The organism is Heyndrickxia shackletonii (assembly GCF_001420715.1).
Taxonomy (GTDB): Bacteria; Bacillota; Bacilli; order Bacillales; family Bacillaceae_C; genus Margalitia; species Margalitia shackletonii.
Genome location: NZ_LJJC01000006.1, coordinates 136,548 through 194,218, shown reverse-complemented (window position 1 = coordinate 194,218; position 57,671 = coordinate 136,548). Strand labels below are relative to the sequence as shown.

50 protein-coding genes (1 of these 50 only partly in view) are annotated in these 57,671 nt (G+C 38.0%); 45 read left to right on the top strand and 5 right to left on the bottom strand.

Features of this window, described 5'->3' with window-relative positions; translation table 11 throughout:
* The 3 genes from lipL to AN964_RS19305 form a co-directional block, all read left to right on the top strand.
* Window positions 1-11, top strand: the 3' end of a protein-coding gene (gene lipL / locus AN964_RS19315) for an octanoyl-[GcvH]:protein N-octanoyltransferase (protein WP_055741456.1). The gene continues 832 nt to the left of window position 1, outside the view; only the last 11 of its 843 coding nucleotides appear in the window; its start codon lies beyond the left edge, outside the window; its stop codon occupies window positions 9-11.
* Between the two features lie 662 nt (window positions 12-673).
* Window positions 674-2,422 carry an ABC transporter ATP-binding protein gene (locus tag AN964_RS19310; RefSeq protein WP_055741455.1) on the top strand — a complete coding sequence of 583 codons (1,749 nt, stop codon included), beginning with the start codon at window positions 674-676 and terminating at the stop codon, window positions 2,420-2,422.
* Window positions 2,419-4,428: an ABC transporter ATP-binding protein gene (locus AN964_RS19305; protein ID WP_055741454.1), complete on the top strand. Its 2,010-nt coding sequence runs from the start codon at window positions 2,419-2,421 to the stop codon at window positions 4,426-4,428. Before AN964_RS19310 ends, AN964_RS19305 begins: the two co-directional genes overlap by 4 nt.
* Before the next feature lie 119 nt (window positions 4,429-4,547).
* Here the strand turns inward: AN964_RS19305 and AN964_RS19300 are convergent, their stop codons facing one another.
* The gene (locus tag AN964_RS19300) at window positions 4,548-5,276 is read right to left on the bottom strand and encodes an RsfA family transcriptional regulator (protein WP_055741453.1); all 729 of its coding nucleotides are present in this window, start codon (window positions 5,274-5,276) and stop codon (window positions 4,548-4,550) included.
* Between the two features lie 191 nt (window positions 5,277-5,467).
* On the opposite strand from AN964_RS19300, the gene AN964_RS19295 reads away from it, so the two are divergent.
* Together AN964_RS19295 and AN964_RS19290 are read left to right on the top strand one after the other, a co-directional pair.
* Window positions 5,468-6,772 carry an HD domain-containing protein gene (locus AN964_RS19295; protein WP_055741452.1) on the top strand — a complete coding sequence of 435 codons (1,305 nt, stop codon included), beginning with the start codon at window positions 5,468-5,470 and terminating at the stop codon, window positions 6,770-6,772.
* 26 nt (window positions 6,773-6,798) lie between these two features.
* Window positions 6,799-7,308 (top strand): YwgA family protein, encoded by a 510-nt coding sequence (locus AN964_RS19290; RefSeq protein WP_055741451.1) that lies wholly within the window; start codon window positions 6,799-6,801, stop codon window positions 7,306-7,308.
* Between the two features lie 99 nt (window positions 7,309-7,407).
* Here AN964_RS19290 and thmT read toward each other — a convergent pair whose 3' ends face one another.
* Window positions 7,408-7,593: a 2-hydroxymuconate tautomerase gene (gene thmT, locus AN964_RS19285; protein ID WP_055741450.1), complete on the bottom strand. Its 186-nt coding sequence runs from the start codon at window positions 7,591-7,593 to the stop codon at window positions 7,408-7,410.
* A 153-nt stretch (window positions 7,594-7,746) separates the two neighbouring features.
* Here thmT and AN964_RS19280 point away from each other — a divergent pair, with 153 nt between their 5' ends.
* Both AN964_RS19280 and AN964_RS19275 read left to right on the top strand, forming a co-directional pair.
* Entirely contained in the window at window positions 7,747-8,400 is a 654-nt protein-coding gene (locus AN964_RS19280; RefSeq protein WP_055741449.1) for a site-2 protease family protein, read from the top strand.
* 176 nt (window positions 8,401-8,576) lie between these two features.
* On the top strand, window positions 8,577-9,089 hold the full coding sequence (locus AN964_RS19275; protein WP_055741448.1) for a YwhD family protein: 513 nt from the start codon (window positions 8,577-8,579) through the stop codon (window positions 9,087-9,089).
* A gap of 359 nt (window positions 9,090-9,448) precedes the next feature.
* On the opposite strand, the gene AN964_RS19270 is transcribed toward AN964_RS19275, so the two are convergent.
* On the bottom strand, window positions 9,449-11,512 hold the full coding sequence (locus AN964_RS19270; RefSeq protein ID WP_055741447.1) for a transglycosylase domain-containing protein: 2,064 nt from the start codon (window positions 11,510-11,512) through the stop codon (window positions 9,449-9,451).
* A gap of 212 nt (window positions 11,513-11,724) precedes the next feature.
* Between AN964_RS19270 and speE the strand changes: the two genes are divergently transcribed.
* The 6 genes from speE to AN964_RS19240 all read left to right on the top strand — a co-directional run bounded on the left by speE (window position 11,725) and on the right by AN964_RS19240 (window position 19,009).
* Window positions 11,725-12,555, top strand: a complete 831-nt coding sequence (gene speE / locus AN964_RS19265; protein WP_055741446.1) for a spermidine synthase — start codon at window positions 11,725-11,727, stop codon at window positions 12,553-12,555.
* A 13-nt stretch (window positions 12,556-12,568) separates the two neighbouring features.
* A complete protein-coding gene (speB, locus tag AN964_RS19260; RefSeq protein WP_055741445.1) occupies window positions 12,569-13,441 on the top strand; it encodes an agmatinase in 873 nt (290 codons plus the stop codon).
* Window positions 13,442-13,602: 161 nt separating this feature from the next.
* Window positions 13,603-14,349, top strand: coding sequence for a sulfite exporter TauE/SafE family protein (locus AN964_RS19255; RefSeq protein WP_055741444.1), 747 nt, complete (start codon window positions 13,603-13,605; stop codon window positions 14,347-14,349).
* A gap of 315 nt (window positions 14,350-14,664) precedes the next feature.
* On the top strand, window positions 14,665-15,111 hold the full coding sequence (locus AN964_RS19250) for a YwiB family protein (RefSeq protein ID WP_187356632.1): 447 nt from the start codon (window positions 14,665-14,667) through the stop codon (window positions 15,109-15,111).
* Window positions 15,108-16,778 (top strand): arginine--tRNA ligase, encoded by a 1,671-nt coding sequence (argS, locus tag AN964_RS19245; RefSeq protein WP_055741442.1) that lies wholly within the window; start codon window positions 15,108-15,110, stop codon window positions 16,776-16,778. Before AN964_RS19250 ends, argS begins: the two co-directional genes overlap by 4 nt.
* 428 nt (window positions 16,779-17,206) lie before the next feature.
* Window positions 17,207-19,009: a WD40/YVTN/BNR-like repeat-containing protein gene (locus AN964_RS19240; RefSeq protein WP_161809294.1), complete on the top strand. Its 1,803-nt coding sequence runs from the start codon at window positions 17,207-17,209 to the stop codon at window positions 19,007-19,009.
* A 336-nt stretch (window positions 19,010-19,345) separates the two neighbouring features.
* Here the strand turns inward: AN964_RS19240 and cls are convergent, their stop codons facing one another.
* Window positions 19,346-20,548, bottom strand: a complete 1,203-nt coding sequence (gene cls, locus AN964_RS19235; protein ID WP_055741440.1) for a cardiolipin synthase — start codon at window positions 20,546-20,548, stop codon at window positions 19,346-19,348.
* Window positions 20,549-20,796: 248 nt separating this feature from the next.
* On the opposite strand from cls, the gene AN964_RS19230 reads away from it, so the two are divergent.
* The 9 genes from AN964_RS19230 (at window position 20,797) to pyrG (ending at window position 34,701) form a co-directional block, all read left to right on the top strand.
* Window positions 20,797-22,914: a 4Fe-4S dicluster domain-containing protein gene (locus AN964_RS19230; RefSeq protein WP_055741439.1), complete on the top strand. Its 2,118-nt coding sequence runs from the start codon at window positions 20,797-20,799 to the stop codon at window positions 22,912-22,914.
* A 286-nt stretch (window positions 22,915-23,200) separates the two neighbouring features.
* Window positions 23,201-24,382, top strand: coding sequence for an acetyl-CoA C-acetyltransferase (locus tag AN964_RS19225; protein ID WP_055741438.1), 1,182 nt, complete (start codon window positions 23,201-23,203; stop codon window positions 24,380-24,382).
* A gap of 14 nt (window positions 24,383-24,396) precedes the next feature.
* A complete protein-coding gene (locus AN964_RS19220) occupies window positions 24,397-25,248 on the top strand; it encodes a 3-hydroxybutyryl-CoA dehydrogenase (RefSeq protein WP_055741437.1) in 852 nt (283 codons plus the stop codon).
* A gap of 44 nt (window positions 25,249-25,292) precedes the next feature.
* Window positions 25,293-26,414, top strand: coding sequence for an acyl-CoA dehydrogenase (locus AN964_RS19215; protein ID WP_055741436.1), 1,122 nt, complete (start codon window positions 25,293-25,295; stop codon window positions 26,412-26,414).
* A gap of 12 nt (window positions 26,415-26,426) precedes the next feature.
* Window positions 26,427-27,566, top strand: coding sequence for an acyl-CoA dehydrogenase (locus AN964_RS19210; protein ID WP_055741435.1), 1,140 nt, complete (start codon window positions 26,427-26,429; stop codon window positions 27,564-27,566).
* 328 nt (window positions 27,567-27,894) lie between these two features.
* On the top strand, window positions 27,895-28,536 hold the full coding sequence (locus AN964_RS19205; protein WP_055741434.1) for a TetR/AcrR family transcriptional regulator: 642 nt from the start codon (window positions 27,895-27,897) through the stop codon (window positions 28,534-28,536).
* Between the two features lie 14 nt (window positions 28,537-28,550).
* Complete coding sequence (icmF, locus tag AN964_RS19200) at window positions 28,551-31,817, top strand: fused isobutyryl-CoA mutase/GTPase IcmF (protein ID WP_055741433.1); 3,267 nt, start codon at window positions 28,551-28,553, stop codon at window positions 31,815-31,817.
* Between the two features lie 451 nt (window positions 31,818-32,268).
* Window positions 32,269-32,859 carry a DNA-directed RNA polymerase subunit delta gene (gene rpoE, locus AN964_RS19195; protein ID WP_055741432.1) on the top strand — a complete coding sequence of 197 codons (591 nt, stop codon included), beginning with the start codon at window positions 32,269-32,271 and terminating at the stop codon, window positions 32,857-32,859.
* Window positions 32,860-33,102: 243 nt separating this feature from the next.
* Complete coding sequence (gene pyrG, locus AN964_RS19190; protein ID WP_055741431.1) at window positions 33,103-34,701, top strand: CTP synthase; 1,599 nt, start codon at window positions 33,103-33,105, stop codon at window positions 34,699-34,701.
* A 42-nt stretch (window positions 34,702-34,743) separates the two neighbouring features.
* Here pyrG and AN964_RS19185 read toward each other — a convergent pair whose 3' ends face one another.
* Window positions 34,744-35,268, bottom strand: a complete 525-nt coding sequence (locus tag AN964_RS19185) for a DUF2529 domain-containing protein (protein ID WP_321198435.1) — start codon at window positions 35,266-35,268, stop codon at window positions 34,744-34,746.
* Window positions 35,269-35,803: 535 nt separating this feature from the next.
* Between AN964_RS19185 and AN964_RS19180 the strand changes: the two genes are divergently transcribed.
* From AN964_RS19180 to AN964_RS19070, 23 genes are all read left to right on the top strand, one after another.
* Complete coding sequence (locus tag AN964_RS19180; protein WP_055741429.1) at window positions 35,804-36,181, top strand: response regulator; 378 nt, start codon at window positions 35,804-35,806, stop codon at window positions 36,179-36,181.
* Between the two features lie 218 nt (window positions 36,182-36,399).
* Window positions 36,400-37,254, top strand: a complete 855-nt coding sequence (locus AN964_RS19175) for a class II fructose-bisphosphate aldolase (RefSeq protein ID WP_055741428.1) — start codon at window positions 36,400-36,402, stop codon at window positions 37,252-37,254.
* A 295-nt stretch (window positions 37,255-37,549) separates the two neighbouring features.
* Entirely contained in the window at window positions 37,550-38,191 is a 642-nt protein-coding gene (gene fsa / locus AN964_RS19170; RefSeq protein WP_055741427.1) for a fructose-6-phosphate aldolase, read from the top strand.
* 174 nt (window positions 38,192-38,365) lie between these two features.
* Window positions 38,366-39,649, top strand: coding sequence for a UDP-N-acetylglucosamine 1-carboxyvinyltransferase (gene murA, locus AN964_RS19165; RefSeq protein WP_055741426.1), 1,284 nt, complete (start codon window positions 38,366-38,368; stop codon window positions 39,647-39,649).
* Window positions 39,650-39,801: 152 nt separating this feature from the next.
* Window positions 39,802-40,767, top strand: a complete 966-nt coding sequence (glpX, locus tag AN964_RS19160; protein ID WP_055741425.1) for a class II fructose-bisphosphatase — start codon at window positions 39,802-39,804, stop codon at window positions 40,765-40,767.
* A 709-nt stretch (window positions 40,768-41,476) separates the two neighbouring features.
* Window positions 41,477-42,766 (top strand): transcription termination factor Rho, encoded by a 1,290-nt coding sequence (rho, locus tag AN964_RS19155; protein WP_055741424.1) that lies wholly within the window; start codon window positions 41,477-41,479, stop codon window positions 42,764-42,766.
* Between the two features lie 245 nt (window positions 42,767-43,011).
* The gene (gene rpmE / locus AN964_RS19150) at window positions 43,012-43,212 is read left to right on the top strand and encodes a 50S ribosomal protein L31 (RefSeq protein WP_055741423.1); all 201 of its coding nucleotides are present in this window, start codon (window positions 43,012-43,014) and stop codon (window positions 43,210-43,212) included.
* Window positions 43,213-43,347: 135 nt separating this feature from the next.
* Window positions 43,348-43,965, top strand: a complete 618-nt coding sequence (locus AN964_RS19145) for a thymidine kinase (RefSeq protein ID WP_055741422.1) — start codon at window positions 43,348-43,350, stop codon at window positions 43,963-43,965.
* Between the two features lie 182 nt (window positions 43,966-44,147).
* Window positions 44,148-44,546, top strand: a complete 399-nt coding sequence (locus AN964_RS19140) for a hypothetical protein (RefSeq protein WP_055741421.1) — start codon at window positions 44,148-44,150, stop codon at window positions 44,544-44,546.
* A gap of 328 nt (window positions 44,547-44,874) precedes the next feature.
* Window positions 44,875-45,945: a peptide chain release factor 1 gene (gene prfA, locus AN964_RS19135; protein WP_055741420.1), complete on the top strand. Its 1,071-nt coding sequence runs from the start codon at window positions 44,875-44,877 to the stop codon at window positions 45,943-45,945.
* Complete coding sequence (gene prmC, locus AN964_RS19130) at window positions 45,945-46,820, top strand: peptide chain release factor N(5)-glutamine methyltransferase (RefSeq protein ID WP_055741419.1); 876 nt, start codon at window positions 45,945-45,947, stop codon at window positions 46,818-46,820. Before prfA ends, prmC begins: the two co-directional genes overlap by 1 nt.
* Before the next feature lie 104 nt (window positions 46,821-46,924).
* Window positions 46,925-47,695, top strand: a complete 771-nt coding sequence (gene spoIIR / locus AN964_RS19125; protein ID WP_055741418.1) for a stage II sporulation protein R — start codon at window positions 46,925-46,927, stop codon at window positions 47,693-47,695.
* A 171-nt stretch (window positions 47,696-47,866) separates the two neighbouring features.
* Window positions 47,867-48,310 carry a GNAT family N-acetyltransferase gene (locus tag AN964_RS19120; protein ID WP_055741417.1) on the top strand — a complete coding sequence of 148 codons (444 nt, stop codon included), beginning with the start codon at window positions 47,867-47,869 and terminating at the stop codon, window positions 48,308-48,310.
* A gap of 198 nt (window positions 48,311-48,508) precedes the next feature.
* The gene (locus AN964_RS19115) at window positions 48,509-49,570 is read left to right on the top strand and encodes an L-threonylcarbamoyladenylate synthase (RefSeq protein WP_055741416.1); all 1,062 of its coding nucleotides are present in this window, start codon (window positions 48,509-48,511) and stop codon (window positions 49,568-49,570) included.
* A 95-nt stretch (window positions 49,571-49,665) separates the two neighbouring features.
* Entirely contained in the window at window positions 49,666-50,217 is a 552-nt protein-coding gene (locus AN964_RS19110; RefSeq protein WP_055741415.1) for a manganese efflux pump MntP, read from the top strand.
* Between the two features lie 257 nt (window positions 50,218-50,474).
* Window positions 50,475-50,909 (top strand): low molecular weight protein arginine phosphatase, encoded by a 435-nt coding sequence (locus AN964_RS19105; protein ID WP_083489473.1) that lies wholly within the window; start codon window positions 50,475-50,477, stop codon window positions 50,907-50,909.
* Between the two features lie 13 nt (window positions 50,910-50,922).
* Window positions 50,923-52,209 (top strand): methyl-accepting chemotaxis protein, encoded by a 1,287-nt coding sequence (locus AN964_RS19100; protein WP_055741413.1) that lies wholly within the window; start codon window positions 50,923-50,925, stop codon window positions 52,207-52,209.
* A 110-nt stretch (window positions 52,210-52,319) separates the two neighbouring features.
* The gene (gene rpiB / locus AN964_RS19095; RefSeq protein WP_055741412.1) at window positions 52,320-52,769 is read left to right on the top strand and encodes a ribose 5-phosphate isomerase B; all 450 of its coding nucleotides are present in this window, start codon (window positions 52,320-52,322) and stop codon (window positions 52,767-52,769) included.
* 165 nt (window positions 52,770-52,934) lie between these two features.
* Entirely contained in the window at window positions 52,935-53,483 is a 549-nt protein-coding gene (locus AN964_RS19090; RefSeq protein WP_055741411.1) for a TIGR01440 family protein, read from the top strand.
* 280 nt (window positions 53,484-53,763) lie between these two features.
* A complete protein-coding gene (gene glyA, locus AN964_RS19085; RefSeq protein ID WP_055741410.1) occupies window positions 53,764-55,005 on the top strand; it encodes a serine hydroxymethyltransferase in 1,242 nt (413 codons plus the stop codon).
* Window positions 55,006-55,337: 332 nt separating this feature from the next.
* Complete coding sequence (gene upp, locus AN964_RS19080) at window positions 55,338-55,967, top strand: uracil phosphoribosyltransferase (RefSeq protein ID WP_055741409.1); 630 nt, start codon at window positions 55,338-55,340, stop codon at window positions 55,965-55,967.
* A 140-nt stretch (window positions 55,968-56,107) separates the two neighbouring features.
* The gene (gene wecB, locus AN964_RS19075) at window positions 56,108-57,232 is read left to right on the top strand and encodes a non-hydrolyzing UDP-N-acetylglucosamine 2-epimerase (protein ID WP_055741408.1); all 1,125 of its coding nucleotides are present in this window, start codon (window positions 56,108-56,110) and stop codon (window positions 57,230-57,232) included.
* A 90-nt stretch (window positions 57,233-57,322) separates the two neighbouring features.
* The coding region (locus AN964_RS19070) for a helix-turn-helix domain-containing protein (protein WP_161809293.1) at window positions 57,323-57,671 on the top strand (349 nt) is incomplete at its 3' end.

Below are 57,671 nucleotides of genomic sequence, written 5' to 3'. Positions count from 1 at the left end.
TGGATTTTTAAATCAAGGGGAAATCCTTGATTTTTTTTTACATGAATAAAGCCTTGTGGAGCTAGTGGTTTACGGGTAAAACCCAAGAACGGAAGGGAGAGCCCTAATTCACAGGATACAACATACCTAGTGAAGTTTTTGTAAATTTGTTAAATTAGGAATTGACATATAATTTTGAGGATGATATTCTAACTAAGAATCTAAAATTACCAATTAAAAGCAAAGGAGGTTAACGTGATGAAATTAAATGTACTCTTAAACAAAAACAATGATACAAACAAAAATAATTTCATATATCGCGTAACCTGTCCTTATGCATTATTGATCGTGTAAAAAGAATTAAAAAATACGAATCAAGCACAGGATACGTATCGGTGAAATTTGAAGTGCTAATTTCACTCGTTTCCTGTGCTTTTTTGTGGGCAGCTGCCACTTGCGCAGTCTGTCCTTTTTTGTGCCTTGAGAAAAATATAAGTTAAGACACATAGGCTTGTTTAGCTGTCCAGCTTCAGTGCCTATCGGCTAGTGGATTTCTCCGTTTCCTCCCTAAGATAATTCAACATCAGCTCGTGAACCTCGCTGTGTTTCCTTTATCTCGAGGTGAGCGACTACGAAATCCATACGCCGATGGGCAAGGCACTTACGCATTTAGAATAGGGGGGTGGGATCACCTATGCTTTGGAAATTAAGGTGGTTTTTTAAGGAAAATTGGAAACGTTATTTGGTTGCTGTTCTATTTTTAATTATTGTCGGGGTATTGGATGTCATACCGCCTAGATTAGTAGGAATGGCAATCGATGATATTCAGCTCGGTAGCCTAACATGGTCAGGTGTATACCAATATCTTTTATATTTAATCGGAATCGGAGTAATTTCATACGGTATTACGTATGTTTGGATGTACCAATTATTTGGCGGTGCCTTTGTCCTTGAGAGAAAGCTGCGTTCACGATTAATGGGGCATTTTTTCAAAATGACACCGGCGTTTTATGAACGTAACCGTACGGGTGACCTTATGGCGAGGGCAACGAATGACCTGAAAGCAATATCTGTAACGGCTGGGTTTGGTATTTTAACTCTGACAGATTCGACTATTTTCATGTCTACCATCCTGTTAACGATGGGGATTCTTGTCAGTTGGAAATTAACGTTTGCGGCTATTTTGCCTTTCCCAATAATGGCCGTTTTAATCACAATCTACGGAAAGAAAATTCATGAACGTTTTATTAAGGCCCAGGATTCATTTGGGGATTTAAATGATCGTGTTTTGGAATCAATAGCTGGTGTACGTGTTATTCGTGCCTACGTGCAGGAGAGAGCGGATGAAAAGCTCTTCAGTGATATGACAGAAGACGTATTTAAAAAGAACATGGATGTTGTCAAAATTGACTCTTTGTTTGACCCGACCATCAAAATTTTAACAGGCGTTAGTTATCTTATTGGATTGGGTTATGGTGCATATCTTGTATTTCACCAACAAATTACCTTGGGTGATTTAGTTTCTTTTAATGTGTACCTGGGAATGATGATTTGGCCAATGTTTGCCATTGGGGAATTAATGAACTTAATGAAACGCGGAAGTGCTTCCCTTGACCGGGTAGAGGAAACATTAAACCAGAAGGAAGATGTCTTAAATCCGGAAGTGCCTTCTTTAGTGGATACACCAGAAAACATCCAGTTCGAGCAATATACATTCCAATATCCATCGTCTAATACTCCAAACCTGAGTAATTTACGATTGTCATTTGAAAGGGGTCAGACATTAGGGATTGTTGGAAAAACAGGCAGTGGAAAAACAACGTTTGTGAAGCAACTTTTACGTGAGTATAAAGAAGGTACTGGTGACTTTTCGATTTCCAATGTTGAGATTGCCAAGCAAACGAAAGAACAGGTTCGTAATTGGATTGGCTATGTGCCGCAAGACCATGTTCTATTTTCCAGATCAATAAAAGAAAATATTTTGTTTGGACATCCGGACGCAAAGGATGAGGATATTGAAAAAGCCATAGAGTTAGCTTCCTTCCGCAAAGATTTAGAGCTGTTGCCGGAAGGATTGCAAACTCTTGTGGGGGAAAAAGGTGTGTCGTTATCCGGGGGTCAAAAGCAGCGGATATCCATCGCTCGTGCCTTAATCAAAAATCCGGAGATTCTTATCTTAGATGATTCTTTATCCGCTGTTGATGCAAAGACAGAAACAAGAATTATTGAAAATATCCAAAGAGAGCGAAACGGGAAAACAACGATTATTACGACGCATCGGTTATCAGCCGTCGAGCATGCTGATTGGATTATTGTCCTCAACGATGGTGCCATTGCGGAAGAAGGAACCCACGAGCAATTAATCGGGCAAGAAGGCTGGTACCGTGAGCAATTTTTAAGACAACAAATGGAAGAATCGAAGGAAGAGGAGGTGGTATCATGAAGGCAGGAAAGCAGCTATTTCAATATGCATTAGAATTTAAAAAGATTATTATTGTTGCTTTAATTATGCTGGGTTTATCAGTCGGAGCAGAATTAACAGGCCCTTTCATCGCCAAAAAGATGATCGACGCTCATATCCTCGGCATTGAATCATCCTGGTTTGAAGCTGCAAAGGGGAAGGATGCCGTTAAATTTGATGGCCATTATTATAAACGCGGCGCTTATTTTGGGAAGGGAGAAGCAAAAGGAAAGGAAGTAAGGATTATTCAAATAGGCAAAGACTTTTATTTCATTCCTGAAGCTATTCCTTTCGATGGAAAAAGAACCTATCATAATGGGCAGGTAACGATTAAAAAAGGCGATCAGTCGAAAATCTTTCAAGCTAAAAAAATCAAAGCGAATCAGCTTCTCCAATTTTATCAGCCGGAGATTCCTAGAATGATCAAGCTTATACTCTTTTATTTTAGCTTATTGTTAGGGGCTTCCGTCTTTCAATATGGACAGCACTATTATTTACAAAAGGCATCTAACCGGATTATTCAAAAAATGCGCAATGATATTTTTCAGCATATTCAAAGATTGCCGATTCGCTATTTTGATAATTTGCCTGCCGGTAAGGTCGTTTCACGAATTACGAATGATACAGAAGCAATACGGGATCTATATGTTGCCGTATTAGCAAATTTTTTTACAAGTACGATTTATATCACGGGAATTTTTATTTCTTTGTTTATTTTAAATGCAAAGCTTGCAGCTATTTGTTTACTGCTAATACCAATCTTGTATGCGTGGATGATTATTTACCGGAAATATGCTTCGAAATATAATCAGGTCATTCGAACAAAAATTAGTGAGATCAATGCTTCTATAAATGAATCCATACAGGGAATGAATATTATTCAAGCGTTCCGGCGCGAGTATCAGATGAAGGAAGAGTTCGAGCAATTGAACGAAACTCATTTTAAATATCAAAATAAACAGCTCAATTTAAATGCCTTAACTTCTCATAATTTAGTAGGGATTTTAAGAACGATTACTTTTGTAGCGTTTATTTGGTACTTCGGCGGCGGCTCTGTTGGTGTAGGTTCCTTTGTTTCTTTAGGTGTCTTATATGCCTTTGTTGATTATATTAACCGGCTTTTCCAACCAGTCACCGGAATCGTGAATCAGTTTGCAAATCTGGAGCAAGCACGTGTAGCGGGGGAAAGAGTGTTTGAATTATTAGCGGAAACAGGTACCCCGGTTAATGATACTAAAATGGAGCGTTATCAAGGAAATGTTACCTTCGATAAAGTTACCTTTGGATACAAGGAAAATCATGATGTACTAAAAGACATTTCCTTTGATGCAAAAATGGGTGAAACCATTGCACTGGTTGGTCATACCGGTTCTGGGAAAAGCTCGATTATGAATCTTTTATTCCGTTTCTATGATTGTCTGAATGGATCCATTAAAATTGATGGGAAAAATATTAATGAGATTCCCGTACAGGCATTACGTGAGCATATGGCGATTGTGCTTCAGGATCCTTATTTATTTACTGGAACCATCGCTTCGAATGTCAGTTTAAATGATCCAAGGATTACTCGAGAAATGGTAGAAAAGGCATTAAAGGATGTTGGGGCAGATAAAGTGCTGAAAAACTTGGAAAAAGGTATTGATGAGCCTGTGATTGAAAAGGGAAGCACCCTTTCGTCCGGCCAACGGCAATTGATTTCTTTTGCCAGAGCACTGGCTTTCAATCCGGCTATCCTAATATTGGATGAAGCTACATCCAATATCGATACCGAAACAGAATCTATTATTCAAGATGCCATGGAAGTATTGAAAAAAGGAAGAACGACCTTTATCATTGCGCATCGGCTATCTACCATCCGTAATGCTGACCAAATTTTGGTTTTAGATAAAGGCAGAATCGTTGAAAAGGGAAATCATGAAGAACTGCTCGCGCTTAGGGGCAAATATTATCAGATGCATCAACTGCAGCATATTAAGAGTGCTGGGTAGTAGATAAGTGGTACGAACGGCCCGAAATTAGAACCGAAACTACCAATAGACCGAGTTGGGTCAATAGGCCAACCTAATTAAAAAGAACCCTGTTCCACATTATTGGAACAGGGTTCTTCTTATTCAGCCAACTTCTCTAAATTACCATTCCGGTCCATTTTAAAAGTCGAAGTGGATGGCTCATCTTCATCAAATAAGACAAGCTTTCTTGCACGATTCATGATCTTCATCAATGTTTCGTAATCTTCCTGCATGGTAACAGAATTTTGCTCTAACTCATTAATTCGTTTTTGCAGTTCTTCATTTTTGCGTTTCACATCGGATAATTCGTGCTTTAATCTTGCATTCTCACTTTTTAAAATGGTTGACTGAAATTGCGTATTATTTAAGTATTGTAAATATCCAATGACTTTTGATAAACTCATTTCTTCATTGTTTTTATTTAGTACAGGTAAAGAAGGTGTATTGGTTGTTGTAATTGGTGTTAATTCCTCTGCAAGTTCTTCCTGCTCCAATACAACCGCTTGTAACGGAATTTCTATGTCCTCCACATCCTCAAGCGTAGGGGTAGGCGGTTGATAGAGTAGTTTTTTCTTGCCACCTTGATCTTTTCCTAAAAGTCGCTGTCTTTGCTTTCTTTGTTTTTTTGCTAGTTGAAGAGCTTGTTCATAATTATGGCGAACGACCGCATTCCAACGAAAACCGCAAGCAGCGGATGTTCTATTTAACCTATCTCCAACCTCTTCAAAGGCATTTAATTGAGTACTGCCTTCCCGAACGTGGCGCAATACCGTTTCAGCTAAAATTAAATCATTTTCATCTGTCCAAGCATCTTGGCGAGACTTCATTATTCTCAACTCCCAATTGAAAAAATTTGATTTTCCTTGTTAATCAAAGCATGGACATATTTACTGACTTTTATACCAATATTGTAAAAAAGATGATAGTTTCGCAATTTTCGGGCCTGCTTATTCCAAATCTTTCAATATGAAAGCAAACTCGTTATAATAAAATTATGATAGACATGGAGGGTTATTAAGTGGAATATTCCAAACGAAAATTAAGCGAGGAAAAAGTATTTAAAGACCCTGTTCATCGATATGTTCATGTAAGTGATCAAGTTATTTGGGATTTAATTGGAACGAAGGAATTCCAAAGATTACGGAGAATTCGTCAATTGGGTACTACCTATTTTACTTTTCACGGTGCAGAACATAGCCGCTTTAATCATTCCTTAGGTGTTTATGAAATTGTACGGAGAATTATTGATGATGTATTCGAGGGACACCCGGAGTGGAATGATGATGAACGTCTGCTTTCTTTATGTGCTGCGCTATTACATGACTTGGGCCATGGTCCGTTCTCCCATTCATTTGAAAAGGTGTTTACACTGGACCATGAAGAATTTACACAGCAAATCATTGTTGGGAATACCGAAGTAAATGCTGTTTTAAGTAAAGTAGGACCTGATTTTCCCAAGAAAGTCGCGGAAGTCATTGCAAAAACATATGAAAATAAACTGGTTATTAGTTTAATTTCCAGTCAGCTCGATGCCGATCGCATGGATTACTTACTTCGTGATGCTTATTTCACTGGTGTAAGCTATGGGAATTTTGATATGGAGAGGCTTTTGCGGGTAATGAGGCCACGCGAAGATCAAGTAGTATTTAAATACAGCGGGATGCATGCGGTAGAGGACTATATTATGAGCCGTTATCAAATGTATTGGCAGGTATATTTCCATCCGGTAACAAGAAGCTCTGAGGTAATCTTGACGAAAATTTTACACCGGGCAAAATCTCTGCATGAAGAATTCTACTCATTTAAACATCATCCCATCCATTTCTATTCCCTTTTTGAGGATGAAATGACATTAGAAGACTATTTAAAATTAGATGAATCTGTCATATTATATTATTTTCAGATGTGGCAAGAAGAGGACGACCCCATTTTAAAAGATTTATGTACAAGGTTTATGAACCGGAATTTATTTAAATATGTCGAGTTCGACCCGGCTAAGCAGTTTAAGGTACATAGTCAATTAGAGAAATTATTTGCAAGTGCCGGTATTGACCCCAATTATTATTTAGTGGTGGATTCATCCTCCGATCTCCCTTACGATTTTTACCGCCCGGGTGAAGAGGAAGAACGGCTGCCGATTTATTTATTGATGCGTAACGGGGAACTTCGAGAGCTATCGAGGGAATCAGACATTGTGGATGCCATCTCAGGAAAGCGACGTACAGACCATAAATTGTACTATCCAAAAGATTTTATTTATGATGAGTCGAACCAGAGTGATGTTATACAACAAATTCGTTCTATACTTGAGGGATTGAAATAGTTATTTGAAGCAGGAGATGAAGTTCTTTGTTAAAGGATCATGTAAGAATAATAAGTGCACTTTCAGCTTCGGGCGAGGTTGTTGGCCGCAAAAAGCTGCAAAAAATGATTTATATTGCAAAAAAATTATCCTTTCCATTTCAAGAAAAGTTCCAGTTTCATTTCTATGGGCCATACTCAGAGGAATTAACATTAAGAGTGGAAGAGCTCTATAACTTAGGTTTTATTGAAGAAATAAAAGAAAAAAAAGGCGGGTATTATCAATACCGATATTCGGTTACAGAAAATGGGAAGGAGTTTCTGCATTTATATGAAACCGAGATGCCACATTTGAAAGAATGCTTAGCTAGTATGAATGAACAGAATGCCCGTTATCTCGAGCTCGTCTCTACTGTTTTATATTTTGACAATTTACCAAAGACAGAGGTAGTCGAGAAAATTAATAAAGTAAAAGCAAAGCAGCGGTATACAGAGGAAGAAATAGACCAAGCATATGAATATATCGAAGAACTGAAAAAAATAGCCAAGCCGAATTAAGGGAGACTTGGCTATTTTTATAGAAATTGAGTTTAGCGAAATGAGTTTAACAAAAAATAAATGATGTAAACAGTTCGTAGTCCTCAGATATGTACAAAATTATTGGTCGCTATGACGTTTTCCGCCAACAGCATAATGGTTTTTGGACATTTCTTCAATAAATACAACGATATTTTCCTTAGGGGCATTTGCTGTTTCACTTACAGCTTGTGTTACCTTTTCAACTAGTGCCTTTTTTTGCTCTTCTGTGCGTCCTTCTAACATTTTTACAGTTACATATGGCATAATGGACAGCTCCTTTCTTATATAAGAAAAGTGTATGTTTTTTGCAAAACGAAAGCAAGCAGATTATAGTTATATAAAGGTATTTCAGACTAATGCATTGTATAATAATGAATAAGAAGGAAATGAACGATAAAAAACTAAAGGGGTTAGAGTGTGGGTTTTCTAAGATATTCCATTCAAGAGATTCCGTTTGTTATAATTACATTACTTATTGCATTTACGGTCCATGAATTTGCTCATGCATATACAGCGTATAAATTTGGTGATCCAACTGCAAAAAAGCAGGGGAGATTATCATTAAACCCGATCCATCATCTTGATCCGCTGGGGACCATCCTTATTCTTGTTGCAGGATTCGGTTGGGCACGTCCTGTTCCGGTGAATCGGAATTACTTTAAAAATCCGAGAGCTGCCGGTGTATTAGTGTCCATTATGGGACCGTTAAGCAACCTGGTCATGGCATTTATCGGGTATGGTTTTTGGTATTTTCTTGCAACAAGAAATGGTGGACTAGGTGGCGGACCTGCTTTTTTCATGGATTTTTTTAATTACTTTACAGGTATAAATTTAGTACTAATGATATTTAATTTAATTCCTTTGCCGCCATTGGATGGCTACCGTATCATTGAGGATCTTGTCAGCCCATCCATTAGGGCAAAATTAACGCAGTATGAACAATATAGTATTATCATTTTTCTTATCATCTTAGTAACGCCGCTAGATCGATATACTATTACACCATTAATCCAAAATGTTTCGCATTTTTTTCTTGAACGTTTTAATGCGATATTTTCAATGTTTTTATAGTGTATCAATTCAAAAGCGGACACACATTCCGTTATTTGGCCCAACGGCGCTTATTTTTCCATGATTTTTATGAAATAGCGGAATCTCTGTCCGGAAACATAAGAAATTAGCCCGTTTTTTCACAGATAACGGAACCAGTGTCCGCAAAAGTACTACATAGAAGGAGGCTATTTACAATGGAACCGGGAAAAAAGAAACTTGAATTTAACATCGTAAAAAAAGATCCAAGAGATGACCATAAAGGCTTTGGTATGGGCTCTCTCAGCCTAGACAATGTTTCTCCCGTTATTATTGATATAGAAGAAGGGGACGCTGTTGTTGATATTGGTGCGATGCACGGGAAAAGTGCAGTGGAGAAAAGAGTTAAATTCCTTCCAAACAAGGATGAGGTTCCTGCTGGAGCAAAACCGTATTGGTTGGTTTGGGTAACAATGGAACGTAAAGAGGATGGTTTATATTACGCCGGTGTAACGGCATGCGAAATGACGGTTAATAAGGAAGCAAGACGCGGTTATAAATCCTTGCCTGAACATGTGAATCGATTAGATAAATCCTTGAAACGGCAAATTATTGTAGATCATATGGATGCTAAATCGAAAAAGGTATTAGCCGATTTTCTCAAAAATCATGATGAAAACATGTGGAATCGTTCCAGTGATAAACTGAAAAATGATTTAGAAACAGAGTAAATCTTATTTTAAGAAAGAAGAAAGTATAAGTTTTTTATCTTAAAAATAATAGTATAAGTCTAGCACCAGCGCCGAAGTACAAGGCACTGGTGCTTTCTTAAAATAATTTACGAAATTGTGAACAAATTGTGACAGTTAAACAAACCTAAATAAGTCGACTTGCTGATTTCCATAAATATCAGTAAACTTAAAACTATGGTTGCACTTACCAATCTAGGACATAAAAAACCCGGGCCGCACACCCGGGTTTTTTAATTTCTATCTAGTTTTGACGCCTGCGCTTATTTTTGCAGGAAAATAGTCTTGAAACGCGAGATTAAAAGCCAATTTCTCGAGAATAGCACCGAATTTCTGATTACTTATAGCCATTTAAATAACTTATGCAGCCATCCATCCTGTTTTTGTTTGTCTTTATGCTTTCGTATAGTTTTTCCTTCTTTACCATGTAAATCACAGTAATCTGATGGCTCCGACCCCTTAACAAAATACATTTCGCGGGAGACCGGACAATCCTTAGTAGCAATTTTTCCGCTTTGAGGATCAATTGGTACGGAAACAACGCCTTTTGGTGCCTTGAAAGTTTTAATTGGCTCTCCTTTAAGAGCTCTTTCCATAAAACGGGCCCAAATTGTTTTGGCATATCGTTTATCTGCTGAAAGGGTAATTTCATTTCCTTTGTCATACCCAGTCCAAACACCAGCCGTTAGCTGAGGAGAGAAGCCAATCATCCAGCTATCTGTATTTGTTGAACCTGACTTTCCTGCATATTGGCGAGTTAATTGATTGATAATGGTAGACCCTGTAACAGGTGCATAACCATTTAGCTTTTTATCGAACATTCCTGTCATCATTTGTGTCATGACATAAGCAAGATCAGGCTGTAAGACTTGTTCTTTTTGAGGCATGTAATCATATAATACTTTCCCCTGATAATCTTCCACTCTGGTTATAAAAACAGGCTCCACCTTATTTCCACCGTTTGCAAGCATGCTGTAGGCACGGACCATATCAATCACATGAACGCCGGATGTTCCAAGAGCAAGAGAGGGGACCTTTGCCATTTTGGTTGTGATTCCAAAGTCTTTTGCCGTTTTGACAAGTGTATTTTCCCCTAAAAATAAATGTGTTTTGACCGCATACACATTATCAGACAAAGCCAACGCTTGAGCCATTGTTATTTCTCCATCTGCATACTCGTTGTTAAAATTATGCGGCGTATATTCCGCTCTTCCATTATCAAACTTAAAGGTTGTTGGTTCACTTCGCATCATCGTTGTTGGTGTAAATCCTTTTTCCAAAGCAGCATAGTATAGCAACGGCTTGATAGTGGAACCTGGTTGCCTGGTTGCCTGCACAGCTCGGTCATACGGACTGTCACTATAATTCCTTCCCCCAACTAGGGCTGTCACAAATCCTGTTTTTGGATTCATTGCCGTAAAGCCCACTTGTATATCTGAGTCTTCCGAAATACTTTCTTTAATAACCTCATCAGCTATTTTTTGTTGTTTCGTGTCCAATGTTGTATATACTCGAAGACCCCCTAAGTTGATGGTTCGGTCACTTAAGCCTAACGCTGTTTTTAGTTGATGCTTTACGATATCTTGAAAGTAAGGAGCTAAATCGGAACGGTGGTAGGCGTGTTTGCCGATAATCGTCAATTTTTCTAATGCAGCTGATTTTGCCTCGCCATCGGTAATATATCCATTTTCCCGCATTGATTTTAAAACGAGAAGCTGTCTTTTTTTCGCCTTCTCAAAGGAATTAATAGGTGAATAAATGCTAGGGCCCTTTGGAATTCCAACCAGCATAGATGCCTCTGCAAGATCTAACTTATTTGCATTTTTCCCGAAATAATATTGACTTGCCGCCTGAATGCCATATGCACCATGCCCATAATTAATCGTATTGATATATCCTTCTAAAATTTGCTTTTTGCTATAGTTCATTTCTAATCGAATGGTATACAAGGCTTCCGAAATTTTGCGTGTCCATGTTTTATCCATTGTAAGAAATAGGTTTTTAGCATATTGTTGAGTGATGGTGCTGGCACCTTGAACCTTATGCATAGCAATGGCATCAGCCAAAAGAGCACCGCCAATACGCTTTATATCAAAGCCATGGTGATGGTAGAAATTTCTATCCTCAATGGAAATGGTAGCATCTACAACATCCTGGGAAACACTATTTAAAGGTACCCAGTAGCGTTTCTGGCCACTATTGCTTTCTCCGATAATGGCTCCATCGTTCGAATAGTAAAGGGTAGACTGTGGAACTGCCAATGGTGGTGGTCCAAGAATTTTGGCATACATATAAACTGCTAAGGCAAATAGAGACAAACCAGCAGCAATAAAGAGAATAGCAAATAGTAGGAAGCGAAAGTATTTCTTGCTCTTTTGGATTCTAGGGTTTGTTATTGTCTCCATGACCATCACCTCACCTGTTAAAATCTATTAATCAGTATGAAGTAACGAATCATGTTTTAAACATGCAAAAATGGATAAAATTTTTCTTGCTTTTTTAGAAGAATTCTCTATACTTTTTCTCATGTTTGTATTTATATTGATTAAGGGAATAGTATAAGAAAAGCGGAAGCGCCTTGTACAAAAGAAATCCAAATACAGAAAGGAAGAATACAATGGCAGGACTTTGGTTTACTGAGAATCAAACAGAAAATTACGGAATTACAATGAAAATTAATAAAACTTTACATACGGAACAAACGGAATTTCAAAAACTAGATATGGTAGAAACAGCTGAATGGGGAAATATGCTTCTTTTAGATGGAATGGTCATGACTACCGAAAAAGATGAGTTTGTTTATCACGAAATGGTTGCACATGTGCCTTTATTCACTCATCCAAATCCTGAATATGTTCTTGTTGTCGGTGGCGGAGACGGTGGAGTTATCCGCGAGATTTTAAAGCACCCAAGCGTAAAAAAAGCAACATTAGTAGATATTGACGGAAAAGTAATCGAGTACTCTAAAAAGTTTTTGCCTAGCATTGCAGGTGAATTGGAAAATCCTCGTGTAGATGTTCGTGTGGATGACGGATTTATGCATATTGCTAAAAGTGAAAATGAATATGATGTTATCATGGTAGACTCTACAGAACCAGTGGGTCCTGCCGTAAATCTATTTACAAAAGGCTTTTATGCTGGAATTGCAAAAGCGTTAAAAGAAGATGGAATCTTTGTTGCCCAAACAGATAATCCATGGTTCAAAGCTGATTTAATTCGCGAGGTTCAAAAAGATGTGAAGGAAATCTTCCCAATCACTCGTTTATATACAGCAAACGTTCCAACTTATCCAAGCGGTATGTGGACATTTACGTTAGGTTCCAAAAAATACGATCCATTAGAAGTAAGTGAAGACAGATTCCATGAAATCGAAACAAAATACTATACGAAAGAGCTCCAAAAAGCTGCTTTTGTTCTGCCAAAGTTTGTTCAAGATTTAACTCGCTAAGGAGGGGATAACATTGCGCTTTGATGAAGCTTATTCCGGAAATGTGTTTATTCGCAGTCATCAAAATTATGAAGAAAGCCAAGCGGTAATCTATGGAATGCCGATGGATTGGACGGTAAGCTATCGCCCGGGCTCCCGTTTTGGCCCTGCACGTATTCGTGAGGTGTCTATTGGCTTAGAAGAATACAGTCCGTATTTAGATCGAGAATTAGAAGAAGTTAAATACTTCGATGCGGGAGATATTCCGTTGCCATTCGGAAATCCACAAAGAAGTATTGATATGATTGAAGATTATATTGACTCTCTTTTAAAAGATAATAAATTCCCAATCGGAATGGGTGGGGAGCATCTAGTATCTTGGCCGGTTATTAAAGCGATGTATAAAAAATATCCGGATTTAGCAGTGATTCATATGGATGCTCATACTGACCTTCGTTCTGAATATGAAGGTGAACCTCTTTCTCATTCAACGCCAATTCGCAAAGCTGCCGAGTTAATGGGTGGAGAAAATGTGTTTTCGTTTGGTATTCGTTCCGGAATGAAGGAAGAATTCCAATGGGCAAAGGATAATGGAATGTTCATTGCAAAATTCGAGGTATTAGAACCATTGAAAGAAATTTTGCCGAAGCTGGCAGGTCGCCCAGTATATGTGACGATTGATATTGATGTCCTTGATCCTGCACATGCTCCTGGGACAGGTACTGTGGATTGTGGAGGTATTACTTCTAAAGAATTACTTGCATCCATTCATGAGATTGCCCGTTCAAATGTGAATGTTGTTGGATGCGACTTAGTGGAGGTTGCTCCAATCTATGATCCGTCTGAGCAAACGGCTAACACTGCTAGTAAGTTAATCCGTGAGATGATTCTTGGTTGGGTGAAATAAATGATAATGAACAAGTCGGTATTTTGAGTACTGGCTTGTTTTTTTATAAGTTCGGTTATTTGGAACTTATTTGGTAGTAACCATTCCGTACTCACATCACTCCAAAAAATTGCTAATTTCGTTTATACTAAAATAACATTAAACAATTTGGAGTGACACCATTGGCTATTATGATAACAATGCTTGCTTTGGGAGCTATTTTAGGTTTCATCGGAGCAGGCGGGGCCGGATTTATCATTGCAATATTAACATTGGTTTTTAAAGTACCTATTCATACTGCACTGGGAACATCACTTACGGCGATGGCTTTCACCAGCCTTTCTGGTGCATTTAGTCATTATCGGGAAGGAAATATGGCAGTGAAAGCGGGCATCATCGTAGGATTATTTGGGGCTGCGGGATCTTATGTGGGCTCAAAAATCGCAGCCCTCATCCCAACGGATTACATGCACTTTTTTACTGCAGGCATGCTATTTCTATCAGCACTGTTACTTGTTGTAAGGTTATTTTTACTTAAGGAAAAAACAGCAAGAGATGAAAACCAACAAATTAATGCAGTATTTGTACTAAAGGCTGCAATATTAGGAATCATCGTTGGAACTCTTTCCGGAACCTTTGGAATTGGTTCAACACCATTTATTCAATTAGGGCTACTAACATTTTTAGGACTTACTCTTCGTCAATCTGTAGGTACGACTATGCTCGTCATTGTCCCTATTGCAATCGGAGGCGGGATTGGCTTTACTTCAGAGGGTTATTTAGATTTTGTTTTATTACTGCAGGTTCTTATTGGAACAATGTTAGGGGCGTATATCGGAGCAAAATTCACAAATCTTGTACCAAAAGTGATTTTAAAAACGGCGATGATTTTAACCCCAGCTGTTTCCGCGCTAATACTTACACTATAAGGATGCTTATGAAAATAAGTATCTTTTTTTAGCGAGAATTAACTTTATATGCGGCGGGAAAATGCCGCATATTACAATTTATATCAGAGATGAAGGACAGTTGGTCTTTTTTTTAATCCTGAAATGTCTTTCATACCTAAGATGAAGGACGGTTAGCATCTTTTTTATCTCGGAATGTCCTTCATCACCTCTTTGAAGGACAATTACCAACTTATCGCACCCTGTAATGTCCTTCAAAGTTTTAAATTGATTTTCCATCTATTTATTTTTATACTAAAAAGGTTATACTGATGAAATGTAAAGGATGTGAATGGTTTGACAGTTGAAACTAGGACAAGTATACCTGTCAAAATTCACTTGAAAACCACCATTGATCATGGTGAGGAAGCAGAAACGTACGAGCTTACTTTATTCGGAGAATATTATCAAAAAGAGCAAGCTGCTTTTTTAAAATATGAAGAGCTTTTACAAGAAGGCTCCATTCAAACGGTAGTAAAAGTGAAGGAACAGGAAGCATTAATTTTGCGGAGCGGTTCCATAAAAATGCGCTTAGCATTTGATCTGGAGAACGAAAAAGCCGGTTCCTATGAAGGGGAATATGGTACATTATTATTAACAACCAAAACAAAAAGTTTAGAGAACAGAAAAAATGACTCGGGCCGATTATCCGGGAAGTTCATTCTAAAGTATGACTTAAAAATGCAAGGTTCCATTGTTGGTACATATGAGATGGTTTTAGAGTATAAGGAGGTAAGCGAATGAATATAGCAGAACAAATTCAAGCAAATTTGAAAAATGAAATTAAAGCCGCTGTTATAAAAGCCGGATTAGCGACAGAGGAACAGATTCCGGATATTATTCTTGAGACACCGAAGGATAAAGCCCACGGAGACTATGCAACGAACGCGGCTATGCAGTTAGCTCGTGTGGCAAAAAAGGCACCAAAAATGATTGCTGAAGAGATTATCCATCATTTTGACAGATCCAAAGCTTCTATTGAAAAAATAGAGCTTGCAGGACCGGGATTTATTAACTTTTATATGGATAACAGCTATTTAACGGACTTGATTCCTACCATTTTATCGGAAGGAAGCGAATATGGCCGTTCGAATGCAGGGAAGGGACAAAAGATACAAGTTGAGTTTGTATCGGCTAATCCAACAGGAGATTTGCATCTTGGACATGCGCGCGGTGCAGCTGTAGGGGATTCGCTTTGTAATGTATTAGACAAAGCCGGTTATGAAGTAAGCCGTGAGTATTATATTAATGATGCCGGAAATCAAATCCATAATCTTGCTTTGTCTGTGGAGGCTCGTTATTTCCAAGCGCTTGGGCTGGATAAAGAAATGCCAGAAGACGGTTACCATGGTCAGGATATTGTTGGGATTGGTAAAAAGTTAGCGGAACAATACGGTGATAAGTATGCACAAGCAGATGAGCAGGAACGCTATGAATTTTTCCGCCAGTACGGTCTTGATTATGAAATGGCAAAATTAAAAACAGACCTAGAAAACTTCCGTGTACCATTTGATGTTTGGTATTCTGAGACATCTCTTTATAAAAATGGAAAAATTGATGAAACATTAAATGAGCTTCGTGAAAGAGGTCAAGTTTACGAAGAAGACGGTGCAACATGGTTTAGATCGACAACCTTTGGAGACGATAAGAACCGTGTCTTAATTAAAAATGATGGATCTTATACTTACTTAACTCCGGACATCGCGTATCATAAAGATAAATTTGACCGCGGCTTTGAAAAGCTGATCAATATTTGGGGTGCGGACCATCATGGCTATATTCCACGTATGAAAGCAGCGATGGAAGCATTGGGATTTGATCCGAATAATTTAGAAGTAGAAGTTATTCAGCTTGTTCATTTATATAAAAATGGCGAGAAAATGAAGATGAGTAAACGTACGGGTAAAGCTGTTACAATGCGTGATTTAATTGAAGAGGTAGGATTGGATGCTGTTCGCTATTTCTTTGCAATGAGAAGTGCCGATACACATATGGATTTTGACCTTGATTTAGCTGTTTCCCAATCGAACGAAAACCCTGTATATTATGCGCAATATGCACATGCACGTATTTGCAGTATTTTACGACAAGGGGAAGAGCTAGGCTTCTCCGTAAATGAAAAAGCCGATGTGAAGTTAATTCAAGCTGAGAAGGAAATTGATTTGTTAAAGAAAATGGGTGACTTCCCATCTGCGATTGCAGAAGCAGCAGAAAAACGGATTCCACATCGTATTACAAATTATATTAATGATTTAGCCCAAGCATTCCATAGCTTTTACAATGCGGAAAAGGTATTGGATAAAGAAAATGAAGAGCTTACAAATGCTCGATTAGCATTAATTAAATCTGTTCAAATTACGATGAAAAATGCATTAGCTCTTATCGGGGTTTCCGCTCCGGAGAGAATGTAATTTTGAAGACAGGTATCAATTTGGTACCTGTTTTTTTTTGCAATTAAAAAATTTTCCCTGCGAAAAGGGGCAATAGCTTACGTTTGTCCTTTATAAGAGTTCAAAAGACCAATCTAAGGAAGAAACCGAGAGTCGATGGTCTTTATAAGGGTTCAAAAGACCAATGGAAGGAAAAAACCGAGCACCAATGGTCTTTATGAATGTTCAAAGATCAACTTTCAATAATTAACCGCATAACATGCCCATTAAAAGGTAATTGTAAAAAATCAATATTATTAATCATTGGCCTATATTTTGATGCTGTCGAAATTTAGAGTTTGAAATATATTCTTAAAATATTTAATATATTTGTAACATTTGGTAAAATACTATTGTCAATACATTTGGAAAGGGGCTTGGATAATGAAATTATTCATCAGTGAAGAAAAATGAAAGTGAAAATATGGATGATTGTAGCAATTTTTCTTATGAGCTGGGTCATCAGCGGGTGCAAGCAAGGCACTAATGAAAATACTACTTTAAAAAGTACTAAACAAAAAGTTGTTCAACCGGCCAAAAAGCAAAAGACTTCTTCAGAAACCGCTAATTCCAAAATAACCTCCAATGTTTCTACAACGACTCCAAAGAATCAATTTTCTCAACTTTTTATGGCTAATAATAAAACTGGTTTTGCATCAACTGGACAAAAAATATTTTCTAGGAACCAGGATAAATGGGTAGAAGTTACCCCTCACAAAGCTTCCGAGGGACAAAATGAATTTTTAACTCTATATGCATTTAATGAGAAATTAGTTTGGACAGCAGATAGAGCAAATTTATATAAATCAACGGATGGCGGAAAGACATGGAATTCGTCCTTAGTCCCAAAATTAAGAAAGGATGGTAAAGCGGATATCTCTAGTTTTTCCTTCATAAGTTCAACAACAGGATGGATGTTGGTACATCGTGGAAATGGTTTGGGTCACAGCCCCTTTGATATTTATCAAACAAGGAATCAAGGAACCTCATGGGATTTAGTCTATCATGTAGGTGATGATACGACGAAAGGTATTCCGGATACAAAAGATCCAAAATCTATCATATTCATTGATGAAAACCATGGATTTTTAACAGGATACGGAAATGACCCGCATGAAGTCATTTTTTATAAAACGAATGATGGTGGCCGGACATGGAATCAATTAAATATCCCTCTGCCGAAATTGGATGCAGACGATTTAATAAGTTATAGTGAGCCTCAGTTCTTTGACCAATCTAATGCGCTGCTTACCGTTACGATAGAGGGGATGAAAAAGTACACAACCCTCATTTACTATAGCCGAGACCAAGGTAACCATTGGAAGCTGTTAACTAAGCTAGATGGAATGGGGGAAGTAACGTTTTTAAATAACAAAATCGGCTGGGCAAATGTTAAGTATTCGATTAATAATGATGCCTCCGTTCTTTACCAAACGAAAGATGGCGGGAAAACGTGGAAAAAAATAGCCTTGTTAACCTATACCTTGCAGAACCTGAGATTTACGTCTACACAAGTTGGATGGGGAATAAATGTGAAATCCGCACAGATCATGAAATCAAATGATGGTGGGAAAACTTGGAGTCTATTCAGTGAAACATCAAAGACTCAAAAAAAAGAATCAGCAATAATTCAGCTTACCGATGCAAAAGGCGATAAATTTCCCGTTACTATTAGCTCGGTTCCGATATATGAAAAATATTTAAATGATCAACCTGATAAAAAGCTCGAAATCGATAGGAGCTCAGCTAGTTACCTAAATCTCAAGAGTTTAGATGGAAGTTTTTATAACATTTTAAAGTTTAACTGCGGAAATACGTTATGCTCCAGCCTCCTTATAAAGATATCAGCAGATAAAAAAATCATATCAAGTATAGAACTTGGATATGGAATCTTAATAGATATGAAGCAGTCTCCGAATCAAGAAAATGTTGTTTTTCACTTTGGAGTTAACGAAGGTAATGTTGTAATGAGAAATAATATTATACCTATTGATTTGAAGGACATGAATCTAATGCAGCCGAAAAGTGAAAAACATTCCAAAGAGTTCATAGAAAAAGCAACATGGCCCATAACGGAATATAAGTGGATAAGTAATAATAACGTTTTAATCCAAACCGCGGATATTCAAAATGCAGATTATGATTCACTTTTGAACTGGTATAAAAGTTCAAAACGTACAAAGAAAATTACCGTGATTTTTAAAGAAGATTAATTAGGGAGCATTTATTCAATGAAAAAAGGCTTATTGTCTCTCTACCCTTACAGCATCTTGTTTATCTTTTACTGCCTGTAATACAAACCACAGCCTACTATTAATAATGGATAGTACATTGTTACGGTATAGAGGTTACTCAAAAATAACCTCTATTTTTTCCTACTTTTTTAAATAAGGGATCGACGGCAACTCAGAATATTTCCACTGTTATGGACAATAATCCCGCGAAAATTTGAGTTAATCCCGCCAAATCCAGTAATAATCCGGCGAAATCTTCCAATAATCCCGCCAAACCAAAAATGTCCCTACTGCATCACTGCATTTGGGACATTTCTATAAAAAATCTTCGACTGCTTTAGCTCCAACTTCCTTCAACTTTGTAGCGAATGTAGTATTTTTCAATTCCTCCATCGAAAGACGATGAGAGTCACAAATATCCTTTTCGACGACTGTAAGTATTTTTTGAATAAAATCCTGATCATAAATATAACAATTAATTTCAAGGTTTAAATATATACTTCTCCGATCAAAATTCGCCGTTCCGATTTGGCATATTTCTTCATCCACAATAATTATTTTCGCATGGTAAAATCCATTTAAATATTGATATACTTCTGCCCCCAACCCAATTAAGGCCCTAAGATAAAAAAAGGAAGCCTCTTTTACTAAGAAGTGGTCTGCTTTTTTGGGGACAATAATTCGAACTTTTACTCCTCTTTTCAAAGCATCCATTAATTTCCCTAAAATAGTCTTAGAGGGAATAAAATAGGGGGTGCCAATACATATTGATTCCTTTGCAGCTTCAATTAATTCACATACTGTATGTTCTAAGCGCAAGCCTTCTGTCGGTAAAAATTGATGTTGCATTTCCCCTGTTGGAAGTGCTGAGAAATATTTATCGTCTTTTTCAATAGGATTTTTTGTTGAGCGATTCCAATCTATTAGAAACTCATTTTGTAAATCATGAACGCTCTCACCGAAAATACGTAGGTGATAATCCCTCCATGGAGATAAAACAGGATCCTCATCGGTGTATTCCTTCCCAACATTATACCCGCCAACATATCCAATTTTACCGTCAATGACGGAAATTTTCCGATGGTTCCGTTGTTGCAGGGAGAAGAAGGGATATGGGAATTTCAACCGATTACTATAGGCAACATGTCCGCCTGCGTTTCTTATTTCCTTTATCAAAGATTTAGGGGTATTGTGGCTCCCCAGCCAATCTATCAACAGGCGAACTTCAACACCTTGCTTTGCTTTTTGTATCAGCAGCTGTAAAAAATTCTTACTGAACTGATCATCTTTTACAATATAAAATAAAATATGAATGCTTGATTGTGCATCATTTATATCAGCAAACAATAATGAGAAAAGATCTTTCCCATGTGTAATAAGATGTATATCACCTTTTCGTTTGGAATAGTCTCTAGAAGGGCTATTCTGGTGAAAATTTCTTCGGCCCATTTTATAATCCAGAATGCAGTACGCAACGATTAGAATAATGAATAAAATCAAAATAGAAACCCATATCATCATACTCTCTCCTCGGGGAGTCATAAAGTCTTACTATTATAGCCTAAAAGCGTGAGAATCATGAGGTAGATAGTATTTTCAAAAAGGGGAAAAAACATAATAGTATTTGCTATTATAAATTTTTAAAAAATATCGTAGAAACCTGTTGACTGAATGCTCATTCATTATATAATGTAAGTAAGCAACATTCAGAAAATTTTGGTGTTTCGAAGGGGTATTTCACCTTAGAGGGGAGTGTTTTCACAAAGATGAGTTGGTTATTGTGGGTGAATTGGATTGCATTTCTTTTTGTAACCGTTTACGCGATATCCTTGTTTGTGTATGTGGTCAAAACGAGGGTTCAATATATCAAACTAGGAAAAAAAGTAGAGTTTGATAAACGCATGAAGGAACGGATGCAAAAGATTTGGATCAACGTATTTGGTCAGAAAAAGCTTTTAAAGGATAAAAAAAGCGGGGCCATCCATGTAATGTTCTTCTACGGCTTTATTTTGGTGCAATTTGGAGCCATCGACTTTATTTGGAGAGGGTTAGCACCCGATTCTCATCTACCGCTTGGACCAATATATCCTGGCTTTACGTTTTTCCAAGAAATTGTTACGTTAGTTATTTTAGTAGCAACCATCTGGGCATTTTATCGCCGTTATATCGAAAAATTAGTGCGATTGAAACGCGGGTTTAAATCAGGACTTGTCTTATTATTTATCGGTGGATTAATGATATCTGTTTTAGTTGGAAGCGGAATGGGCATCATTTGGCATGGTGAAGAATTGTCATGGACGGAGCCAATTGCATCCTGTATCGCTGCAGCGTTTGGATGGATTGGTGAAACAGCATCCATCATTATCTTCTATATTGCATGGTGGATTCATTTGATTTTCTTATTATCATTCCTAGTCTATGTTCCACAATCAAAACATGCACACTTAATTGCAGGACCGGCAAATGTATTCTTAAACCGTTTGGATGGTGTTGGAAAACTCAGTCCTATTAACTTTGAAGATGAATCCCAGGAATCGTTTGGGGTTGGAAAGATTGAGGATTTCAAACAACATCAACTAGTGGATTTATATGCTTGTGTGGAATGCGGTCGTTGTACTAATATGTGTCCTGCAACAGGGACAGGAAAAATGTTGTCTCCGATGGATTTAATCGTAAAGCTGAGAGACCATTTAACAAACTATGGAGCTGCAGTTACATCCAAGCAGCCGTGGGTACCGACTTTTGCTTTTTCTCATACAAAAGGAAATCAAATTGCATTAGCTAGTGGAGGCCAAGGAGCGGAGGAGTCTGCAGCAGCATTAAGCTACAGTCCAAGCCTAATTGGCGATATTATTACAGAAGAAGAAATCTGGGCTTGTACAACATGCCGTAACTGTGAAGATCAATGTCCAGTAATGAACGAGCATGTGGACAAAATCATCGACCTGCGTCGTTATCTTGTTTTAACAGAAGGAAAGATGAATCCGGATGCACAAAGAGCCATGCAAAACATTGAACGCCAAGGAAATCCATGGGGATTAAATCGCAAGGAACGTGAGAATTGGCGAGAAGCAAGAGAAGATGTACATGTTCCTACAGTGAAGGAAATGAAAAAAGCAGGCGAGGAATTTGAATATTTATTCTGGGTTGGCTCTATGGGATCCTTTGATAACAGAAGTCAAAAGATTGCTTTATCATTTGCAAAGCTGATGAACGAAGCGGGCGTGAAGTTCGCCATTTTAGGAAATAAAGAGAAAAACTCAGGAGATACGGCGCGCCGCTTAGGAAATGAGTTTTTATTCCAAGAACTTGCTGGGCAAAATATTGATGAGTTCCAGAAAAATGATGTGAAGAAAATTGTTACGATTGACCCTCATGCATATAACATTTTCAAGAAGGAATATCCTGATTTTGGTTTGGAAGCAGAGGTATATCATCATACAGAGCTTCTTCATCAATTATTGCAGGATGGCCGCCTTGTATCAAAATATGAGGTAAAGGAAACCATCACCTTCCACGATTCTTGTTATTTAGGTCGCTATAATGATGTGTATGATCCGCCTCGTGAAATTCTAAAATCATTGCCGGGAGTTAAGCTTGTGGAAATGGAACGCAATCGCGAAACAGGAATGTGCTGCGGCGCAGGCGGGGGATTAATGTGGATGGAAGAGGACACAGGTCATCGTATTAATGTTGCAAGGACAGAGCAAGCATTGGCGGTGAATCCATCTGTCATCAGCTCTGGATGTCCGTACTGTTTGACAATGCTATCAGATGGTACAAAAGCAAAAGAAGTCGAAGATACCGTCAAAACATATGACGTGGCAGAGCTTCTTGAAAAGGCCGTTTGCGGTGAACCTGAACAAACAACCGTAGCCTCATAAATAATTTCGCAAAATTTTATTAAAATATTTCAACTTTTACTATTAATCATATATTATAGAATTATAAAAAATGTTAAAGGGACTTTCGATGTCCCTTTTCTATTCATTCTTTGCCGAGCGAGCGTTCAGTCAATATGACGAAAGCGATTTTAAGCAAATCGATGCTTCGTATTTCACAAGATGAAAGCGGTTACTATCGTGAATCTCAAAGTAATATAAAATTCGAAGTGAAGTTAGGAGCTGTCTAGCTCCAGCACCTACGCTTTTCTATTAGGAGGAGATTAAAGTGACAAGAACAGTGATTCTAAGCGGCGCGAGAACACCTTTTGGCAAGTTTGGTGGCGGTTTAAGTTCCTTAACAGCTACGCAATTAGGTGGTATAGCAGTTAAGGAAGCATTACAACGGGCTAATGTTCAACCGGAAGAAGTGCAAGAAGTCATTTTAGGTACTGTTTTACAAGGCGGTCAAGGGCAAATCCCTTCAAGACAGGCTGCAAGAGAAGCCGGAATACCTTGGGAAGTAAAGACGGAAACCATTAATAAGGTTTGTGCATCAGGAATGAGAAGTGTCACTCTAGCGGATCAAATTATCCGTGCCGGGGATGAGGAGTTAATAGTTGCCGGTGGAATGGAATCGATGTCGAATGCGCCATATATTCTTCCAAAAGCACGATGGGGAATGAGAATGGGGGATGCAGCACTTCAGGATTTAATGCTTCATGATGGTTTAACATGTAGTTTCAGCGGGGTTCATATGGGGACCTACGGAAACAATACAGCGGAAGAATTCGAGATTACGAGAGAAGAACAGGATAAGTGGGCGTATAGGAGTCATCAACGGGCCGTTACAGCGATTGAAAAAGGGGTATTTGCTGAAGAAATCATACCTGTAACCATCCATGGGCGCAAAGGGGACCCGATTGTTGTTAAGGATGATGAAGCACCTAGAAAAGATACCTCGGTTGAGAAACTGGCCAAATTATCTCCAGCTTTTGATAAGAATGGAACGATAACGGCAGGAAATGCACCTGGTGTCAATGATGGAGCTGCAGCACTGGTGTTAATGAGTGAGGAAAGAGCACAGAAAGAGGGACGGGAACCACTTGCTTATATCTTAGGTCACACTGCTATTGCGACGGAAGCGAAGGATTTTCCGCAAACACCTGGATTAGTCATTAACGCGCTTTTAAAGAAAACAGGTAAAACAGTGGATGAAATTGATTTGTTTGAAATTAATGAAGCATTTGCCGCGGTTTCATTGGCAAGCAGTAAAATTGCGAATATCGATTCGGAAAAGGTAAATGTTAATGGCGGAGCCGTTGCACTTGGGCATCCGATTGGTGCAAGCGGTGCAAGAATTATTTTAACACTCGCGTACGAGTTAAAAAGACGCGGCGGTGGAATTGGAATAGCTGCCATTTGCTCCGGAGGCGGTCAAGGCGACGCTATTATGATAGAGGTTAAGTAGAGGGAGGTCCTACAATGAATATTAAAACAGTAATGGTAATTGGTGCCGGACAAATGGGATCAGGAATTGCCCAGGTTTGTGCGCAGGCCGGATATAAAGTCATTTTAAATGATTTAAAGGATGAATTTGTGGAAAAAGGTTTAGGTGTTATTTCTAAAAATCTCTCCCATCAGGTGCAGAAAGAAAGAATGACGGAGGACGAAAAAAATAACATTCTATCTAATCTGGTAAAATCTACGAATCTAGGAGATGCGAAAGAAGCAGATATTGTGATTGAAGCAGCAGTCGAAAACATGAATATCAAAGCAAAAATTTTCGCCGACTTGGATCAAATTGCACCAGAGCATACGATTTTGGCTTCTAACACTTCATCACTGCCAATTACCGAAATTGCTGCCGCGACAAAGCGTCCGGAAAAAGTAATTGGTATGCATTTCATGAATCCAGTGCCTGTCATGAAGCTGGTGGAAATCATCCGTGGGCTTGCAACAGCAGATGAAGTATATCAAGTTATTGAAGATATGACAAAGACACTGAACAAGGTACCGGTCGAGGTTAATGATTTTCCGGGCTTCGTTTCCAATCGTGTCCTCATGCCAATGATCAATGAAGCAATTTATACATTATACGAAGGAGTAGCTACCAAGGAAGCAATCGACGAGGTCATGAAGCTTGGGATGAACCATCCGATGGGACCGCTTACTCTTGCTGACTTCATTGGGCTGGATACATGTCTTTATATTATGGAGACCCTGCATGAAGGGTTTGGGGATGATAAATACAGACCTTGTCCACTTTTAAGAAAATACGTTAAAGCAGGTTGGTTAGGCAAGAAAACAGGACGCGGATTTTATATTTATGACTAATGAAGAGATTGATAGGTGTAATACCGAACAAAGGGGTGACAGGGATGGATTTGCATTTTACAGAAGAGCAAATCATGATGAGAAACATGGTTCGTGATTTTGCCGAAGACGAAATTGTCCCTTTTATTGAAAGAATGGAAAGTGGTGATTTCCCGAGAGAAATCCTCCGTAAAATGGGGGAACTTGGTTTGATGGGGATTATCGTGCCAGAAGAGTATGGCGGATCAGGCATGGATTATATGTCATATATTATTGCGTTACATGAGATTTCCAAAGTTAGTGCAACAATAGGGGTTATTCTTTCCGTACACACATCTGTGGGCACAAGCCCAATCCTTTATTTTGGTACGGAGGAGCAGAAGCAAAAATATGTTCCGAAGCTTGCATCGGGGGAATATCTTGGGGCATTTTGCTTAACAGAGGCAAATGCAGGTTCGGATGCTAGAAGCCTTCGAACAAAAGCGGTCAAACAAGGGGATTATTATATATTAAATGGCTCGAAAATGTTTATTACTAATGGCGGTGAGGCAGATATCTACATTGTGTTTGCTAAAACCGGTCAGACGGAAGTCACTGCTTTTATTGTGGAAAAGGATACTCCAGGGCTAATTATCGGAAAAGATGAGCATAAAATGGGGCTATCTGGATCAAGAACGGTACAACTCACTTTTGAGGACATGAAAGTTCCTGTAGAGAATCGATTAGGCGAAGAGGGGCAAGGCTATAAAATTGCCATGTACAACCTGGATAGTGGCCGTATTGGAATCGCTACCCAAGCTCTTGGGATAGCTGATGCAGCATTTGAAAAGGCAGTTGAATATGCCAAGGAGCGCAAACAATTTGGTAAGCCAATTGCTGCTCAACAAGGAGTTGGCTTTAAGCTGGCGGATATGGCAACAAGTGTAGAGGCAGCGAAATTACTCGTATATCGGGCTGCAAATCTTCGGACAGAAGGACTTCCTTGTGGAAAGGAAGCATCCATCGCAAAGTTATTTGCCTCGCGTACCGCTGTAGAAGTAACAACAGAAGCAATCCAAGTGTTTGGAGGCTACGGATATACAAAGGATTATCCTGTAGAAAGGCTTTTCCGGGATGCAAAAATCACCGAGATATATGAAGGTACAAGTGAAATTCAACGCATTGTTATTAGCAAATATTTAGTCTAGGAGGAATACAAGGTGAATTTTAAACTATCTGAAGAACATGAAATGATTCGAAAAATGGTCCGTGATTTTGCAGAAAACGAAGTAGCTCCAACAGCTGCAGAACGTGATGAAGAGGAACGCTTTGATCGTGAAATCTTCGATAAAATGGCGGAATTAGGACTAACAGGTATTCCTTGGCCGGAGGAGTATGGCGGTATTGGCAGTGATTATTTGGCTTATTGTATTGCGGTAGAAGAGTTATCAAGAGTCTGTGCATCAACTGGTGTAACACTTTCCGCTCATACCTCCTTGGCAGGCTGGCCAATTTTCAAATTTGGATCGGAAGAACAAAAGCAAAAATATTTGCGTCCAATGGCAGAAGGCAAGAAAATCGGCGGTTATGGCTTAACGGAACCGGGATCAGGATCTGATGCTGGCGGCATGAGAACGACAGCACGTCTGGAAGGGGATCATTATGTACTGAACGGTTCAAAAATCTTCATTACCAATGGCGGGGTTGCAGATATCTATGTTGTATTTGCGTTAACAGATCCATCCTCTAAGCATAAAGGTACCAGTGCCTTTATTATCGAATCCGATTTCAAAGGTTTCTCCGTGGGAAAGAAAGAGAAGAAACTAGGAATTCGTTCATCGCCAACAACAGAAATTATTTTTGAAGATTGTATTGTACCAAAGGAAAACCTTCTAGGAGAAGAGGGAGATGGGTTTAAGATAGCGATGATGACCTTAGATGGCGGACGGAATGGTATTGCTGCTCAAGCAGTAGGTATTGCACAAGGGGCACTAGATGCAGCAGTTGCTTATGCAAAGGAACGCCATCAATTTGGCAAACCAATTGTTGCGAATCAAGGGGTATCTTTTAAACTAGCAGATATGGCAACAAATGTGGAAGCATCTCGTTTATTAACCTATCAAGCTGCATGGTTAGAATCGAATGGATTACCATATGGAAAAGAATCGGCAATGTCGAAGCTTTTTGCGGGGGATACAGCAATGAAAGTGACAACAGAAGCCGTTCAGGTATTTGGCGGATATGGTTATACAAAAGACTATCCAGTAGAAAGATTTATGCGTGATGCGAAAATTACTCAAATCTATGAAGGTACACAAGAGATTCAAAGATTAGTTATTTCACGAATGCTAACAAAGTAATGGGGAGATTTACTTTTTCACGGTCAAAAAGGGGATTTTAATATATTACGAAGATTATCTTAAGTATGGATTTTGTCTAGTTCCAGGTGAAATTTGCGCTTCAATTTCAATAACGCCTATCGGCTAGTGGATTTCTCCGTCTTCTCCCTACGATAAGTCAACATCAGGTGAAATTTGCACTTCAAATTTTACTCGGTGAAAATGGTAGTTCAATTTTCAATAGCTCGTGAACTACCTCAGCACGGTTTCCTTTATCTCAGTCGAAGACTACGAAATCCATACGCCGATGGTCAAGGCGCTTACACTTTTCTAAAAAGGAGGCGGGTTAATGGTAGTGAATAAAAAACGAACGGTCCATGCCTCTGTGAAAGACGAACGTTTAGTAAAAATGCGTAGAAATCAAATGATTCGAGGGGCAGTAGCTCTTTTTAAACAAAAGGGCTTCCACCGAACCACAACACGGGAAATTGCCCAAGCTGCGGGATTCAGCATTGGAACATTATATGAATATATTCGAACAAAAGAGGATGTTTTATATTTAGTTTGTGATAGCATCTATGACCAGGTACGGGAGCGTTTGCAGGGAATGGATGTAGACAAGGGGACATTGGAAAGTCTGAAACTGGGGATTGCTCATTATTTTAAAATCATGGATGAAATGCAGGATGAAGTTCTCGTTATGTATCAGGAAGCAAAGTCATTATCCAAGGATGCACTTCCATATGTTTTAAAAAAGGAATTGGAAATGGTCGGGATGTTTGAAACGATTATTAGACGCTGCATTGACAATGGCGAGCTTGTAATGGATGACGAACATATCGATTTATTGTCCCATAATATCTTTGTGCAAGGGCAAATGTGGGGTTTCAGAAGATGGGCATTAGCAAAAAATTATACCATTGATGATTATATTAAAGTGCAAACAGATTTGCTTTTTACAGGTATTGAACAATATCAAACACAACTGTGAACAGGGGGATGAAAATGAGCACAGTTCAAATTTATCGGCCAAAACATGCGGTTCGTTTTGTTACAGCATCAAGCCTTTTCGATGGTCATGATGCCTCCATCAATATCATGCGGAGAATTTTGCAGTCAAGCGGAGCAGAGGTTATCCATCTTGGCCATAACCGATCTGTAGAAGAGGTCGTAAATGCCGCAATCCAAGAGGATGTTCAAGGAATTGCGATTTCTTCGTATCAAGGGGGACATGTCGAATATTTTAAATACATGTATGATTTATTGAAAGAAAGAGGAGCTTCCCATATCCGTATTTATGGCGGCGGAGGCGGGGTTATTATTCCACGTGAAATAAAAGAATTACATGATTATGGAATCTCCTGGATTTTTTCTCCCGATGATGGAAGGAAATATGGCCTTCAAGGGATGATTAATATCATGCTGGAGGAATGCGACCATCCTACTCTAACCGGTTCTTTACAGGAAGAGATAGAAAAGCTGCAAGCCGGAAATATCAATGCGGTCGCGAAGCTTATCACTATTGCTGAAAATCAATTAGATTTAAAAGATGAGGCTGCAACAGCTGTTGAAAGTGCTCTTCTTGAATTGAAAAATGTTTCGTCCAAGTCTCCGGTAATCGGAATAACCGGTACAGGGGGAGCGGGTAAGAGCTCTTTGACGGATGAATTAATTCGTCGTTTCCTAAACGAAATACCTGAAAAAAGAGTTGCGATTCTATCTATTGATCCGACAAAACAAAAAACGGGTGGCGCATTACTAGGGGATAGAATTCGTATGAATGCTATTTTTAACTCACGTGTATATATGAGAAGCTTGGCAACCCGCGGTTCAAGAACCGAGCTATCCCTTGCAATAAAGGATGCCATTAATATAGTAAAAGCGGCAGGATTTGACCTTATCATCGTGGAAACAAGTGGAATCGGGCAAGGTGATGCTGAAATTACGGAGATTTGCGATATCTCGATGTATGTCATGACTAGTGAGTTTGGAGCCCCTTCCCAATTGGAAAAAATCGATATGATTGATTATGCCGATCTTATCGTCATTAATAAATTTGAACGCCAAGGATCAGAAGATGCTAGAAGCCAGGTTCGCAAGCAGTATCAACGCAGTCATCTGCTATTTGATCAAGAACTGAAAAAGATGCCTGTCTACGGTACCATTGCAAGTCAATTTAATGATCCGGGAACGAATGCGCTTTTTGCCGCACTTATTGAAAAAGTAAATGAAAAAATGGGCTTTAATTGGGAAGTGTCATTTTCAAAGGATGCAAAGGTTGAAAAGCAAAATGTCATTATTCCGAATAGCAGAAGATATTATTTAAGGGAGATTTCTGATACCGTAAGAAATTATCATAAAAAAGCGAAAGAGCAAGTCCAGTTTGCAAGGAAGTTATTCCAATTAGAGGGTGCAATTGCAGCAGCAAAAGAAACCGGATTAAATCAAGAAATTATTTCACCGCTTGAAGTATTAAAACAGGATACTGAAGAAAAACTCACGACGGAATCAAAAAAAATATTAAAAAACTGGCAGGAACTTAAAGAAAAATATGCAGGTGATCAATTTATCACGAGAATACGTGATAAAGAAATTGTAACAGAACTAAAAACAACCAGCTTATCTGGTCTTAAAATTCCTAAGGTAGCCCTGCCAAAATACGAGGATTACGGAGAAATTTTAGGCTGGGTGTATAGAGAAAATGTTCCTGGTTCCTTTCCTTTTACAGCAGGAGTATTTCCGTTTAAGCGTGAAGGCGAGGATCCAAAAAGGCAATTTGCTGGAGAAGGAACTCCGGAAAGAACAAACCGAAGATTTCATTACTTATCTAAGGATGACTCTGCAAAACGTTTAAGTACAGCATTTGACTCTGTTACTTTATATGGGGAAGATCCTGATTATCGTCCAGACATTTATGGAAAAGTTGGAGAATCAGGGGTAAGTATTTGTACACTGGATGATATGAAGAAGCTGTATGCTGGATTTGATCTTTGTCACCCATCCACATCGGTTTCTATGACGATTAATGGACCTGCGCCAATCATTTTAGCAATGTTTATGAATACTGCCATCGACCAACAAGTGAAAAGAAAAGAAGAGGAACTTGGCCGGTTAGTGACACCCCAAGAATTTGCTGAAATAAAAGAGCAGACATTACAGGTAGTACGAGGAACGGTGCAAGCGGATATTTTAAAAGAAGATCAAGGGCAAAATACATGTATTTTTTCTACTGAATTTGCCCTAAGAATGATGGGTGATATTCAGCAATACTTTATTGATCATAAAGTACGCAACTATTATTCCGTCTCGATCTCTGGTTACCATATCGCGGAAGCTGGAGCTAATCCAATTTCACAGCTTGCTTTTACATTGGCAAATGGCTTTACCTATGTAGAATATTATTTAAGTCGCGGTATGAATATTAACGACTTTGCACCAAATCTATCTTTCTTTTTCTCCAATGGTCTGGACCCAGAGTACTCCGTGATTGGAAGGGTAGCAAGGAGAATTTGGGCAATCGTTATGAGAGATAAATATGGAGCAAATGAGCGCAGCCAGAAATTGAAATATCATATTCAAACCTCCGGCCGGTCCTTACATGCTCAGGAGATTGATTTTAATGATATTCGTACAACGCTGCAAGCATTAATGGCTATCCATGATAATTGTAATTCTCTTCATACAAATGCATATGATGAAGCCATTACGACACCGACTGAGGAATCGGTAAGACGGGCAATGGCCATTCAAATGATTATTACAAAGGAACACGGTTTAACGAAAAATGAAAATCCATTACAAGGTTCCTTTATTATTGAAGAATTAACAGACCTAGTAGAAGAAGCCGTCCTTCAAGAATTTGAGAGAATTAATGATCGCGGCGGAGTTCTTGGCGCTATGGAAACCCAATATCAACGTGGCAAGATCCAGGAAGAATCCATGTTTTATGAAATGAAGAAACACACTGGCGAGCTGCCAATTATTGGGGTTAATACTTATTTAAATCCAAACCCTCCTTCCGAGGAAGAGATGAATAATATTGAACTTGCCCGTGCAACTACCGAAGAAAAAGAAACACAAATCCGCAACCTTCATGATTTCCAAGAACGGAATAATGACAAAGTAGAGGATGCGTTAAAGAAACTAAAACAAACAGCAGTGAATAACGGTAACATCTTTACAGAATTAATGGAAACGGTAAAAGTGGCAAGTCTTGGACAAATTACCCAAGCGCTTTACGAAGTTGGCGGACAGTATAGAAGAAATATGTAGGTAAGTATCAAAATAGCTCTGATTAAAAAGACAGGGCTATTTTGTTTCTAAAAAAAATTGCCTACGTCTAGAGCAAGCAGCCATCGGCTAGCGGATTTCTACGTCTCCTCGCCACGATAAGTCAACATCACCTCAGCACGGTTTCCTTTATCTCGAGGTGAGCGACTACGAAATCCGTACGCCGATGAGCAAGGCGCTTTCGCATTTGTATATTGCATATGACTAAAAAACAGGTAAAATGAATATTGAATTATTATATAGACTAATGAATATTAATCGTGTACATACATACTCTTAGAGGAAAAAAGATTACCAAATGACATGGAAAGGGCAGCCTAGCTAGCATAATTGTTATAAATTTGTTTATAATGGTAAATATGTATTTTGCCCTAATGATGTTTTTTGCCTTTTTTCACTCTAATGAGTGTAAATATAGAAAGGGAGTGCGAAGTTGAGTTTACAGCAATTATCTAAAGAAGATTTAAAAGAAATGTCTCTTATCGAGCTTGCCTACCAGCTAATGGAGGAAAAAAAACAAGCCTATGCATTTTCAGATTTAATAGAAGAAATAGCAACTCTGCTTGAATTATCACAAGATGAAATTCGTTCACGTATGGTTCAGTTTTACACAGATTTAAATATTGACGGTCGTTTTCTTAGCTTAGGTGAAAATCGTTGGGGATTAAGAATTTGGTATCCATATGATCAAATTGATGAAGAAATAGCACCGGCTGTTAAGTCTAAAAAGAAAAAGGCTAAAAAGGCTTATGAAGAAGACGATGATGATCTTGAATTAATGGATGATGATCTAGACTACGATGATTTAGATGATTTTGAAGACGAAGATTTAATCGATGATGAGGATGAAGACGAAGAAGATGATGACTTCGTGGATCTAGACGAAGAAGATGATGATGCATTTGAAGAAGATGAAGATTTAATCGGTGAGGATGAATACGACCTTGATGTCGACGATGATGATATAGATGAGGAAGAAGAGGAAGAGGAAGAAGAATTTGATGAGGAAGAAGAAGATAAATAATCCACTTGACTTCTTTCAATTAGACAGGTAGTATTTTATTTGGGCTCCTTACAAAAGGAACTGAAAATATATAAACTATGCTCCCCTTGCATTTATTGCGATAGGGGGCTTTTTTTGTTTTTATGAAGGTTTTGCTCGTAAGCACACTCCTTTACTCACTTTAATTGTGCGAAAATGAGGAAGGAAAAGTATCAAAATTATTACATGAGGAACAATAATTTTTGACCAGAAGGGGGAAAAATTGTGACAAAATACATCTTTGTAACAGGCGGTGTCGTTTCTTCTTTAGGAAAAGGAATCACTGCAGCATCATTAGGAAGGCTACTTAAAAATCGGGGTTTAACCGTAACCATTCAAAAATTTGACCCCTATATTAATGTTGACCCTGGAACCATGAGCCCTTATCAACATGGGGAAGTCTTTGTAACGGATGATGGTGCGGAAACAGATTTGGATTTAGGGCACTATGAGCGTTTTATCGATATTAACGTTACAAAATATAGCAGTGTAACAACAGGTAAGGTATACTCCGAAGTTTTGAGAAAAGAGAGACGTGGAGAATATTTAGGTGGGACGGTTCAAGTTATCCCTCATATAACTAACGAAATTAAAAGCAGAGTATTTCGTGCAGGTGAAGTTACGAATGCTGATGTGGTTATTACTGAAATTGGCGGTACTGTTGGCGATATCGAATCACTGCCATTCCTTGAAGCAATTCGCCAAATTAAAAGTGATATCGGCCGTGAAAATGTAATGTATATCCATTGTACATTGGTACCATTCATCAAAGCAGCTGGTGAGATGAAGACAAAGCCTACCCAACACAGTGTAAAAGAACTGCGTAGCTTAGGGATCCAACCAAATATTATAGTTGTAAGAACGGAAATGCCAATTTCACAGGATATGAAAGATAAAATTGCCTTGTTCTGTGATATTGATCCAAAGGCTGTTATCGAATGTCGAGATGCCGATACATTATACTCCATTCCACTAGCCCTGCAAGACCAAAAACTGGATCAAATTGTTTGCGATCATTTGAAGATTCAATGTCCGGAAGCTGATATGACCGAATGGATTCAGCTAGTTGAAAGAGTACGAAACTTAAAGAAATCAACAAGAATCGCTTTGGTCGGAAAATATGTTGAGTTGCAGGATGCTTATCTTTCAGTGGTGGAAGCATTAAAGCATGCAGGTTACACGTATGATGCGGATGTTGACATTGATTGGATTAATGCCGAGCATGTAACCGCAGAAAATGTAAATGAATTACTAAAAGATGCAGATGGAGTATTAGTGCCTGGCGGTTTTGGTGATCGTGGAGTGGAAGGGAAAATCCTTGCGATTCAATTTGCTCGAGAAAATAAAGTTCCTTTCCTAGGTATTTGTTTAGGTATGCAGCTTGCTTCCATTGAATTTGCGCGTAACGTACTTGGATTAAAAGGAGCACATTCTGCAGAAATTGATCCAACAACAAAATATCCAATTATCGATCTATTGCCTGAGCAAAAGGAAATTGAAGATCTAGGCGGTACATTAAGATTAGGCTTATATCCATGCAGAATAGAAAAGGATACAAAGGCATTTGATGTATATGGAAATGAAATTGTCTACGAAAGACATCGTCATCGTTATGAATTTAATAATCATTACCGTCAAGCTATGGAGGATGAAGGTTTTGTATTCTCAGGAACAAGCCCAAATGGACGTTTAATTGAAATTATCGAATTAAAAGACCATCCATGGTTCGTTGCTTCACAATTTCATCCGGAATTTACATCAAGACCAACAAGACCACAACCATTGTTCCGCGGATTTATCGAAGCTACACTAAATAATAAGTAGCACGAAAAGGATAGGAAAATCTATTTCCTATCCTTTTTTTCCTTAAATACTATCTTCCAGGTACTCAGACATAATCTCATCTAATTGAAATTTTATACAATGATAAATAAAAAGCCCTGCTAATGCAGATGGAAATCCGACTCGATCACCAGTTTCTGAAGGCAGCATTGGTTTTAGTAAATTCGTATTGATATGCACATCTGCCAGGTCTGCTAAATCTTCTGTATCACTTTTTACCTTACCTGCAACGGATGCAAATGGAATATCTTTTTCTTTTAATTCTTTCCCCAGTAAAATTGCCTCTTCATCGGTTGTAAAACGTGAAATGATCAATACACGGTCAGCATCTGTTAAGTCTTTTGCATGTTGAAAAGGGGTGGCATAATTTAAAGGCTCGGCTCCAAAAAATGCTTCCTTGCAAACCGCTTCCATTTCGTTAAAACCTTTTAAATAAATTTTCCCTTCACCTATGGCTGCTTGAGCCAAAAGCCTTGCAGTATCCTCGATAGTTTCTTCTTCTTTTTCAAATATTCTTTGCTGTAATCCATTTAATTGCGTTAAAAACATTTTCAACAAGGTTTAAACACACCTTTCTAATGGGTATAAATCAATGGTTTTTCCAAATGTTGAGCGCAGGTTTTTTCTGCTTATCCACCAACATTTTTTACGTTTTTTATATATTTAAGTCGATTTTCGTAGAGATTGTTGCTTTCACTCTTTATGCAAATACTAAAACAGTATAGATTCTCGGGTTCTCTACTGAAAAAAGGAAATATAAGCAGGAAAATTTATGTGGTTTTTACTAAAAAAAGCAACAATTTTTAGGAAATTAGTTTAATCCAAATATAGATTGAATAGCATTTAAGATTTAGCAGGAATAATCCATATTTAAATAGAACTATACTTAGAAGAATAATACAATTAATATCATAAGACAAAGTGAAATATTTAAATTAAGAGTGGGGGGAGAGTTAATTAGGCTTTAAATAAAACGATATACATATGTTGAACAGCGAAATACCGGGTGAAAATAGCCAAGGCTTAAGAAAACAATTAAGGAAGACCATACATATTTTTAACAGGAATAACAGGGGGTAAGAAAATGGGTGAAGGGAAAGAAAAAATACTGATTGTAGATGACCAGTTCGGCATTCGTATTCTGCTTAATGAAGTCCTGCAAAAGGAAGGTTATCGTACATTCCAAGCAGCCAATGGTGTACAAGCACTAGATATAACGGAAAAACATTCGCCTGACCTTGTGCTTTTGGATATGAAAATCCCTGGAATGGATGGTATTGAAATCTTAAAAAGAATGAGAAAAATTGATCCAGATATAAGAGTCATCATTATGACCGCCTACGGAGAATTAGACATGATTCAAGAGGCAAGGGACTTAGGTGCACTTACGCATTTTGCTAAGCCATTTGATATTGATGATATTCGTTCGGCTGTAAGGAATTACCTGCCATTAAAAAAATAAAAAGGTGAACTATTGATTGCGCATTTGTTTTATGTAACAAAAGTAAATATTTTAAATTTTACTTCTTCAAAAATTGAGTATTGCCTATTGGTAAAAAATGCGGTAGTTTGATATGATGAAATTGCCGTATAAACCTGTATGAAGTCAAAATGTTTGTGAATGATAATGATGAGAACATATACTTACACATTTTGATAAATCTGAAGGAGGAAATCATTATGCCATTAGTTTCTATGAAAGAAATGCTTATTAAAGCAAAAGATGGCCATTATGCAGTTGGTCAATTTAATATTAATAACTTAGAGTTTACTCAGGCTATTCTTTTGGCTGCCCAAGAAGAAAATTCACCAGTAATCCTTGGCGTTTCAGAAGGTGCTGGTAAATATATCGGAGGGTTTAAAACAGTTGTAAAAATGGTCGAAGGTTTAATGGAAGACTATAAAATTACTGTCCCTGTTGCGATTCACTTAGATCATGGTTCTAGCTTTGATAAATGTAAAGAAGCAATCGATGCTGGTTTTACTTCTGTCATGATTGATGCTTCACACCATCCGTTTGATGAAAATGTAGAGATTACTTCTAAGGTAGTGGAATACGCTCATTCAAAAGGTGTTTCTGTTGAGGCAGAGCTTGGAACTGTAGGTGGACAAGAAGATGATGTAGTAGGTGGAATCATCTATGCTGATCCTAAAGAATGTCAAGAGTTAGTACAACGAACTGGTATTGATACTCTTGCTCCTGCTCTTGGATCCGTTCATGGTCCTTATAAAGGGGAACCAAACCTAGGATTTAAAGAAATGGAAGAAATCGGTGCAGCAACTGGCCTTCCACTAGTTCTTCATGGTGGAACTGGAATTCCTACAAAAGATATTCAAAAAGCAATTTCTTTAGGAACTGCAAAAATTAACGTTAATACTGAAAACCAAATTGCTTCTGCAAAACGTGTTCGTGAAGTATTAGCCGCAGATACGGAAATGTATGATCCACGTAAATACTTAGGACCTGCACGTGATGCAATTAAAGAAACAGTTATCGGTAAAATTCGTGAATTTGGTTCATCTAACAAAGCATAATAAAATTTTTAACATAAACTATACAGCAGCAGAATAAACATCAATGAGAAACCGCCTTTATAAAAGGGCGGTTTCCGTTTATTATTAGAAAAGCGAAAGCGCTTTTGTCATCTGTGTATGGATGAGTGAAATTCGCACTTCAAATTTCACCTACGCAGTCGCAGGCTCAAGATAAAGGAAACATTACGAGGGAAGAGTCGATGTTGACTTATCGTAGGGAGAAACCGTAGAAATCCACTAGATGATAGGCGCTGTAGCTAGACAATAGAAAAGTAAAAAATAAGGAGTGATAAAAATGAAGTTTTTCATCGATACAGCAAATATGAAAGAAATTGAAATGGCATATGAATTGGGAATTATTGCAGGAGTTACTACCAATCCCTCTTTAGTCGCAAAAGAAAATGTCTCGTTTGAAGATAGGTTGAGGGAAATTACAGCGTTGGTTTCAGGCTCTGTTAGCGCTGAGGTTATTGCGCTTGATGCAGAAGGGATGATTAAAGAGGGAAGAGAGCTTGCAAAAATTGCACCAAATATAACAATTAAAGTTCCAATGACACCTGAAGGCTTAAAAGCAGTACATACCTTTTCTAAAGAAGGTATTAAAACAAATGTTACCTTAATTTTCAGTGCTAACCAAGCATTAATGGCTGCTAGAGCGGGTGCATCCTATGTCTCACCATTTCTTGGCCGCTTAGATGATATAGGTCAAAGTGGTGTTGAGCTAGTTGGTGCCATTGCGGAAATTTTTGCAATTCATGATATAAATACAGAAATTATCGCCGCTTCTATTCGTCATCCACAACACATAACAGAAGCTGCTTTAGCAGGTGCTCATATTGCGACAGTACCTTATAAAGTAATTATGCAGATGTTTCACCATCCATTAACTGATAAGGGGATTGAATCCTTTTTAAACGATTGGAATAATCGTACATAAACCAAGCTCCTTTTCAAAAATTGGAAAGTGTTAGAAAATACCAAATAAATATCAAAAATTTTTTACATGTTTTTCGAAAATTAGTTTATACTAACAACGATACTGTCTTTTTATTGAAAATATTATTGGAAATAAAATCCATTTATTAATAAAAACCATGGAAGGGAGTTTAAAATGGAAAAGCTTAAAATTGCAGGGGGATACCCACTAAAAGGAACGATAAAGGTTAGTGGGGCAAAAAATAGTGCAGTTGCCTTAATACCTGCTACTATTTTGGCGGAATCCCCTGTAACGATCGAAGGACTACCCGATATTTCTGATGTACAAATTTTAAAGTCACTATTAGAAGAAATTGGTGGGAACGTAACATTTGAAAATGGCGACATGATGGTAGATCCACGTTCTATGGTTTCCATGCCGCTTCCAAATGGTAAAGTAAAAAAATTACGTGCTTCTTATTATTTAATGGGTGCGATGCTTGGCAGATTTAAAAAGGCGGTTATTGGGCTGCCTGGAGGATGCCATTTGGGCCCACGGCCAATTGACCAGCATATTAAGGGATTTGAAGCCCTAGGAGCAAAAATCACCAATGAACAAGGTGCTATTTATTTGCGTGCGGATGAATTGAGAGGTGCCCGCATTTATTTGGATGTTGTCAGTGTAGGTGCAACGATTAATATCATGCTGGCTGCTGTTAAAGCAAAAGGAAAGACCATTATTGAAAATGCGGCAAAGGAACCTGAAATTATTGATGTGGCAACCCTTTTGACCAATATGGGAGCAAAGATCAAAGGTGCAGGTACAGATGTCATCCGTATTGAAGGGGTAGAAAGTCTTACTGGCTGCAAACACACTATTATTCCTGATCGTATCGAAGCCGGTACATATATGATTTTAGGTGCTGCTGTTGGAGAAGGAGTCTTAATAGATAATGTGATTCCACATCATATGGAGTCATTAATTGCAAAATTAAGAGAGATAGGTATACCTATAGAAACTGGCGACGAACAAATTTACATTGGAAAAGGGGAACAATTAAAGGCTGTTGATATAAAAACATTAGTCTACCCTGGATTTCCAACTGATTTACAGCAGCCATTTACTTCTTTGTTAACAAGAGCAGAAGGATCAGCGGTTGTCACCGATACCATTTATTCGGCTAGATTTAAACATATTGATGAATTAAGAAGAATGAATGCGAATATTAAAGTCGAAGGCAGAGCAGCCATTGTGAATGGCCCCGTTACCTTACAAGGAGCAAAAGTGAAGGCCAGCGATCTGCGTGCAGGTGCAGCACTCGTAATTGCTGGGCTGATGGCAGAGGGAATAACCGAGGTTACCGGACTTGAACATATTGATAGAGGATATAGCAATCTAGTTGAAAAGTTAAATGGTTTAGGCGCTACCATTTGGCGCGAGAAAATGACAGAAGAAGAAATTGAACAGCTTAAAAATTAATGATGGATTAACCCCTACTATTTAGGTTAAATGGTATAACACATTCAGGGATTATTGTGATATAATAAATAAGTGAATGTGATATACTATTTATCGAATTAAAAATAATAATAATAATAATAAATCTTTTTATGTAGTAGGGGGAAAAATCGATGGAACGAAGTTTATCTATGGAACTTGTTCGTGTAACAGAAGCAGCCGCACTTGCCTCTGCAAGATGGATGGGCCGCGGCAAAAAGCCTGAAGCTGACGATGCAGCAACAAGCGCGATGAGGGATGTATTTGATACAATTCCGATGAAGGGGACAGTTGTCATTGGAGAAGGAGAAATGGACGAGGCTCCAATGCTATATATTGGTGAGAAACTAGGTACCGGTTACGGTCCGCGTGTGGATGTGGCAGTTGACCCACTAGAAGGAACAAATATTGTGGCTTCAGGTGGATGGAATGCATTAGCGGTATTAGCGGTTGCAGACCATGGAAACTTACTTCACGCACCAGATATGTATATGGAAAAGATAGCTGTTGGGCCTGAAGCGGTTGGCCAAATTGATATTAATGCTCCTATTATCGATAATTTGAAAGCAGTTGCAAAAGCGAAAAATAAAGATATTGAAGATGTAGTGGCAACAGTATTAAACCGTCCAAGACATGAACATATCATTGCCCAGCTGCGTGAGGCGGGTGCAAGAATTAAATTGATTAATGATGGGGATGTAGCTGGTGCTATCAATACTGCGTTTGATCATACAGGTGTAGACATATTATTTGGTTCAGGTGGAGCACCAGAAGGAGTTATTGCTGCGGTAGCATTGAAATGTCTCGGCGGTGAAATCCAAGGCAGACTTCTTCCGCAAAATGACACTGAAGTAGAACGTTGTAAAGGCATGGGGCTAGATATTCATAAGGTTTTAAGAATGAATGATTTAGTTCGTGGAGATGATGCCATTTTTTCAGCTACAGGTGTAACGGATGGAGAGTTACTCCGCGGTGTACAGTTTAAAGGTTCTTATGGGTCTACCCATTCCATCGTAATGCGTGCCAAATCAGGAACTGTTCGTTTTATTGAGGGCCAGCATAGCTTAAAGAAAAAGCCCAACCTTGTCATCAAACCATAAATTCTAATGCAGACTTAGTTTCGGGTATCCTTTCTGAATGTTAAGAGTTTTGGTTTATAAAAAAGCAGGCATTATTTAAGAAAAGGAACTATAAGTGAAATCTGAAAGGTGGTTTCACATTGGGAGGCCACCTTTAAAAATTTCCCGCCTAAATCAATTACCAGTTAGAGAGAGGATTTTTACTCTATTCCTTTCATTTTCAACTCAGGTTTCTCCTTTCATTTTTGTTTTCGTATTTTGTATAAAATCCTAATGAATATTAGTTTTAGAGCATCTTTTTATAACAAGAACAAAGTTCCAAGCTAATTAAATAAATTTAGAAGATTTTAGATTCTAATGCATTAAAGTTTAAGAAAAGAGCCTTTCATATTGATTCTTTTCGATAAATATGGTTAAAATAGATATTGTTTTAAAATTTTTTTTCGTAAAAATTATTTCTTTTCGTACATTGTTCAACCTACTGAAAGTGTTTAATTTCGGGTCATCTCTTCTTTAAGTTATCCCCGTTCCGAGGAAAATGGAAGAATCGAATAGATTTCCGATTAAAGAAGTAGTAAAGTTTAAGAAAAGAGTCTTTGTTAAAATGAAATAGTAAGAAATCAATTTATGCACTTCATAAACTTCTTAATATTCAGTCTCTTCTAACAATGCGATAAAGATTTATTCCTACCAACAAAAATTTCAAAAAATATAAAAGTGTGGTGTATATATGGAAGGTTTATCAATTACAAGTCTTGAGAATATGACATTAAAAGAGCTATATTCTTTAGCTCGTGAATATAAAATTTCTTATTATAGCAAATTGACAAAGAAAGAGCTTATTTTTGCTATATTAAAAGCTAGGGCTGAGCAAGAAGGTTACTTTTTCATGGAAGGTGTTTTGGAAATTATCCAATCGGAAGGATTTGGATTTCTTAGACCGATCAACTACTCCCCAAGCTCAGAGGATATTTACATTTCAGCATCACAAATTCGTAGGTTTGATTTGCGTAACGGGGATAAAGTATCTGGAAAAGTTCGTCCTCCAAAAGAAAATGAACGCTATTACGGATTATTACATGTGGAGGCTGTAAATGGTGATAATCCTGAATCAGCAAAAGAACGTGTTCACTTCCCTGCCTTGACGCCACTATACCCTAATCGTCAAATTAACTTAGAAACAACTCCGACAAAGCTATCTACGAGAATTATGGACCTAATTGCTCCAGTTGGTTTTGGACAGCGTGGATTAATTGTTGCACCTCCAAAAGCAGGAAAAACGATTCTTTTAAAAGAAATTGCCAATTCTATCACTGAGAACCATCCTGAGGCTGAACTAATTGTTTTATTAATCGATGAACGTCCAGAGGAAGTAACTGATATTGAACGTTCCGTTGCTGCGGAAGTTGTTAGTTCAACCTTTGATGAGGTTCCGGAAAATCATATTAAAGTAGCTGAATTAGTGCTTGAACGGGCTATGAGACTTGTAGAGCATAAGAGGGACGTTATCATACTTATGGATAGTATTACCCGTTTGGCTCGTGCATACAATTTAGTTATTCCTCCAAGCGGAAGAACTTTATCTGGTGGTATTGACCCTGCTGCATTTCATAGACCAAAGCGGTTTTTCGGAGCTGCACGTAATATTGAAGAGGGCGGCAGCTTAACGATTTTAGCAACTGCATTAGTGGATACCGGTTCAAGAATGGACGATGTGATTTACGAAGAATTCAAAGGAACAGGAAACATGGAGCTTCACTTAGATCGCTCATTAGCAGAAAAACGAATCTTCCCTGCAATTGATATTCGTCGTTCTGGAACTCGTAAAGAGGAATTATTGATTCCTAAAGACCATTTGGACAAGTTATGGGCAATCCGCAAGTCGATGACAGACACACCGGATTTTGCAGAAAAGCTTTTACGTAAGCTTAGACAAACAAAGACGAATCAGGAATTTTTCGATCTATTGTCGGTAGAACAGAAGAGAACCACTTCCGGAAACGGAAAAAGAACAGTTTAAAGAAAAAAATACATGAATTCTATCTAATAGATGCTAGTGTTTTACAAAGAATGGATAACATGACAATGTATTATTCTGGATATCTATGTAAGAAAATTGGAAATGATTTATTGTATTGAATAGTTGCATTTCAATAGAGTGCTTGCTATAATTAATTCATGTGTTTATAAGAATTCTTGCGGAAATCCCGCAAAGGAATATATAACTCTGTCTCGAAATGATTCAGGGCAAAGGAGATGAAAAGAATGAAAGCAGGTATTCATCCTGATTACAAAAAAGCTTTAGTTAAATGTGCTTGTGGTAATGAATTTGAAAGTGGTTCAGTTAAGAGCGAAATCCGCGTAGAGGTATGCTCTGAATGCCATCCATTCTATACTGGACGTCAAAAATTTGCTTCTGCAGATGGACGTGTTGACCGCTTCAATAAAAAATACGGTCTTAAATAAGAAAAGCTTAAATGCTATATGCATGAAGCTGAATAAGTTAAAAAACAGGCAAGAATGCTTGCCTGTTTTTTATTTCGCGTATTTTTAATATAATGGACGATAATTAGATAGATCAGGGGAGGATGAACGGAAAAAATGTATATTTTGAATCATCATTCTGGCTGGATTGAGGTCATTTGCGGAAGTATGTTTTCTGGTAAATCGGAAGAATTGATTAGACGCATTCGTCGCGCACAATTTGCAAAACAAGAGATCCTTGTTTTTAAGCCGAAAATAGACAATCGTTATAGTGAAGAATCGGTTGTATCACATAATGGGACATCAGTTATTGCCCATCCGATTGAAGTGGCTAAGGATATTTTTAACTTTATTCAGGAAAAAGTTGATGTTATTGCAATTGATGAGGCACAATTTTTTGATCATGAAATTATTGAAGTGGTACAAGCGTTGGCAAATAAAGGGCATCGTGTAATTCTGGCCGGTCTTGATCAAGATTTTCGCGGAGAGCCTTTTGGACCAATGCCACAATTAATGTCTATAGCTGAACAAGTAACAAAGTTACAAGCAGTTTGTACTATTTGCGGCTCCCCTGCAAGTAGGACACAAAGATTAATTAACGGCAATCCAGCTTGTTATGAAGACCCTGTTATCTTAGTTGGCGCATCGGAGGCATATGAAGCTCGCTGCCGTCATCATCATGAAGTACCATCTGGAAAGAGCATTCAAATAGAACAAATGGTGAAAACAAACTAAACCTACTAGTCAGGTTTAGTTTTTTTGTACTTTAGAAAATTTATCACTGTTGATAACTATTTTTGCAAAAAAATCAAGGTCTAGCTTCAGCGTCTATAGGCTAAAGTAATTGTTTTTACTTGCTACAGTTTCGGATAATTTATAAATAAGTTTTCATAATAAGCATATGGAGGTGTTTTTTTATGTGGAAACCAATCATATGCTTTGTATTATGTTTATTGATACTTGTTGGATGCAGCTTCCCGCATAAAGAAAAGAAAGCTGAAAATAATGGAACGGACCAAGTGAAATATCAACGATTAAGCACGGAGTCGCCAAACAAAAGTCAGCAAAAGGTAGATTTAACGGGTCAAACGGAAACAGTAGGCACAGAAATAAATATCGCCAAAAAGATTATTAGATCTTATAAAGAGTATAAACTCGTTTCTGTCTCTATAAACGGAAATAATATGTGGGTTACAGCCCATACAAGAAACCGAATGGGTGTACATGAAAGAATGAGAAGAGAAGCAGAAGTGCATAAAAACCTAAAAAATGCACTCCCGCAGTATAAAATAAATGTGAAGCTGGAAGAAAAATAATGTAGGGATGAAAAGAGTATATATTTATTTTTGTCTGGCTCAGCGCCTATCGTCTAGCGGATTTCTCCGTCTCCTCCCTACGATAAGTCAACATCAGTTGAAAATTTGAAGTGCTATTTTCACTTGTTCGTGAACTACCTCACTGTGTTTCCTATATCTCGAGGTGAGCGACTACGAAATCCGTACGCTAGAGCTGCGGCGCTTCCGCTTTTCCTTATAGTAGCTTTACGGTATTTCCTGAGTATTATATAATAGTACCAGTGTGAAAAATATGTACGTAAAGCAATAGCCCTTATCATCTTAGGGCTATATGATAGAGGTGAATGCCATGTTTGATCGATTACAAGCAGTTGAGGATCGCTATGAAAAGTTAAATGAGCTTTTAAGTGACCCTGAAGTTATAAATGATACAAAAAAGTTAAGAGAATATTCAAAGGAACAATCGGATATTCAAGAAACCGTGCAAGCATACCGAGAGTATAAAGATGTAAGTCAGCAATATAAGGATGCTAAAGCGATGCTGGAAGATAAGCTTGATCCGGAAATGCGCGAAATGGTAAAGGAAGAAATTAGTGAACTCGAGGAGCAAATTCAGAGTCTTGAAGAACGGATGAAGATTCTTCTTATTCCAAAAGATCCTAACGATGACAAGAACGTTATTATGGAGATCCGCGGAGCTGCTGGAGGAGATGAAGCTGCTCTATTTGCTGGGGACTTGTATCGTATGTACAGCCGCTATGCGGAATCGCAACGCTGGAAAATTGAGGTTATTGAAGCTAGTTCGACAGGAGTTGGCGGATATAAGGAAATCATTTTTATGATTAATGGCCATGGGGCATATTCAAAATTAAAATTTGAAAATGGTGCCCATCGTGTTCAGCGTGTTCCTGAAACGGAATCAGGCGGCAGGATTCATACTTCCACTGCAACAGTAGCGGTTCTTCCGGAAGCAGAGGAAGTAGAGGTGGAAATCCATGAAAAGGATATTCGCGTTGATACGTTCGCTTCCAGTGGTCCTGGCGGTCAAAGTGTTAATACAACGATGTCTGCAGTTCGTTTGACACACTTGCCTACAGGAATAGTTGTTTCATGTCAGGATGAAAAATCGCAAATTAAAAATAAGGAAAAAGCGATGAAGGTTCTGCGAGCACGTGTTTACGATAAATTCCAGCAAGAAGCACAAGCAGAATACGATGCGAATCGTAAATCTGCTGTTGGAACTGGAGATCGCTCTGAACGGATTCGTACTTACAATTTTCCGCAAAATCGTGTTACAGACCACCGTATTGGTTTGACGATTCAAAAGCTAGACCAAATTCTTCAAGGGAAGCTTGATGAAATTATTGATGCATTAATTTTAGAAGACCAATCCAGTAAACTAGAAAGTGTGGAGGAATAATGGTCGGGCACCTTAAAGTGTTTGAAGCCCTTAAATGGGCTTCTTCTTTTTTACAAGAAAATGACCGCGATGCAAATGCAGGAGAAATCCTCCTTTGCCATTTATTCAATAAAACGCGAGCTCAACTTTATGCAGATATGAGAATGGAGCTTCCCGAGGATATTCAGTTGAAATTTGAACAGGCAGTAAAAGAGCATGTTGGAGGAGTACCTATTCAGCATATCATTGGATATGAGGAGTTTTACGGCAGGAAATTTCAAGTGAATGAACATGTTCTAATACCAAGACCAGAAACAGAAGAGTTGGTCGTTGGAGCCATTCAAAGAATCAAGAAGCATTTCGGTGAGCAGAGAGAGTTAAAAATGATTGATGTAGGCACTGGAAGTGGTGCCATTGCTGTTACCATGAAGCTTGAGTGTCCATTTTTATCTGTCACTGCAACGGATATTTCTCCCTTGGCTTTAAATGTGGCAAGGGAAAATGCTAGGTTGGCAGAAGCGGAAATTGACTTCAAACAGGGAAATTTGCTCCAACCGCTTATAGAAGGCGGAGGAAAGGTAGATATTGTATTATCAAATCCGCCATATATTCCAAATCGAGACAAAGATGTACTTTCAGTTGTAGTAAAAGACCATGAACCTCATCTTGCATTATTCGGAGGAGAAGAAGGGCTGGACTTCTATATTCGTTTTATGAAGGAGCTCCCATTAGTCATTAATAACAGGGCTTTAATAGGCTTTGAAATTGGAGCTGGTCAAGGAGAGCAAGTGGCGAAGTTATTAAAGGAAACCTTTGCCGAGAGTAAGGTAGAAATCGTGAATGATATAAATGGGAAAGAACGAATGGTGTTTTGCAGAGTACCGGGTTCTGAGTAACCCGGTTCTTTAATATTAACAATTCTATATAAATTTTTTTAGTTTACTAGTTTAAGATTCCTGCTTATTGTCCACACTATTTTTAGAAGGATGGTGTGGGGAAAATGAAAAACAAATCTATCGCATGGATTTATATAGTAGTTTTATCACTTAGTACGATATTAAGTTTATATATACCGAAGCAAGAGACTGCTGCAAAGGATACGATTATCATTCCTAAGGAAGCAATTCGGCTGCGCATATTGGCAAACAGCGACACTCCGGAGGATCAGGCATTAAAGAGAAAAGTAAGAGATGAGGTAAATAAAAATATTACAAAATGGGTGAAAGACATTGATTCTATTAAGACCGCCCGTAAAGTAATTAAATCTCATCTGCCAGATCTTGAACAAATTGCTGAAAAAGTAGTCAAAGAGGAAAATAGCCATCAATCTGTCAGAGTACAATTCAGCCGTGTTCAGTTTCCTACAAAGCTATATGGACAGTATTTATATCCTGCCGGAAAATATGAAGCCATCTTAATCACCCTTGGTAAGGGTGAGGGAGCAAATTGGTGGTGCGTCTTATATCCACCGCTATGTTTTTTGGATTTTTCAAATGGGGTTGCCGTAAGTCCAGGGATTGATGAGAGTCATCGTACCAAAATAGAGACAAAGTCAAAAAGCAAGGAAAAGCCGAAAGCGGATGCTGAAGTAAATAAAGATACTGAAGTAAAAGAAGATAAGAAAAAGCAAAATAAAACAGATTCATCCACAACAGAGAATCAAGCAGATACGACGGAAAGTGATTCCAAATCCCCTGTTTTTACAGCGGAAAAAGATGATGATGTACAAGTCAAGTTTTTCATTGTAGAACTGTTTAAAAAAATATTTTAGGAAAGCTCCTTAGTGGGCTTTCCTATTTTTGTTTTGGAAATTATAAAATTAGAACCTGGGGATAATTTTCTTATATTTTCACTATTTTGTTCTAATTTATTCCTCTTCACATATGGATGGAGTATAGAAGTTTACTAGATTCTATCAATAAGTTAGGAGAGGAATTAGAAAATGGTAGAAATTATACGTCAAGCAGAAAGTATGGATGTGGATAAAATCATTTCTTTTTTAACGGATGCTAAGCTAAACTGTGATGGAATAAAAGAAATGATAGACTATTTTGTTTTAAGTGAGGATGAAGAGGGAAATATAACAGCGGTATTGGGAATTGAGCCTGTTCAGGGCATTGGAGTTCTTCGTTCGCTTGCAATCCGTTCCACCGTTAAAGAGGAGGGGCTTGTCCAACTTTTTCAACATGTGTATAACTTGGCAAAAAGTAAAAAGTTGCCCACATTAATGTTAATTACAAATAAAGAGGCCTTTATCCCGCTGCTTCAATTCATGGGTTTTGAACGGATTGCAAACAATGCTATTCCGAAAGAGCTGGAATATTCCACACATGTGAAGCAAATAAGTGGTTTAGACGGAGTATTTTTTATGAAAAGGGCTATTTAATGGATATAATTTATTCACACAATTCCCAATAGTTATCCACCGTTAAGGACGATTTATCCACAATATGTGGATAATGGTTGTTCATTTCTATTGTATTCAGTATAATTTTTACAATAATGGTCTAGACAATTCGACAAATATCTACTTTTTCTTCTAAAATAAAAGTAGATGCGTCAAAAATAGAAAAGGTGAACATGAATGAAAACATTGGAATGGAATGTGGATAACCATGTGGATAATTTGAAAAATAATCCACAGATTGTGGAAGCAGCAAATTTGTTAAAACAAAATGAAATTATTGCTTTCCCGACTGAAACAGTGTATGGATTGGGAGCAAATGCTACATCAGATGAAGCAATTGCAAAGGTTTATGAAGCGAAAGGACGTCCAAGTGATAACCCGCTCATTGTGCATATCGCTAATTTTTCTCAATTGCATGCTTTAGTTTTAGAAATTCCGGAAAAGGCAGAGAAATTAATGAAGGAATTTTGGCCGGGACCTTTAACGATTATTTTCAAAGTAAGACCTGGGTTCCTTTCCAAAAAGGTGACAGCCGGTTTAGATACAGTGGGTATTAGAATGCCTGATCATCCCTTAGCATTGTCTCTTATAAAAGCAGCGAATTTGCCGGTTGCCGCGCCAAGTGCAAATAGCTCAGGAAAGCCAAGTCCCACAACAGCTAAGCATGTACACGAAGATTTATTTGGACAAATAGCCGGTATTCTGGATGGCGGTGAAACTGGGATAGGGGTTGAATCAACGGTTGTTGATTGCACAGTAGAGGTACCGATTATTTTACGCCCGGGCGGTGTGACGAAGGAAGCGATGGAAAGTGTAATCGGGAAAGTAGAAATAGATCCTGCCCTAAATGAGAACTTAAAGTCAAAGCCAAAAGCTCCGGGCATGAAATATACACACTATGCACCCAATGCACCAGTTTATTTAGTAAATGGAACACCGGAATTTATTCAAGTGCTGGTCAAGAAAAGCCGCGAGGAAGGCTTGGTGGTTGGAGTTATTGCAACAGATGAAACGGCTGACCTGTACGACGCGGATTATGTAAGAGCTTGTGGAAGCCGTCAAGATTTATCAACAGTAGCAAATAGGCTATATGATACTTTGAGATCATTTAATAGCAAAAATGTAGATATTATCTATTCTGAGGTATTTTCAACAGAAGGTGTTGGACTTGCCGTTATGAATAGACTGGAGAAAGCTGCTGGCCACAAATGGATTTATGAAAATGATTTAACTAAATAAAATACGATTTTAAACGGATTTTACTATCGATGATTCTAAACCGACTTCGGCATGCATAAGTATTCAATAGGCATGTCCGAAGGAGGAAAAAATATATGACAGGAGTCATCGCAGAAGTATTCACATTAATGTTAATGGCATTTGCACTTGGTATGGATGCATTTTCAGTTGGAATTGGATTGGGAATGTTTCAGCTTCGCTATAAACAAATTTTCTATATAGGATTAACTATCGGCTTTTTTCATGTCTGGATGCCTCTAATTGGGATGCTCGCAGGACATTTTCTTTCTGATACATTCGGAACCATTACGAAATATATTGGCGGAATATTAATCATTGTGCTCGGCATCCAAATGATCCTTTCAAGTTTTAAAAAAGAGGAGCGAAATTTGATAAAGCCTGAGGGATGGGGGCTAATAATATTTGCATTTAGTGTAAGTTTGGACAGCTTTTCAGTTGGTTTATCTCTGGGAATATTTGGAGCACGGGCGGCTGCAGTTGTCCTTTGTTTTGGCATTGCTGCAACGATCCTTACATGGGCAGGGCTCATCATTGGTCGAAAAGCACAAGGCCTGCTTGGTACATATAGTGAAGTTTTAGGTGGAAGCATCCTTTTTGCCTTTGGTATTAAATTGCTTTTACCTTAAGGAGACACACTTGTAGAAGTGTGTTTTTTTCATACACCAGAAAGTTTAAGTAGTTAATTTAGATAAAAGGTTTAGTCTATGTCTTTCTGCAAGAGCCTATCAGCAAGCGGATGAGCATGACGCCTACGTTTTTTCTAATATTTTCACAAAGTTTTATCATTTCCCTTATTATATTGACTATGGAAACTAGGACTTTTCCACTATAATAAAAGCAAAACTTTAAAACAATATCCTCAAAGTTTGGAGGTTACAACACTTTGAACATTTTATTTATTTGCACAGGGAATACATGCAGGAGTCCGATGGCAGAAGCAATTTTAAAAAATGAAAATTTGGACGATATAAAGGTTAGATCAGCAGGGATTTTTGCCTCTAACGGGAGTAATGCAGCGGCTAATGCCTTAAAGGTGCTGGAGGAAAACAATATTTTTCATCAGCATTCATCTAAATTACTGACAAATGAGGATGTTGAATGGGCGCATTATATTTTTACCATGACGGAAGGACATAAGGAATCGCTTATCTATCAATACCCTTCTGCTGCAGATAAAACCTTTACACTAAAGGAATTTGTCTATGACTCAAAAGCTGACATGGATGTTCATGATCCTTATGGAGGGAGTCTTGATATATATAGAAAAACTTACAAAGAGTTGGAAAAGCTTATTAAAGAAATGATAAAAAAAATATGAAAGAGGTATTCCGATGGGGAGAAAGAGGTATAAATTCAGTTTACGGAAAAAGCTTGTCTTGTTTGTGACCATTTTGGCGATTATTACATACTCCACTAGTATGTTTTGTTTGGATTTTGTTTACGGCCATTTCGCCAATAAAATAAATGAATCATTATTTACCATTATAACATTATTGTTAGGAATTATTTGGACAGGTATTTTAGCGTTTTTGGTGGCAGGTTTTATTACAAAGCCGCTGCAGCGTTTAGAAAAAGCAGCCATTAACGCTAGTCAGGGGGAAATACATACGGATGTTATATTGCCAAAAACAGACGATGAAATTCGTTCTTTAGGTGTGGCTTTTAATATTATGTTAAAGAATTTAAGAGAAATGGTACAAAGCATTGAAGATAATTTTCAACAAACAAATGAAAATGTTATCTCTATTTCTGAAAAAGCTTCAAGTGCTACTGCACAAGCAGAAGGGATTGCTCAAACCATAAGTGAAATCGCTGCCGGAGCAGAAAGTTCTGCTATTGCCATCCAGTCAACGGCAGAATCCGCCCAGGATATGATTCGAATTGCAGAGCAGGTTCAGGATAATGCAAGATCATCGGAAAAAGTGTCGACGGAAATGCTGGATGAATTAAAGGAAAGTCAAGAAGTTGTTTTTTCTCTAGTCAATGGAATCGAAAGACTGGCAAAAGAAAATCACGAATCTTTACAAGCTGTTAAAAGGCTTGAGGATAATGCAAAAGAGGTTGAACAGATTATTTTACTTGTTGGAGATATTGCTGCTCAGACAAATCTTTTAGCTTTGAATGCATCTATTGAGGCTGCACGTGCAGGGGAACATGGTAAGGGATTTGCAGTAGTGGCGGAAGAGGTTCGGAAATTAGCAGATGAAAGTGCTAAAGCAGTACAAGGAATTACGGAATTAATTCACCGAATTCAGCAAGAAGTGGAAAGTGTTGTTAAACATATTTCTAGTCAAGTAGAGACCGCTAATCAAGAAGCAGCAAAAGGGACAAAAACGAATCAAGTAATTGAAAAAATGACAGAAATTATTCATGAGGTTGCGGAAAAAGTAAAAGGCATCTCTGGTTTAGTGGATAGGCAAATGGAAAGTATCCAGCTTACATCCCAACAATCACAAGAAGTAGCGGCAATTGCAGAGGAAACTTCAGCTGGTGCAGAGGAAGTAACAGAAGCAACGAAAGAGCAAGCTGACGTCATGGAAACGATTGATCAATTAGTCCTTGAATTAAAAGGTCATGCAGATAGATTAAAAGGAACAATTTCACGTTTTCATTTATAGGCCAAGACACAATGTCTTGGTATTTTTTTATTTTTGCGGGGAGCTTTCTTATTTATATTTTCGCTGGTTTATGTGAAAATTATTGTAGAAAAAAGAAAGGGGATATCACAATGAAAGTAGCATTGGCATCTGATCACGGCGGCATCCATATTCGTGAGGAAATAAAAGGATTATTAGAGGAAATGGGTCTTGAATACGAGGATTTTGGCTGTGACTGCGAGGAATCAGTAGATTATCCTGATTATGCACTTCCTGTTGCGGAAAAGGTAGCAAAAGGGGAATTTGATAGAGGTATTTTAATTTGTGGAACCGGCATTGGCATGAGTATTTCTGCGAATAAAGTAAAAGGAATTCGATGTGCATTAGTACATGACGTATTCAGCGCGAAGGCAACTCGTCAGCATAATGATAGTAATATGTTAGCGATGGGAGAAAGAGTTATTGGCCCGGGGCTTGCTAGAGAAATCGCAAAAGTATGGCTTACAACAGATTTTGAAGGTGGACGCCATTCACGCCGTATTGAAAAGTTAACGAATTACGAAGAAAAACACGAAAAGTAGAAGCGCCTTGTCCAGCGGATTTCGTAGTCTTCTACTTCAGATTTAGGAAACAAGTTTAGGGAGCAGATGTAAAAATCCGCTAGCAGAAAGGCACTGAAACTATAAAGAGATTCTAATAAAAAACATCATGATTTCTTAGCTTTTAAATAAGGGAGGTTTCCCGTTTTGACAAGTGATCTAATCCATATAGAGAAACAGTTACAAACGATATTATCGGATTTTTCATCCCAAGTTACTTTTAAAAAAGATCAGGTTTTGGTAATTGGCTGTTCTACTTCGGAAGTAATGGGGGAAAGAATAGGCACCTCGGGAACCTTAGAGGTAGCCTCCTTAATATACGATAACCTTCATTCTTTTGCTGATAAGCATAGGGTTCATCTTGCATTTCAGTGCTGTGAACATTTAAACCGTGCGCTTGTTGTAGATAGAAAAGTAGCCGAGGATAGAGGCTGGGAAGAGGTAGCTGTCATTCCCGTGAGAAAAGCAGGAGGAGCAATGGCGACCTATGCATATGAACATTTGGCAGACCCTGTCTTGGTAGAGTTTATCAAAGCAGATTTAGGTATTGATATCGGGGATACTTTTATCGGAATGCATTTAAAACATGTTGCGGTCCCTGTCCGCGCTTCCCTAAATCAAATAGGGTCTGCCCATGTCACCTTAGCTAAAACGCGTCCAAAGTTAATCGGCGGTGCACGGGCAGTATATGAATAATCGATAGGAGAAGGGGATTTTGCTATTATGTAAAGTCTCCTTTTTGCTATTCTGTGAATCGGTGAGTTAAGCTCATGACTTTATGCATTAATCTCGATAATTTAGTGCTTAATCGCTGAATTAAGAGTTTAGACCTATTAAGTTTCATACCATATAGTCTCGTATAAAGGCGGGATTTTTACCGAATAATGAAACATTCCAAAATCATCGCCATCTTTCAAAAGATTATGTTAGAATAAAAAAGTATTTTCATACTGATATTTGCACAAGGGGGATTATCATGAGTAACATTGCCCAGCAAGATAAAGCAGTGTACCAAGCTATTTGTGACGAACTTGGTCGTCAACGGTCAAAAATTGAATTAATCGCATCTGAAAACTTTGTTAGTGAAGCAGTCATGGAAGCGCAAGGATCAGTTTTAACGAATAAATACGCTGAAGGTTATCCTGGTCGCCGTTATTATGGTGGCTGTGAATATGTAGATGTTGTGGAAGATCTTGCGCGTGATCGTGCGAAGCAAATTTTCGGAGCAGAGCATGTCAATGTACAGCCTCATTCAGGCGCACAGGCAAATATGGCAGTTTATTTTACCATTCTTGAACAAGGGGATACTGTTCTTGGAATGAACTTATCACATGGCGGTCATTTAACACATGGAAGCCCTGTAAACTTTAGTGGTATTCAATATAATTTTGTTGAATATGGTGTAGATGAAAAAACACACTATATTAATTACGATGATGTTTTGGAAAAAGCACGTACACATAAGCCAAAATTAATAGTAGCTGGTGCAAGTGCTTATCCACGTGAAATAGATTTTAAAAAATTCCGTGAGATTGCTGATGAAGTTGGAGCATATTTGATGGTGGATATGGCACATATTGCAGGACTTGTTGCGGCGGGAATTCACCCAAGCCCAGTACCATATGCAGATTTTGTTACAACCACTACTCACAAAACATTACGTGGCCCGCGCGGCGGAATGATTCTATGTAAAGAAGAATATGCAAAGAAAATTGACAAGTCTATTTTCCCTGGTATCCAAGGTGGTCCATTAATGCATGTCATTGCTGCAAAAGCAGTTGCATTTGGCGAAGCACTTCAAGATAGCTTTAAAGAATATGCCGGAAAAGTGGTAGAGAATGCTAAGCGTTTAGCGGAATCTTTAAAGAGTGAAGGCTTAGACCTTGTTTCCGGAGGAACGGATAATCACCTATTATTAGTAGATGTTCGTTCTTTAAACATCACAGGTAAAGTTGCGGAAAAAGTGTTGGATGAAATTGGAGTTACGGTAAACAAAAATACCATTCCTTTCGAAACAGAAAGTCCATTTGTAACAAGCGGTATTCGTATTGGTACTGCTGCAGTTACATCAAGAGGATTTGGTCTTGAAGAAATGGATGAAATCGCATCTTTAATCGCATTTACCTTAAAAAATCATGATAATGAGGAAAAATTGGAAGAGGCACGTACACGAGTTGCTGAACTTACAAGCAAGTTTCCTCTTTATCCTAGTAAATAATAACAAAATAAAAAAGTTTGGAGTTAGGTCAAAAGGTCAACCCTTGAGGTCTAACTCCTTTTTCGTGTAAAATTGGTTTGGTAATAAATAAAACAATCTTATTTGATAGAAGCTGTTTCGCATAAATTGCTGCATTTCCATCTATTTATAAAATACTGAAACAGTATAGTTTCGGGGCCTCTTTTCTTAAATACTACTTCCAGTTCAAAGTTGTTCAAAGAAATTTATATGGATATTGATTAAATTTGAAACAAAGTTTAAGAAATGAGCCTTGATAAAAGACAAGTCGTTAAAAATATGGGACTAAAATACATAAAAAAGGAGAATTATTCATGAGTAATGTATATGTAATTGATCACCCGCTTATTCAACACAAATTAACCATCATCCGCGATAAAAATACGGGAACGAAAGAATTTCGTGAGCTAGTTGACGAGGTTGCTACGCTTATGGCATTTGAGATTACAAGAGATATGCCTCTTGAAGAAATCGAGATTGATACACCGGTATGCAAGGCAAAAGCCAAAGTTCTTTCAGGGAAGAAGATTGGACTTGTGCCCATTTTACGTGCTGGACTTGGAATGGTAGATGGAGTATTGAAGCTCATCCCTGCTGCTAAGGTAGGGCATGTTGGTCTTTATCGTGACCCAGAAACATTAAAGCCAATTGAATATTATGTAAAATTGCCAAATGATGTGGAAGAACGTGATTTTATTCTTGTTGATCCAATGCTGGCAACAGGTGGATCAGCGGTTGAGGCGATTAACTCATTGAAAAAGCGCGGTGCAAAAAGTATTAAATTTATGTGCTTAATTGCTGCCCCGGAAGGCGTAAAGGCAATTCAAGATGCACATGATGATGTAGATATTTATATTGCTGGCTTAGATGAAAAACTTAATGATCATGGCTATATAGTACCAGGTTTAGGTGATGCAGGGGACCGTCTATACGGCACCAAATAAAACCGGTTTAATTTAGGGATTTGTTAAAGATTTGCACGTGATTTTTGAGCAAACGTTTAGCTGTATTGTGTTTGGCGGTAGACAAATAGAACGCAGTATTACATGGCCAAGAAAAAACCTTTTTAAGGGAGAATATACGTATGAATAAACGAATCAAAGTCATGACTATTTTTGGAACAAGACCTGAGGCAATAAAAATGGCGCCATTAGTTCTTGAACTACAAAAATATCCGGATGAGTTTGAATCCATTGTCACTGTAACTGCACAACATCGGGAGATGCTAGATCAGGTCTTAGCTATTTTTCAAATAATACCTGATTTTGATTTAAATATTATGAAGGACCGTCAAACATTAATTGATATTACAACAAGAGGACTTGAGGGCCTTGACAGGGTAATGAAAGAGGTAAAACCGGATATTGTACTTGTTCACGGTGACACCACTACAACCTTTGTGGCAAGTTTAGCTGCCTATTACAATCAAATTGTTGTCGGGCATGTTGAAGCCGGGTTACGTACGTGGAATAAATATTCACCGTATCCGGAGGAAATGAACCGTCAATTGACTGGGGTTCTCGCCGATCTTCATTTTGCTCCAACCGAGAAATCAGCTCAAAATCTCCTTTCGGAAAACAAGAAGAAAGAAAGTATTTTTGTTACAGGGAATACAGCAATCGACGCACTTCAAACGACGGTAAAATCTGAATATACCCATGAAATACTTGAAAAGGTAGGAGATGACCGTCTCATCCTGCTTACGGCTCATCGTCGTGAAAATCATGGGGAACCGATGAGAAATATGTTCCGCGCTATCAAGCGTATCGTGAATGAACACCCGAATGTTCAAGTTGTATATCCTGTTCATTTAAACCCGGTTGTCCGTGAATTAGCGGATGAAATATTGGGAAACGATGAGAGGATACATTTAATCGAGCCATTAGATGTTATAGACTTTCATAATTTTGCTAATCACGCTTATTTAATTTTAACGGATTCAGGTGGTGTTCAAGAAGAAGCACCTTCCTTAGGAGTTCCGGTCTTAGTACTTCGTAATACCACAGAACGGCCAGAAGGAATCGAGGCAGGAACATTGAAGCTTGCTGGTACTGAGGAAGAAACTATTTATCGATTAGCGACCGAATTACTTACTGATCAACAGGCTCATGATAAAATGACAAAAGCATCCAATCCATATGGTGATGGACAAGCTTCACGTCGTATTGTAGATACTATTCGAGAGTATTTTAAAGAAGAAGCTAGATAATACATTAAATAGTTTGATACCAAAAACGCATGGGGAAGGTACCGACCCCCGAAAGTTAGAGTAATAAATCTAACTTTCGGGGGTGTTTTTATGGCAAAATATAGTGAAGAATTCAAAATAAGGCTTGTCACCGAGTATTTAGAGGGCAATATTGGGTATGGATCATTGGCAAAAAAATATAATATGGGCAGCCAGACCTCAATACGTGAATGGGTGAATGTATATAAGTCTCAAGGGATGGATGGGTTAAATCGTAGGAAAACGAAAAAGGAGTATTCTGTTCAATTTAAAATGGATACGATACAATTTATGTTAAACACAGGTGCTTCTTATTTAGAAACTGCTGTTCATTTTAATTTGAACAACCCTTCCTTGATTATTCGCTGGACGAAAGAATTTTATGAACAAGGAGTAGAAGGCCTGATTCCAAAACCAAAGG

Excerpts from the sequence above, each read along its gene's own strand:
- AN964_RS19310 (WP_055741455.1), top strand. The coding sequence starts at position 674 with ATGCTTTGGAAATTAAGGTGGTTTTTTAAGGAAAATTGGAAACGTTAT.
- AN964_RS19305 (WP_055741454.1), top strand. The coding sequence starts at position 2,419 with ATGAAGGCAGGAAAGCAGCTATTTCAATATGCATTAGAATTTAAAAAG.
- AN964_RS19300 (WP_055741453.1), bottom strand. The coding sequence starts at position 5,276 with ATGAAGTCTCGCCAAGATGCTTGGACAGATGAAAATGATTTAATTTTA.
- thmT (WP_055741450.1), bottom strand. The coding sequence starts at position 7,593 with ATGCCATATGTAACTGTAAAAATGTTAGAAGGACGCACAGAAGAGCAA.
- AN964_RS19275 (WP_055741448.1), top strand. The coding sequence starts at position 8,577 with ATGGAACCGGGAAAAAAGAAACTTGAATTTAACATCGTAAAAAAAGAT.
- AN964_RS19270 (WP_055741447.1), bottom strand. The coding sequence starts at position 11,512 with ATGGAGACAATAACAAACCCTAGAATCCAAAAGAGCAAGAAATACTTT.
- speE (WP_055741446.1), top strand. The coding sequence starts at position 11,725 with ATGGCAGGACTTTGGTTTACTGAGAATCAAACAGAAAATTACGGAATT.
- argS (WP_055741442.1), top strand. The coding sequence starts at position 15,108 with ATGAATATAGCAGAACAAATTCAAGCAAATTTGAAAAATGAAATTAAA.
- AN964_RS19240 (WP_161809294.1), top strand. The coding sequence starts at position 17,207 with ATGAAAGTGAAAATATGGATGATTGTAGCAATTTTTCTTATGAGCTGG.
- cls (WP_055741440.1), bottom strand. The coding sequence starts at position 20,548 with ATGATATGGGTTTCTATTTTGATTTTATTCATTATTCTAATCGTTGCG.
- AN964_RS19230 (WP_055741439.1), top strand. The coding sequence starts at position 20,797 with ATGAGTTGGTTATTGTGGGTGAATTGGATTGCATTTCTTTTTGTAACC.
- AN964_RS19220 (WP_055741437.1), top strand. The coding sequence starts at position 24,397 with ATGAATATTAAAACAGTAATGGTAATTGGTGCCGGACAAATGGGATCA.
- AN964_RS19215 (WP_055741436.1), top strand. The coding sequence starts at position 25,293 with ATGGATTTGCATTTTACAGAAGAGCAAATCATGATGAGAAACATGGTT.
- AN964_RS19205 (WP_055741434.1), top strand. The coding sequence starts at position 27,895 with ATGGTAGTGAATAAAAAACGAACGGTCCATGCCTCTGTGAAAGACGAA.
- icmF (WP_055741433.1), top strand. The coding sequence starts at position 28,551 with ATGAGCACAGTTCAAATTTATCGGCCAAAACATGCGGTTCGTTTTGTT.
- AN964_RS19185 (WP_321198435.1), bottom strand. The coding sequence starts at position 35,268 with ATGTTTTTAACGCAATTAAATGGATTACAGCAAAGAATATTTGAAAAA.
- AN964_RS19180 (WP_055741429.1), top strand. The coding sequence starts at position 35,804 with ATGGGTGAAGGGAAAGAAAAAATACTGATTGTAGATGACCAGTTCGGC.
- AN964_RS19175 (WP_055741428.1), top strand. The coding sequence starts at position 36,400 with ATGCCATTAGTTTCTATGAAAGAAATGCTTATTAAAGCAAAAGATGGC.
- fsa (WP_055741427.1), top strand. The coding sequence starts at position 37,550 with ATGAAGTTTTTCATCGATACAGCAAATATGAAAGAAATTGAAATGGCA.
- murA (WP_055741426.1), top strand. The coding sequence starts at position 38,366 with ATGGAAAAGCTTAAAATTGCAGGGGGATACCCACTAAAAGGAACGATA.
- glpX (WP_055741425.1), top strand. The coding sequence starts at position 39,802 with ATGGAACGAAGTTTATCTATGGAACTTGTTCGTGTAACAGAAGCAGCC.
- rho (WP_055741424.1), top strand. The coding sequence starts at position 41,477 with ATGGAAGGTTTATCAATTACAAGTCTTGAGAATATGACATTAAAAGAG.
- rpmE (WP_055741423.1), top strand. The coding sequence starts at position 43,012 with ATGAAAGCAGGTATTCATCCTGATTACAAAAAAGCTTTAGTTAAATGT.
- AN964_RS19145 (WP_055741422.1), top strand. The coding sequence starts at position 43,348 with ATGTATATTTTGAATCATCATTCTGGCTGGATTGAGGTCATTTGCGGA.
- AN964_RS19140 (WP_055741421.1), top strand. The coding sequence starts at position 44,148 with ATGTGGAAACCAATCATATGCTTTGTATTATGTTTATTGATACTTGTT.
- prfA (WP_055741420.1), top strand. The coding sequence starts at position 44,875 with ATGTTTGATCGATTACAAGCAGTTGAGGATCGCTATGAAAAGTTAAAT.
- prmC (WP_055741419.1), top strand. The coding sequence starts at position 45,945 with ATGGTCGGGCACCTTAAAGTGTTTGAAGCCCTTAAATGGGCTTCTTCT.
- spoIIR (WP_055741418.1), top strand. The coding sequence starts at position 46,925 with ATGAAAAACAAATCTATCGCATGGATTTATATAGTAGTTTTATCACTT.
- AN964_RS19120 (WP_055741417.1), top strand. The coding sequence starts at position 47,867 with ATGGTAGAAATTATACGTCAAGCAGAAAGTATGGATGTGGATAAAATC.
- AN964_RS19115 (WP_055741416.1), top strand. The coding sequence starts at position 48,509 with ATGAAAACATTGGAATGGAATGTGGATAACCATGTGGATAATTTGAAA.
- AN964_RS19110 (WP_055741415.1), top strand. The coding sequence starts at position 49,666 with ATGACAGGAGTCATCGCAGAAGTATTCACATTAATGTTAATGGCATTT.
- AN964_RS19100 (WP_055741413.1), top strand. The coding sequence starts at position 50,923 with ATGGGGAGAAAGAGGTATAAATTCAGTTTACGGAAAAAGCTTGTCTTG.
- rpiB (WP_055741412.1), top strand. The coding sequence starts at position 52,320 with ATGAAAGTAGCATTGGCATCTGATCACGGCGGCATCCATATTCGTGAG.
- glyA (WP_055741410.1), top strand. The coding sequence starts at position 53,764 with ATGAGTAACATTGCCCAGCAAGATAAAGCAGTGTACCAAGCTATTTGT.
- upp (WP_055741409.1), top strand. The coding sequence starts at position 55,338 with ATGAGTAATGTATATGTAATTGATCACCCGCTTATTCAACACAAATTA.
- wecB (WP_055741408.1), top strand. The coding sequence starts at position 56,108 with ATGAATAAACGAATCAAAGTCATGACTATTTTTGGAACAAGACCTGAG.